Annotated in this window: 63 protein-coding genes and 2 riboswitches (1 of these 65 only partly in view); of the genes, 15 read left to right on the top strand and 48 right to left on the bottom strand. The window is 35.4% G+C overall.

The genetic code is table 11. The features are described 5' to 3' along the window. The 6 genes in view from AN959_RS17965 to mnhG are tightly spaced (at most 46 nt apart) and all read left to right on the top strand, a layout consistent with a single transcriptional unit that may run on beyond the window. A protein-coding gene (locus tag AN959_RS17965; RefSeq protein ID WP_056832787.1) for a Na(+)/H(+) antiporter subunit B crosses the window boundary here: on the top strand, positions 1-362 show its 3' portion. Its footprint begins 61 nt before the window's first position; the window shows 362 of its 423 coding nt (coding positions 62-423); its start codon lies beyond the left edge, outside the window; the stop codon is at positions 360-362. Beyond that, positions 362-703, top strand: coding sequence for a Na(+)/H(+) antiporter subunit C (locus AN959_RS17960; protein ID WP_053588521.1), 342 nt, complete (start codon positions 362-364; stop codon positions 701-703). Before AN959_RS17965 ends, AN959_RS17960 begins: the two co-directional genes overlap by 1 nt. Positions 704-749: 46 nt before the next feature. After that, the gene (locus AN959_RS17955) at positions 750-2186 is read left to right on the top strand and encodes a Na+/H+ antiporter subunit D (RefSeq protein WP_371256577.1); all 1437 of its coding nucleotides are present in this window, start codon (positions 750-752) and stop codon (positions 2184-2186) included. Beyond that, the gene (locus AN959_RS17950) at positions 2186-2665 is read left to right on the top strand and encodes a Na+/H+ antiporter subunit E (protein ID WP_053588519.1); all 480 of its coding nucleotides are present in this window, start codon (positions 2186-2188) and stop codon (positions 2663-2665) included. The genes AN959_RS17955 and AN959_RS17950 overlap by 1 nt, the downstream gene beginning before the upstream one ends. Continuing rightward, entirely contained in the window at positions 2662-2943 is a 282-nt protein-coding gene (locus AN959_RS17945) for a Na(+)/H(+) antiporter subunit F1 (protein ID WP_053588518.1), read from the top strand. The genes AN959_RS17950 and AN959_RS17945 overlap by 4 nt, the downstream gene beginning before the upstream one ends. After that, complete coding sequence (gene mnhG, locus AN959_RS17940; protein ID WP_053588517.1) at positions 2927-3286, top strand: monovalent cation/H(+) antiporter subunit G; 360 nt, start codon at positions 2927-2929, stop codon at positions 3284-3286. The genes AN959_RS17945 and mnhG overlap by 17 nt, the downstream gene beginning before the upstream one ends. Positions 3287-3345: 59 nt before the next feature. On the opposite strand, the gene AN959_RS17935 is transcribed toward mnhG, so the two are convergent. After that, positions 3346-3552: a hypothetical protein gene (locus AN959_RS17935; RefSeq protein WP_053588516.1), complete on the bottom strand. Its 207-nt coding sequence runs from the start codon at positions 3550-3552 to the stop codon at positions 3346-3348. A 59-nt stretch (positions 3553-3611) separates the two neighbouring features. Next, the gene (locus AN959_RS17930) at positions 3612-5114 is read right to left on the bottom strand and encodes a leucyl aminopeptidase (RefSeq protein ID WP_056832783.1); all 1503 of its coding nucleotides are present in this window, start codon (positions 5112-5114) and stop codon (positions 3612-3614) included. A gap of 121 nt (positions 5115-5235) precedes the next feature. Here AN959_RS17930 and AN959_RS17925 point away from each other — a divergent pair, with 121 nt between their 5' ends. After that, entirely contained in the window at positions 5236-5712 is a 477-nt protein-coding gene (locus AN959_RS17925; protein ID WP_056832781.1) for a divergent PAP2 family protein, read from the top strand. Between the two features lie 286 nt (positions 5713-5998). Here AN959_RS17925 and AN959_RS17920 read toward each other — a convergent pair whose 3' ends face one another. The 5 genes from AN959_RS17920 to AN959_RS17905 all read right to left on the bottom strand — a co-directional run bounded on the left by AN959_RS17920 (position 5999) and on the right by AN959_RS17905 (position 9018). After that, positions 5999-6325 carry a YuiB family protein gene (locus AN959_RS17920; RefSeq protein ID WP_053588513.1) on the bottom strand — a complete coding sequence of 109 codons (327 nt, stop codon included), beginning with the start codon at positions 6323-6325 and terminating at the stop codon, positions 5999-6001. 97 nt (positions 6326-6422) lie between these two features. After that, on the bottom strand, positions 6423-6548 hold the full coding sequence (locus tag AN959_RS21445; protein ID WP_172794406.1) for a YuiA family protein: 126 nt from the start codon (positions 6546-6548) through the stop codon (positions 6423-6425). A gap of 101 nt (positions 6549-6649) precedes the next feature. Next, complete coding sequence (locus tag AN959_RS17915; RefSeq protein WP_053588512.1) at positions 6650-7141, bottom strand: NUDIX domain-containing protein; 492 nt, start codon at positions 7139-7141, stop codon at positions 6650-6652. A gap of 72 nt (positions 7142-7213) precedes the next feature. After that, positions 7214-8425: an NAD(P)/FAD-dependent oxidoreductase gene (locus AN959_RS17910; protein WP_053588511.1), complete on the bottom strand. Its 1212-nt coding sequence runs from the start codon at positions 8423-8425 to the stop codon at positions 7214-7216. 230 nt (positions 8426-8655) lie between these two features. After that, entirely contained in the window at positions 8656-9018 is a 363-nt protein-coding gene (locus AN959_RS17905; protein ID WP_053588510.1) for an iron-sulfur cluster assembly accessory protein, read from the bottom strand. A gap of 181 nt (positions 9019-9199) precedes the next feature. On the opposite strand from AN959_RS17905, the gene AN959_RS17900 reads away from it, so the two are divergent. Beyond that, positions 9200-9895: a DUF2225 domain-containing protein gene (locus AN959_RS17900; RefSeq protein ID WP_056832780.1), complete on the top strand. Its 696-nt coding sequence runs from the start codon at positions 9200-9202 to the stop codon at positions 9893-9895. Between the two features lie 22 nt (positions 9896-9917). Here AN959_RS17900 and AN959_RS17895 read toward each other — a convergent pair whose 3' ends face one another. Then, the gene (locus tag AN959_RS17895; protein ID WP_053588508.1) at positions 9918-10151 is read right to left on the bottom strand and encodes a NifU family protein; all 234 of its coding nucleotides are present in this window, start codon (positions 10149-10151) and stop codon (positions 9918-9920) included. Between the two features lie 83 nt (positions 10152-10234). Between AN959_RS17895 and AN959_RS17890 the strand changes: the two genes are divergently transcribed. Continuing rightward, positions 10235-10567: a YuzD family protein gene (locus AN959_RS17890; protein WP_056832778.1), complete on the top strand. Its 333-nt coding sequence runs from the start codon at positions 10235-10237 to the stop codon at positions 10565-10567. A gap of 125 nt (positions 10568-10692) precedes the next feature. Here AN959_RS17890 and AN959_RS17885 read toward each other — a convergent pair whose 3' ends face one another. Further along, the gene (locus AN959_RS17885; RefSeq protein WP_056832776.1) at positions 10693-11760 is read right to left on the bottom strand and encodes an NAD(P)/FAD-dependent oxidoreductase; all 1068 of its coding nucleotides are present in this window, start codon (positions 11758-11760) and stop codon (positions 10693-10695) included. A 126-nt stretch (positions 11761-11886) separates the two neighbouring features. Between AN959_RS17885 and AN959_RS17880 the strand changes: the two genes are divergently transcribed. Next, entirely contained in the window at positions 11887-12123 is a 237-nt protein-coding gene (locus AN959_RS17880) for a YuzB family protein (protein WP_056832774.1), read from the top strand. Between the two features lie 29 nt (positions 12124-12152). On the opposite strand, the gene AN959_RS17875 is transcribed toward AN959_RS17880, so the two are convergent. Both AN959_RS17875 and AN959_RS17870 read right to left on the bottom strand, forming a co-directional pair. After that, a complete protein-coding gene (locus AN959_RS17875; protein WP_056832772.1) occupies positions 12153-12917 on the bottom strand; it encodes a TIGR01457 family HAD-type hydrolase in 765 nt (254 codons plus the stop codon). Beyond that, positions 12904-13365 carry a DUF86 domain-containing protein gene (locus AN959_RS17870; protein WP_053588502.1) on the bottom strand — a complete coding sequence of 154 codons (462 nt, stop codon included), beginning with the start codon at positions 13363-13365 and terminating at the stop codon, positions 12904-12906. The genes AN959_RS17875 and AN959_RS17870 overlap by 14 nt, the downstream gene beginning before the upstream one ends. A gap of 85 nt (positions 13366-13450) precedes the next feature. On the opposite strand from AN959_RS17870, the gene AN959_RS17865 reads away from it, so the two are divergent. Then, positions 13451-13717, top strand: a complete 267-nt coding sequence (locus AN959_RS17865; RefSeq protein ID WP_053588501.1) for a DUF3055 domain-containing protein — start codon at positions 13451-13453, stop codon at positions 13715-13717. A gap of 20 nt (positions 13718-13737) precedes the next feature. Here AN959_RS17865 and AN959_RS17860 read toward each other — a convergent pair whose 3' ends face one another. The 22 genes from AN959_RS17860 to AN959_RS17755 all read right to left on the bottom strand — a co-directional run bounded on the left by AN959_RS17860 (position 13738) and on the right by AN959_RS17755 (position 37256). Beyond that, the gene (locus AN959_RS17860) at positions 13738-14082 is read right to left on the bottom strand and encodes a YutD family protein (protein ID WP_053592054.1); all 345 of its coding nucleotides are present in this window, start codon (positions 14080-14082) and stop codon (positions 13738-13740) included. Between the two features lie 14 nt (positions 14083-14096). Next, positions 14097-15032: a lipoyl synthase gene (lipA, locus tag AN959_RS17855; protein WP_053588500.1), complete on the bottom strand. Its 936-nt coding sequence runs from the start codon at positions 15030-15032 to the stop codon at positions 14097-14099. A gap of 119 nt (positions 15033-15151) precedes the next feature. Next, entirely contained in the window at positions 15152-16723 is a 1572-nt protein-coding gene (locus AN959_RS17850; protein WP_056832770.1) for a Na+/H+ antiporter NhaC family protein, read from the bottom strand. 105 nt (positions 16724-16828) lie between these two features. Continuing rightward, positions 16829-17012, bottom strand: a riboswitch (Lysine riboswitch). Positions 17013-17054: 42 nt separating this feature from the next. After that, a complete protein-coding gene (gene yunB / locus AN959_RS17845) occupies positions 17055-17834 on the bottom strand; it encodes a sporulation protein YunB (protein WP_371256576.1) in 780 nt (259 codons plus the stop codon). A 48-nt stretch (positions 17835-17882) separates the two neighbouring features. Further along, entirely contained in the window at positions 17883-19244 is a 1362-nt protein-coding gene (locus tag AN959_RS17840) for a bifunctional UDP-sugar hydrolase/5'-nucleotidase (RefSeq protein WP_056832769.1), read from the bottom strand. Positions 19245-19265: 21 nt separating this feature from the next. Then, complete coding sequence (locus AN959_RS17835; protein WP_056832767.1) at positions 19266-20084, bottom strand: sulfite exporter TauE/SafE family protein; 819 nt, start codon at positions 20082-20084, stop codon at positions 19266-19268. Further along, complete coding sequence (locus tag AN959_RS17830; RefSeq protein WP_056832765.1) at positions 20084-20935, bottom strand: DUF72 domain-containing protein; 852 nt, start codon at positions 20933-20935, stop codon at positions 20084-20086. The genes AN959_RS17835 and AN959_RS17830 overlap by 1 nt, the downstream gene beginning before the upstream one ends. 110 nt (positions 20936-21045) lie before the next feature. Then, complete coding sequence (gene sufB, locus AN959_RS17825) at positions 21046-22443, bottom strand: Fe-S cluster assembly protein SufB (RefSeq protein WP_053588495.1); 1398 nt, start codon at positions 22441-22443, stop codon at positions 21046-21048. 24 nt (positions 22444-22467) lie between these two features. Beyond that, a complete protein-coding gene (sufU, locus tag AN959_RS17820; protein WP_056832763.1) occupies positions 22468-22899 on the bottom strand; it encodes a Fe-S cluster assembly sulfur transfer protein SufU in 432 nt (143 codons plus the stop codon). After that, entirely contained in the window at positions 22889-24118 is a 1230-nt protein-coding gene (locus tag AN959_RS17815) for a cysteine desulfurase (protein WP_056832761.1), read from the bottom strand. Before AN959_RS17815 ends, sufU begins: the two co-directional genes overlap by 11 nt. Beyond that, complete coding sequence (gene sufD / locus AN959_RS17810) at positions 24118-25425, bottom strand: Fe-S cluster assembly protein SufD (RefSeq protein ID WP_053588492.1); 1308 nt, start codon at positions 25423-25425, stop codon at positions 24118-24120. The genes AN959_RS17815 and sufD overlap by 1 nt, the downstream gene beginning before the upstream one ends. An 18-nt stretch (positions 25426-25443) precedes the next feature. Then, positions 25444-26223, bottom strand: coding sequence for a Fe-S cluster assembly ATPase SufC (sufC, locus tag AN959_RS17805; RefSeq protein ID WP_053588491.1), 780 nt, complete (start codon positions 26221-26223; stop codon positions 25444-25446). 723 nt (positions 26224-26946) lie between these two features. Continuing rightward, positions 26947-27753 carry a MetQ/NlpA family ABC transporter substrate-binding protein gene (locus AN959_RS17800; RefSeq protein ID WP_056832759.1) on the bottom strand — a complete coding sequence of 269 codons (807 nt, stop codon included), beginning with the start codon at positions 27751-27753 and terminating at the stop codon, positions 26947-26949. Positions 27754-27817: 64 nt separating this feature from the next. Next, on the bottom strand, positions 27818-28486 hold the full coding sequence (locus AN959_RS17795) for a methionine ABC transporter permease (RefSeq protein WP_053588489.1): 669 nt from the start codon (positions 28484-28486) through the stop codon (positions 27818-27820). Beyond that, positions 28479-29504: a methionine ABC transporter ATP-binding protein gene (locus AN959_RS17790; RefSeq protein ID WP_056832757.1), complete on the bottom strand. Its 1026-nt coding sequence runs from the start codon at positions 29502-29504 to the stop codon at positions 28479-28481. The genes AN959_RS17795 and AN959_RS17790 overlap by 8 nt, the downstream gene beginning before the upstream one ends. A gap of 105 nt (positions 29505-29609) precedes the next feature. Beyond that, a riboswitch (SAM riboswitch) is annotated at positions 29610-29719 on the bottom strand. A gap of 37 nt (positions 29720-29756) precedes the next feature. Then, entirely contained in the window at positions 29757-30077 is a 321-nt protein-coding gene (locus AN959_RS17785; protein WP_053592052.1) for a thioredoxin family protein, read from the bottom strand. A gap of 10 nt (positions 30078-30087) precedes the next feature. Further along, the gene (locus AN959_RS17780) at positions 30088-30438 is read right to left on the bottom strand and encodes a toprim domain-containing protein (protein WP_056832755.1); all 351 of its coding nucleotides are present in this window, start codon (positions 30436-30438) and stop codon (positions 30088-30090) included. 77 nt (positions 30439-30515) lie between these two features. After that, on the bottom strand, positions 30516-30896 hold the full coding sequence (gene gcvH, locus AN959_RS17775; RefSeq protein WP_053588486.1) for a glycine cleavage system protein GcvH: 381 nt from the start codon (positions 30894-30896) through the stop codon (positions 30516-30518). Positions 30897-30968: 72 nt separating this feature from the next. Continuing rightward, positions 30969-31331, bottom strand: coding sequence for an arsenate reductase family protein (locus tag AN959_RS17770; protein ID WP_053592051.1), 363 nt, complete (start codon positions 31329-31331; stop codon positions 30969-30971). 564 nt (positions 31332-31895) lie between these two features. Next, the gene (locus AN959_RS17765; protein WP_056832753.1) at positions 31896-33677 is read right to left on the bottom strand and encodes an acyl-CoA dehydrogenase family protein; all 1782 of its coding nucleotides are present in this window, start codon (positions 33675-33677) and stop codon (positions 31896-31898) included. A gap of 35 nt (positions 33678-33712) precedes the next feature. Further along, complete coding sequence (locus AN959_RS17760; protein ID WP_056832751.1) at positions 33713-34888, bottom strand: acetyl-CoA C-acetyltransferase; 1176 nt, start codon at positions 34886-34888, stop codon at positions 33713-33715. A gap of 28 nt (positions 34889-34916) precedes the next feature. Further along, positions 34917-37256, bottom strand: coding sequence for a 3-hydroxyacyl-CoA dehydrogenase/enoyl-CoA hydratase family protein (locus AN959_RS17755; RefSeq protein ID WP_253278944.1), 2340 nt, complete (start codon positions 37254-37256; stop codon positions 34917-34919). Between the two features lie 295 nt (positions 37257-37551). Between AN959_RS17755 and AN959_RS17750 the strand changes: the two genes are divergently transcribed. Both AN959_RS17750 and AN959_RS17745 read left to right on the top strand, forming a co-directional pair. After that, on the top strand, positions 37552-37869 hold the full coding sequence (locus AN959_RS17750; RefSeq protein WP_053588481.1) for a thioredoxin family protein: 318 nt from the start codon (positions 37552-37554) through the stop codon (positions 37867-37869). 162 nt (positions 37870-38031) lie between these two features. Then, positions 38032-38508, top strand: a complete 477-nt coding sequence (locus AN959_RS17745; protein ID WP_056832748.1) for a hypothetical protein — start codon at positions 38032-38034, stop codon at positions 38506-38508. Between the two features lie 36 nt (positions 38509-38544). Here AN959_RS17745 and AN959_RS17740 read toward each other — a convergent pair whose 3' ends face one another. The 3 genes from AN959_RS17740 to eis are packed head-to-tail and all read right to left on the bottom strand — an operon-like array spanning position 38545 to position 41312. Further along, positions 38545-39423: a GNAT family N-acetyltransferase gene (locus AN959_RS17740; protein WP_056832746.1), complete on the bottom strand. Its 879-nt coding sequence runs from the start codon at positions 39421-39423 to the stop codon at positions 38545-38547. A 1-nt stretch (position 39424) separates the two neighbouring features. Beyond that, a complete protein-coding gene (locus tag AN959_RS17735; RefSeq protein ID WP_172794404.1) occupies positions 39425-40039 on the bottom strand; it encodes a TetR/AcrR family transcriptional regulator in 615 nt (204 codons plus the stop codon). 16 nt (positions 40040-40055) lie between these two features. Further along, a complete protein-coding gene (eis, locus tag AN959_RS17730; protein WP_056832742.1) occupies positions 40056-41312 on the bottom strand; it encodes an enhanced intracellular survival protein Eis in 1257 nt (418 codons plus the stop codon). A gap of 582 nt (positions 41313-41894) precedes the next feature. Between eis and AN959_RS17725 the strand changes: the two genes are divergently transcribed. Continuing rightward, a complete protein-coding gene (locus tag AN959_RS17725) occupies positions 41895-42407 on the top strand; it encodes a C39 family peptidase (protein ID WP_056832740.1) in 513 nt (170 codons plus the stop codon). On the opposite strand, the gene AN959_RS17720 is transcribed toward AN959_RS17725, so the two are convergent. Then, entirely contained in the window at positions 42404-43285 is an 882-nt protein-coding gene (locus tag AN959_RS17720) for a 5'-3' exonuclease (protein ID WP_056832738.1), read from the bottom strand. The genes AN959_RS17725 and AN959_RS17720 overlap by 4 nt on opposite strands. A gap of 104 nt (positions 43286-43389) precedes the next feature. Between AN959_RS17720 and AN959_RS17715 the strand changes: the two genes are divergently transcribed. Further along, the gene (locus AN959_RS17715; protein ID WP_056832736.1) at positions 43390-44604 is read left to right on the top strand and encodes an FAD-binding oxidoreductase; all 1215 of its coding nucleotides are present in this window, start codon (positions 43390-43392) and stop codon (positions 44602-44604) included. A 35-nt stretch (positions 44605-44639) separates the two neighbouring features. On the opposite strand, the gene AN959_RS17710 is transcribed toward AN959_RS17715, so the two are convergent. From AN959_RS17710 to AN959_RS17655, 11 genes are all read right to left on the bottom strand, one after another. Then, complete coding sequence (locus AN959_RS17710; protein WP_216598648.1) at positions 44640-45569, bottom strand: polysaccharide deacetylase family protein; 930 nt, start codon at positions 45567-45569, stop codon at positions 44640-44642. 37 nt (positions 45570-45606) lie between these two features. Next, the gene (locus tag AN959_RS17705) at positions 45607-46365 is read right to left on the bottom strand and encodes a hypothetical protein (protein WP_056832732.1); all 759 of its coding nucleotides are present in this window, start codon (positions 46363-46365) and stop codon (positions 45607-45609) included. A gap of 8 nt (positions 46366-46373) precedes the next feature. Next, entirely contained in the window at positions 46374-48005 is a 1632-nt protein-coding gene (locus AN959_RS17700) for a GNAT family N-acetyltransferase (protein WP_056832730.1), read from the bottom strand. 13 nt (positions 48006-48018) lie between these two features. Then, entirely contained in the window at positions 48019-48930 is a 912-nt protein-coding gene (locus tag AN959_RS17695; protein ID WP_056832728.1) for an NAD-dependent epimerase/dehydratase family protein, read from the bottom strand. After that, positions 48927-50027 carry a glycosyltransferase family 4 protein gene (locus AN959_RS17690; RefSeq protein ID WP_056832727.1) on the bottom strand — a complete coding sequence of 367 codons (1101 nt, stop codon included), beginning with the start codon at positions 50025-50027 and terminating at the stop codon, positions 48927-48929. The genes AN959_RS17695 and AN959_RS17690 overlap by 4 nt, the downstream gene beginning before the upstream one ends. Positions 50028-50074: 47 nt before the next feature. Further along, positions 50075-52522 (bottom strand): ATP-grasp domain-containing protein, encoded by a 2448-nt coding sequence (locus tag AN959_RS21810; protein WP_253278943.1) that lies wholly within the window; start codon positions 52520-52522, stop codon positions 50075-50077. An 88-nt stretch (positions 52523-52610) separates the two neighbouring features. Then, complete coding sequence (gene rfbB, locus AN959_RS17675; RefSeq protein ID WP_056832725.1) at positions 52611-53636, bottom strand: dTDP-glucose 4,6-dehydratase; 1026 nt, start codon at positions 53634-53636, stop codon at positions 52611-52613. Between the two features lie 11 nt (positions 53637-53647). Then, positions 53648-54523 carry a glucose-1-phosphate thymidylyltransferase RfbA gene (gene rfbA / locus AN959_RS17670; RefSeq protein WP_056832723.1) on the bottom strand — a complete coding sequence of 292 codons (876 nt, stop codon included), beginning with the start codon at positions 54521-54523 and terminating at the stop codon, positions 53648-53650. Then, a complete protein-coding gene (locus AN959_RS17665) occupies positions 54520-55638 on the bottom strand; it encodes a DegT/DnrJ/EryC1/StrS aminotransferase family protein (protein ID WP_056832721.1) in 1119 nt (372 codons plus the stop codon). Before AN959_RS17665 ends, rfbA begins: the two co-directional genes overlap by 4 nt. Before the next feature lie 42 nt (positions 55639-55680). Continuing rightward, positions 55681-56886, bottom strand: a complete 1206-nt coding sequence (locus AN959_RS17660; RefSeq protein ID WP_056832719.1) for an acetyl-CoA carboxylase biotin carboxylase subunit family protein — start codon at positions 56884-56886, stop codon at positions 55681-55683. After that, positions 56883-57671 (bottom strand): oligosaccharide flippase family protein (locus tag AN959_RS17655; RefSeq protein ID WP_156350828.1); only part of this gene is annotated, 789 nt, incomplete at its 5' end. The genes AN959_RS17660 and AN959_RS17655, both read right to left, overlap by 4 nt.

Raw genomic sequence — 57671 nt, 5'->3', positions numbered from 1 at the left:
TCTTCTCCATTCATATCTTTTTTGCAGGACATTATACACCTGGTGGAGGATTTGTCGGCGGATTGTTGATGTCTAGTGCTATTGTTTTATTATTATTAGCTTTCGATTTGAAACCAGTACAAGAGATGCTTCCGATAAACTATACGGTTCTTACTGCAACCGGCTTATTAATTTCTTTAGCAACTGCCGCTGGTTCTATATTCTTTAATGTTCCATTTTTTACACATGCCTATGATTATTTTAATTTACCTTTACTTGGTGAAACGTCGATCCATACAGCAATGTTTTTCGATACAGGCGTATACTTAGTTGTAGTCGGAGTAACGATGACAATCATTCAAATGATAGGAGGAGATGAATAATGGAAATATTAATGTCCATTTTAATCGGCTTTCTATTCATGGCAGCCATTTATTTAATACTTTCTAGAAGCTTACTCCGAATTATTATCGGAACGGGCTTGCTAAGTCATGGAACACATCTCTTACTTATAACAATGGGCGGGCTAAATGGAAAAGCTGCTCCTGTTTTAGCTGATGGGGTAACAGATTATGTTGATCCACTTCCCCAAGCTTTAATACTTACAGCTATCGTTATTAGCTTTGGTGTTACCGCATTTTCTTTAGTATTAGCTTATCGAACCTATAAAGAGCTAGGTACAGACAATATGGATTTAATGAAAGGAACAGAAGACAATGATTAATTTATTATTATTTCCGGTCCTCATCCCGTTCCTTTTTGCAGCCATTTTGTTGTTTTTCCCGAAAAAAGTCAAAGCACAGCGAATTACGGTAATGATTGGACTTTTATTGGCACTAGCTTCAGCTATCGTCCTATTAGTAAAAGTAAAAACAGATGGTGTTCAAACAGTTACGCTTGGTAGTTGGGCACCTCCGTTTGGAATCACAATGGTTTCTGATATGATATCGGTTTTATTAGTCCTGTCTTCCCTACTCATCGCTATTTTCGTTGTATGGTATAGCTACACTTCCATTGGTGAAGATCGTGAAAAAGCTTTTTATTATCCAGCGATCATGTTCATGTTGACAGGTGTGAATGGTGCATTCACAACGGGAGATATTTTCAATATGTTCGTTTTCTTTGAAGTATTGCTTATGTCCTCCTATGTCTTGATCGTATTAGGTGGGGAAAAAGTTCAGTTAAGAGAATCTATTAAGTACATACTAGTTAATATCGTTTCCTCTTCTTTATTTGTTATTACTGTTGGTTACTTGTACTCTGTAGTTGGAACACTTAATATGGCTGACATTTCTATAAAACTATCGGAGATAGGACAATCAGGAATAGTAACAGTAATAGCTGTACTATTTTTGATAGTATTCGGTATTAAAGGAGCTATCTTTCCATTATTCTTCTGGCTTCCTGGTTCATACGCTGCTCCACCTGTTCCCGTCTTGGCGCTGTTCGGAGCACTACTAACAAAGGTAGGCGTATATGCTATCATGCGTACCTATACATTGTTCTTTACAACTGATATTGGATATACACATGAATTACTCATGGTCATTTCAATTATCACGATCATTGCAGGATGTGTTGGCGCTCTAGCATATTTCGATTTGAAACAAATCATTATTTATAATATTGTCATTGCAGTAGGTGTTATCTTGTTTGGTGCATCTATTATGAACAAAAGTGGAATGCTTGGTTCCGTATTTTATTTAATACATGACATCCTCATTAAAGGTGCCTTGTTTTTATTGATTGGGATTATTATTAAAATAACAGGCACATCCGATTTAAGAAAAATGGGTGGTCTTATGAAGCGCTATCCAGCACTGGCCTGGAGTTATTTGATAGCAGCATTTGGTCTAGCAGGTATCCCTCCATTAAGTGGATTTATCGGCAAACTTCTAGTTGTACAAGGTGGATTTGAAGGAGAATATATTTGGCAAAGTATATTTATTCTTGCATCAAGCTTAATTGTTTTACTTTCTGCTATCCGAATCTTTATCTATGCATTCTGGGGTGAAGATAAAGTTGGATTACATACAATTAGTCCAAAAACATACCGACAGTTATTGTTTCCGGCGATTACTTTAGTTGCTATAACAGTATTTTATGGTGTTGGTTCCGAATACCTTGTACCGTTTATGACAGATGCCTCAACAGTTTTACTAGATCCTTCCGTCTATACGGATGCTGTGTTTGGAGGGTTGAAATAATGCCATTTCAAATTTTGTTGAATGTATTTATAGCAGTAACGTGGATGTTCTTATCTGTGTCATTTAAACCTTCCACATTTATCGTAGGATATATTTTAGGTTTGCTAATGTTATTTATGGTTCGTAAATCATTTAGTACCAGATTCTATTTAGACAAAGTTTGGGCAGTTATTAAACTTACTCTATTATTCCTTAAAGAGTTAACGCTATCTAACTTTTCTGTTTTAATGCTAATTATTAAACCAAAGATGCCTATACGACCTGCAATCTTTGCGATGCCCACTGTTCTTGAAAAGGATTGGGAAATAACACTATTATCGAGTCTCATTACACTAACACCAGGAACAATTGTAATTGATATTTCGGATGACAATAAAACCTTATATATTCACTCACTTGACTTTGAGGATATAGATGAAGCAATCCAATCAATACAAAATACGTTTGAAAAAGCAATATTGGAGGTGAGCAGATCATGACAACCTTTCTATGGGTTATTGTTGTCTTGATAAGTCTATCGCTTTTAGGCTTTTTATATCGCCTAGTGAAAGGGCCGACTACACCAGACCGTGTAATCGCATTAGATGCAATTGGAGTTGGATTGATTTCATTGATAGGGCTTATTTCCATTCTTTTTGATACTGGCTTTTTCTTAGAGGTTATATTACTCTTAGCAATCCTTTCATTCATAGGTACAGTTGCTTTTTCTAAATTCACGGAGAAGGGAGTAATCATTCAACGTGACCGTAATAGCTAATATTCTAATAATCGCTACAATATCTTTTGGAACAATCTTTATACTAGTTACTGCTATAGGTTTAATACGGCTTCCCGACGCCTATTCACGTGCACATGCGGCTTCTAAGAGTGCGACACTAGGGGTTATGAGCATTCTACTTGGTGTGTTCTTTCACTTTTGGCTCAATGAGGGTCATTTTAACTCCCGTATACTACTTGGAATAGTCTTTCTTTTCATAACAGGTCCTGTTGGTGGTCATATGATGGGTAGAGCAGCTTATTTATCCGGGATAAAATTATGGGATAAATCAGTACGTGATGATCTTGCAGAAGTAGTAAAGAAAAGAAGAGAAAATCAATAGAAATAAGAAAAGCTTTTGCAATACGCAATACTTTGCGTTTGCAAAAGCTTATTTTTTTATTAATAACCACCATAATAAGGATATGGATAATACGGATATGAATATGGATATGGATAGTAAGGATATGGATAATAAGGCTGTCTATACCCCCCAAAACCATAACCTAGCGAAGAACCGAGTAGTCCTCCAAAAAAGCCTCCTAATAATGGACCTCCAAAGCCACCAAAAAATGGACCCCCAAAACCACCTCGATGAAATCTTACCATGCTGCTCCTCCTTTCATCTCAGTGTATGCGTTTGGGGTTTTCCTGGCTGAGTGCTTTGCCTATTCTTCCTCCGCCATTCTCTCAATTAATGTAGCAAGTGTACGAACCATTACACCAGTCCCACCTTTTGGACCTAGATCATGTGCAGACTTTGTATCGGAAGTACCAGCGATATCTAAATGAATCCATGGTGTATCCTCTACAAACTCTCCTACAAATCCACCACCAAAAATCATATGGCCATCTCCACCTGGTGAATTATTTAAGTCTGCTACATCGCTCTTACGAATTCGTTTTTTATCATTTTCAGTTAATGGTAATCTCCATGTAAATTCACCTGTTTCAATAGAGGATTCCATAAACGTTTCAAAAAACGCTTCATCATTTGTAAGTGCACCTGTCTTATCGTACCCAAGTGCTGTAATTACTCCACCTGTTAATGTCGCCACATCTACAATATAATTTGCACCTTGTTGTTTTGCATAGGTTACTGCATCTGCTAAAACTAATCGACCCTCAGCATCTGTATTTAAAATTTCAATTGTTTTACCACTCATGGACGTGATCACATCATCTGGTTTGAACGCATTGCCAGAAATCATATTATCTGTAGAAGCAATAACAGCAATAACGTTCTTATTTGGACGAAGCTCTCCTATTATTTGCATAGCTCCTAGTACTGCAGCAGCACCACCCATGTCGCCTTTCATTCCAACAATACCTGTTTTTGTTTTTATCGAATAACCACCAGTATCAAATGTAATTCCCTTACCTACTAAAGCAACTACATCTTCCCATTCTTCAGTAGCTTGATATTTCAATACAATTAATCGAGGCTCTTCGACAGAACCTTGGTTGACTGCGAGAAGTGCACCCATGCCAAGTTCTTCTATTTCTTTTTTACCTAAGATCTCTGTTTCAAAGTCATATGTATTTCCAAGTTCTCTTGCATATTCGCCTAACTGCGTAGAAGTAAGAACATTACCAGGAGTATTCACTAATATTCTCGCCTCATTAACAGCATCCGCATAAATAGAACCTATTTCAAAGTATGATACAACTTCATCCGACTCTTCCTGCGTTAAAAGCTCAATAGCTGGCAAATAATAATCTGGTACATTTGAGGTTGTTTTATATCCTTCAAATGTAAAAGAACCCATTCCAATTCCCTCTGCTGCCAAGTATGCAATATCCGCATCTAAAATCGATTCATTTGCGAAAGAAGGTATCCAAATTGCTAATGATTCTGGCTTACTCGATAAAAGCTCCTTACCAACAAGTCCAAAGACTTGACGAAGTTTGTCTTGAGTTAGCTGCTTACGATCTCCAATTCCAACAAATAGAATTCTTTTGACACCGTCTTTGCCTGCAACAGGAACTTTTACAACTTTTTTAAGCTCAGAAGATATGTCTCCACTTTTGATCCAGTCCGTAATATGTGAGCCGAAGCTCTCTAAAAAGTCGCTCCAATTGCTTATATTTTCTACATTCTTGGAAACTGCTACTACTAAGGTTTCTGATTGAACTTCCTCAAATAAAACAGCGTTCGTGCTTATGATCATTATTTTTCCTCCTAATAATTCGGATACATTTTTATTATATAGGAAGTACTTACATTTTTCGAATTGTTTGAATGTGTTATACTAGTCTTACTTAATGTTTAGAAGAAAGGCGGTGTCTACTTTGGCAATCCTCCAGAACACTCCATTATTGGCTGCACTTTTTTCCATTTTCTTTGCTCAATTTGTTAAAATTCCAATACATTTTTTAATAACAAAGAAAATAGATTGGAAGTTATTTACTTCTACCGGTGGAATGCCTAGTTCTCACTCAGCTGCTGTAACTTCCCTTTGCACTGCAATTGCTTATGAAACGGGGCTAGATTCTCCAATATTTGCAGTCTCCACAGTATTTGCTGTTATCGTTATGTTTGATGCAACTGGCGTTCGTTTTCAAGCAGGACAACAAGCAATAATGATCAATCAAATGAGAGTGGATTTCCAGTTATTTGTTGAGCAAACAAAGGGATGGGCAAATAAGAAGAATGAAGAGAAAATAATCGAATTAAAAACCCTTTTAGGACACAAACCAATGGAAGTTTTCATGGGTGCACTTACTGGTATATTGATCTCGATTTTCATTTACAACACCTTTGAATAATTAAAGATGGATATTCATAAACGTAAACAAGTTCTACACAAGAAGAGCAAAAAGCAACCACTATCGTTGGATACGATAGTGGTTTTTTATTTGTGGTTACATTAATCTTCATTGTAGATATATGAAGATGTAAAAGAGGACAGTATTAATATTTGAACTTGAAAAAACCGTATTTGCTGAGCTGCTGCTCGCTACTTCTGAAACTCCGCAGGGTCTATTAAATATGAAAGAGACAGGTCTCTAAGCAAAATATAAAGGATGACCTATTTTACAGGTCATCCTCCAATTAAAACATTTGATATCCATTTTTTCGAAGATATTTAATAACAAAACCTGCAGCAATTGCTCCCGCTAAACCACTAGACAAAATAATAATATCTGCTGTATGGAGTGAGATTATTTTATTTCCTAACGCAGAAAACGCTTCTCCTGCTTTTGTAAAGTAATCAAAAAATCCTACTTCATCAATAATGAATACAACAACAAGTGGATATAAAAATGCCACAAACCAAGTCATTCGTAATAGCATGTTTACTAAAAAGGCGATTCCGAAAAACATGACAAAAAATATAAGAACCGAGAGTATCATTTGTACTAGCATAAAATCTTGCATAATCTATTACCTCCGTAGTATCTCTAAATAGTTTACCTTAACGGAGGCTAGTATTCAATGTACTTCTGCGTATTCACTCATTTGTCATAAATTTCATTCATTTTTTTCCCGATCCATTACAACGCCCGCAGGTTTCAGAACCACCTAGTCTCAATTGAAAATAGCCTTCTCCCTTACAGTATGGACAATGGTTGGAATTTCCTTCTTTTTTAAATTTCTTCATTTGAATCGCCTCCTAACATTATCTATTCTTAATATTCAGATAATATACCATATAACTAATATGTTGTAAATAAAAACAAATATTTTTTTGGACAATAGCTACTAAAAAAATAGCTTGTAGCTACTATAACCAAATACATCACCAGGATTAATCCCTTCAATGGTATTAAACCCATCTTCTACTTTCTTTGATGCTAGCTCATGAATCATTACGGAGGCGTCTTTATCTACTACTAATTCATTTGGATGAATCCACTTTACTTCATATAGTTCAGAAAGCTGAGCCTGTAAAATCGGTTCTTTCTCATTCGGTATTAATAAAAAAATGGCCATATTATCGCTTATTTTATGATGAATAACACCACTTCTAAAGCCAACCATCTTCCGAACAGTACAATCTACACCAGTTTCTTCTTTCACCTCTCTTCGAACAGCTTCATCTACTGTTTCATCTTTGTTTACAAAACCCGCAGGAAAAGACCATCGACCATGAAGACCACCATATCTTTTCTTTACAACTAACCATTCCCCTTTATCATTAACTACTATACCTGCAACACCCAACCAAATATTTCCTCTATCCTCTCTTGCCATAAAAAATCTCCTTTAAAAAAAGCTCTCACTGTAATTATACATACAGTGAGAGCTCATCGAAATCAAATGATATTATAAAGTAAATTTACCTTTTTTCATTACAAGTGGAATTCCACCGATCATGTATAGTGCGCGGTTATCAATTACTTTTTTCATAATAGAAGCTTTTGTACCAGTTAGTTTTCTACCCATTACATCACCAATTGCGTCGTGCTCACCAAGTGAACATACTGTTCCTTTAAGAGCTGGAACGAACTCTTCTGTATCATTCCCTTTGATAAGCGATACAATATTTTTCGCGATAGTAACAGCTTGTTGCATTGCAATTTGTGCTGTTGGTGGGTATGGACGGTTAATCTCTTCATTGATCAGAAGAGCACAGTCCCCAACTATAAATACATCTGGGAAACCAGGAGCACGCATATCTTTCTCTACTTTTACGCGTGCGCGCATGTTTTCAATTCCTGATGATTCGATTAAGCGATTTCCTCGAACTCCAGCAGCCCATACAACAGTACCAGCTTTGATGAATTCAAATTCTTCTTCGCCTTTTTTAATCTTAACGCCTTCAGGAGTTGCTTCTACGACTGGTGTACCAATAGAGAATTCAATTCCTTTTGCCTCTAATTGTCTTACTGCATATTCTACTAATTCAGGATCAAACCCTGGAAGCACCATTGGAGCAGCTTCAACACAAACTACGCGGACTTTTTCTTTTGGTACATCATATTCTTTACAAAGTTCAGGAATACGATTTCCTAATTCACCTAAAAATTCGATTCCAGAGAATCCAGCTCCACCTACAACAATCGTTAAGCGTGTATCATCATGCACTTCTTCTGTTGACCATGTAGCAAACTGATATTCAATGTGATCACGAATTTGGCGAGCAGCATTTACATTGGCAATGGAAAGAGCATACTTATCTAATCCAGGAATTCCGAAAGTTTCTCCTTCAAAGCCTAAACCGATTACTAAGTAATCATATGTATACTCACCAGCGCTAGTTGTAACTTTTTTCGAATTAACGTCAATACCATCAACTGTAGCTTTTACAAAGTTTACTTTGCTTGAGTTGATTACATCTTTTACATCATAACGAACTTGATCTGGACGAAGAGTACCAGCAGAAGCTTCATGTAACCATGTTGACTCATAATGGTAATCATTTTTATTTACAAGTATAATATCTGCTTCATCTGTACCTACTAATTTCTGAAGGTTAACTACAGTAGATAATCCACCATAACCTGCACCTAATACTAGAATTGTTGGTCTTTTCACGAAGATCGCAACCACCTTTAATATATTTTTTATAAGATACTTCTGATTATACATCAAGAAATTCTTTACTTTTGTCTAGTTTACGACAAAAAAACTCTTAATTCCTATATTAGACCTTTTAGCATACTATTTCAATACATTGTTACCTTATTGTAAATTTGAGAATTTACTGAAAATTAACATTTAAAAAAGAGCATTTTCTTCGGTAAGAAAATGCTCCCTGCTTTAAATTAACAGTTCTCAGGTGTTCCTTCTTTTTTTGCAGTTCTAAACGACGAACCACATCCGCAAGATGCGATAGCGTTCGGGTTTTCGATGGTAAACCCACCACCCATTAGTGATTCTTTATAATCTATTGAAGTACCATTTAAGATAGAAGCATCTTCTGGTGAGACAACAATATCAATACCATGCTGATGTAGCTCTATATCTTCTTCCGTTTTATCCTTTTCAAAACCCATTCCGTAAGAAAGACCGCTACATCCACCACCATTAACTGCAATACGAAGCAAAGATCCTTCTTCTCCGTTATGCTTCATCATTTCCTTTACGCGGTAAGCTGCCGCTTCAGATAATATTACTACTTCTGCCATCTGAATCACCTTTCCTTCCTATTCTCTATCATATCAATGTTTTTACTATCTAGACAAGGAAAACCGCTTGAAGAATTACATCGCTTTTCGTAAACAAATAAAGTATAATAGAACTATTCAAGAAGCCACTAAATGCAGTATAATAGAACTACTTAAGTCATGAGCGAAAAGAGGAAACATCATGGAAATTACTCCGTATTATCAAAAAGATATCGAATGTTTGCACTGCAAAAAGAAATTTAAATCTACAAAAGTACGCTCAAAATTTATTAAAGTAGAAAGTCATGAAACGGACTTTCAACCTATTTATCAAAATAAGGAAGTGAACCCACTCCTCTATAATATTTTTGTTTGTGAGCATTGTGGGTTTTCTTTTACAGAAGATTATACGAAATACTTTGCCCCTGGAGTAAAAGACATTATTCAAACAGAGGTTGCTAATAAATGGGTTCCCCACTCTTTTGGAGAGGTAAGAACGCTGACAGAAGGAATCATGGCATATAAACTTGGAATACACTGCGGTACCTTAAAAAAAGAAAAATTTATTAATATAGCAGGTTTGGCACTTAGAACTGCTTGGTTATACCGTCTTCAACAAAATCATGAGCAAGAGCAGCGTTTCATGAAGATAGCACGTGATCGATATGCCGATTCATACTCAAACGATGATTATAATGGCACACAAATGTCAGAAACTCGTGTGCTCTATTTAATAGCAGAATTGTCTCGAAGAATTGGTGATATCGAATATGCTACAAGATATTTTTCAAAAGTAATTGAAAAACAAAGTACATCTATCGAACCAAAAGTAATTGAAATGGCAAAAGAACGTTGGCAAGAAATACGTGAGAACAAAGAAAAAGAAGCCTTAATGTAAGGCTTCTTTTTAAAATGTCTTATTAAAATACTTGTTCTACTTCTACTACACCTGGAACTTCTTCCAATAGTGCACGTTCAATACCTGCTTTTAATGTAATCGTTGAACTTGGGCAGCTTCCGCAAGCTCCTAAAAGGCGTAGTTTAACAATACCGTCTTCAACGTCTACAAGTTCACAGTCTCCCCCATCACGAAGTAAAAATGGGCGTAATTTATCTAAAACTTCTTGTACTTGTTCATTTATTGTATCTGTCATATCTATCGACTCCTTTCGCTATAATCATTATAATGTGAAGTAAGAAAAAAATCCAATAAAGAATTCGAAGGAGAACTGTTCATATGACAACTCAAGCAATTAATATAGAAATCTTCGGTGCTGATATAGTTTGTGCAAGTTGCTTAAATGCACCATCCTCTAAGGATACATACGAATGGCTACAAGCTGCAATCGATAGAAAATTTCCAAATCACCAAGTAACATTCACTTATATCGATATTGAAAAGCCAATTGAGAATGAAAAACATCAAACCATTGCTAATAGAATTGCTGATGACGAATTTTTCTACCCTCTTGTTATGCTCAATGAAGAAATCATTGGTGAAGGATATATTCAATTAAAACCAGTATATGCAGCCCTTGAGAAGTATGGCTATGTTAGTGAAAAAGAATAGCAATAGATTTATAGATCGATTCACCAATTCATAAATTTTTAAAGCTTCGAAGTGTTGATACTACCAACGCTTCGAAGCTTTTTAAAGTTCAAATATTCTCTTGTAGCAGAGGTTTCGAAAAGCACTTATCCATTGTGTCGCTTATACATCCATAGCAATCCTGATTTCATTAGTCTTGCGATACGACCTGTTACAGAAATATCTGCTAAGTAAGCAAATCCCTGTTTTTTACCAAGAGAGCCCATAAAGCCTTTAAGCTTAATTTCAGGCATGTTCTCTGGAAGAGCTTGTCCCTTCCAACGTGCTTGCAATACTTTTACAATCTGTTCTGCTTGTTCTTCCGCAAGTTGCGCACTTGGTGCAAAAGGAAGTGAAGCACAGTCCCCTACGACAAATACATTTTCGTAGCTTGGTAAATCATGATACTGTGTTAAAATGACACGACCCGATTTGTCTTTTTCGCCTGGTAATGCACGTACCGGTGCAGCAGGTTGAATTCCTGCAGTCCATACTACAACGTCTACAGGAATAACTTCTTGATGATTGTATAATTTATTTGGCTCTACCTTTGTAATATTCGAGTTGCTTACAACTTCTACATCATTAGTGTCAAACCATTTTTTTACATACTTACTTAATCGTTCAGGAAAATCTCTTAATACACGTTCACTACGATCAAAAAGTTTGATCCTCAAATCTGGACGACTTTCACGAAGTTCACTTGCAAGCTCAATACCGCTAAGTCCCGCACCAACAATCCCAACTACTGAACCTGAAGGAAGTCCACCTAGTTTGTTGTATGTATCACGAGAACGCCCGATTGTCTGAATGCTATAAGTAAATTCATCTGCACCAGGTACACTATGATACTTATCTTCACACCCTAGACCTATAACTAGATCGTCGTATCCGACAGCTTGCCCATCTTCTAATAAAACTTGTTTACTATCTACATCAATTTCTAAAACTTCTCCATACTTTATCGTTAACTTTCCGCTTTCCGGAAATGCTACTCGAATTTCTTGATCAGAAGCTGTACCAGCTGCTAACGCATAAAACTCAGTCTTTAAACTATGAAATGGCGTTCGGTCAATTAATGTGATTTCTACATCATCTGGTAAGTTATTTGGCAATAAACGAAGTAAAATACGCATATTACCATATCCTCCACCTAACAATACTAACTTTCGCATATTATATCCCTCATCTCTAAATGTCACTTCAAATTATAAATGATTGTGATGGATTTCACAATAAGACTTCTACATTGACGAATGAATAAAAAAAGAGTAGCATGACGAAGTAGTGAGGTGACAGCTATGAATCCAATGGTTGAATTTTGCATAAGCAACCTTGCAAATGGTTCACAAGAAGCTTATGATATTTTAGAACAAGATCCGAATTTAGATGTATTAGATTATGGTTGTTTAAGCTATTGCTCATTGTGCTCTGAAACTTTTTTCGCTATTGTCAACGGCGACGTTGTCGAAGCAGACACTCCAAGTGAACTTGTTACAAACATATATAAATACATTGAGGAAAATCCTTTATTTTAAAAGACTGCGAGCAATATCGCAGTCTTTTTTTATATTATCCATTCACATAATGATTCTAAAAAATACGTTGGTTGAGCAATTTTTTGTCGTACTTCTTCCGTACTGTTTACACCACTATTTACATGCACTGTATGAATACCCATATTAATGCCTGTTAAAACATCTGTAAGATAATTGTCACCAATCATAACCATTTCTTCTTTTTTATACCCAAATTGTTTTTGAATATACTCTAGCATAAATGGCTGTGGTTTTCCCATAAACAAAGCATCCACCCCAGTGGAGTATTCCACCAATTTAGTAAAAGCACCATTCCCAGGAAGAAAACCCCTTTCGCTAGGAAATGCGTGATCACTATTCGTTGATAAGAAAGCAGCTCCTGCACGAACTGAAAGACAAGCAATTGCAAACTTCTCGTAATTGATTTGTCGATCGATTCCCATCACAACAACTTCTGCTAAATCATCTGTTCGCATAATTTGTTTAGACTCTAGTGCATCTTGTAAGCCACTTTCTCCTATCATAAAAACAGATTTTCCTGGAAAATGTTCTTCTATATAATTAGCAGCAGCAATTGATGAAGAGACGATATGATCCGTTTCCGTGTGAATATTCATCTTTGCAAGCTTTTGCTGTAATTGTTTTTGAGTCATGGATGAGTTATTCGTCACAAAAAAAGGTTCTATACCTTTTCCTTGTAAATAGTGAATGAATTCAACTGCCTCTATAATCGGCGTTTCTCCTCTATAAACTGTGCCATCTAAATCTAAACAGTATGCCTTATAATTGGACATTGGAATCCTCCGGTAAAAATGCAGAAACTGGGCCAAGTTCATTCACTAAGTAGTTTTCTACTTTCACTGGAAATTCCTTCAAATAAGTAATGTTTGATAAGAGAACTTTATATAATTGTGTATCATTGACTGAGTGAAAATCACGGACAAGTACTTTTCTAAATTCGATAACCTCTTTTAAAGGAGCATCCATTTCTGCTGTTATAACTTTTTCATCCGTCAAAATATCAATAATATCATCATAACCACCTGGGTCTCGCATAATGAACCCATCGATCATTGAATTGCCCACATCAATAATAGACTCAATAATATTATGACCTACACGTTCAAGAGCCAATTTTGAGATTTGGTCATTGTTCCAATCTGTTTTAGTTTCCAATAAATCAAGTAAAGTTTTCATGTGAGTTAAAGTAGTTGCGATTTTTTTTCGATCAACAAAATACATCGAAATGCCTCCTAGTTTTTGTTCAGTTGATATTGTCTTCTATTCTATAGTACCATAATTGAGAGGTAGGAAGGAGTGTCACAAGATGGAACGGTTTTTCTTATATGATGATGTGGAAGATACTAAAACAAGATTTGTAGGATTCACAGGCGAATCACAACGCTATGACTTAGCTGTCCTACAAAGCTCTCGTTTTTTTGGTAAAGTTCTTGTGATGGATATCCAATACGGAAGAGCTGCAATACTTGGACCAGACGATTTGGAAGAACCAGGATATCTAGAACACGTATTTAATAGAACAGAAGAAGAAGCTAAAGAATTAAGAGATTACTTGAGTGAATTACTCAACTAAAAAACCTTGAGTCTAGATCATCATTGATGATCTTGCTCAAGGTTTTCTTGTATCTGTTCAACTGTTTCAACAACCGGTACTACTTTAGGTGCCACTCCAGTTTTCTTTACTAAAAAATAGGCACAACCAAAGTTACAATACTCATATAAATAGTCTTTCATTGTACTTATTTTTGTATCAAATGTAGCTTTATGGTTTCTATCTTCAAAAAAGCCCTTTAAACGAAGCTGACCATAGCCCCAGTCACCCATTATAAAGTCATATTTGGACAATATTTCACTATATCTTTCTAAAAAAGCTTCTTCCTTAAAAGCTTCTCGGTAATCTTCTATGACTTCATACGTATATCCTTCTGCAATAATCATTTGATCACCATCCATTAGCTATTTTGAGTAGCTAGTAGTTCCTCACCTTGTGCTTGTCTTTGTTTTGCTGCAGCATTTACTTGCTCATCCGCATGATAACTACTTCTTACAAGTGGACCAGCTTCACAGTGAGAGAATCCTTTACTCATTGCTATTTTGCGAAGTTCACCAAATTCAGCTGGTGAATAATACTTTTGTACTGGTAAATGTTTTTTCGTTGGTTGCAAGTATTGACCGATTGTCATAATGTCTACGTTATTTGCACGTAGGTCATCCATAACTTCTAAAATCTCTTCATGTGTTTCTCCTAATCCTAACATTAAAGAAGACTTCGTAGGTATATTCGGTTGCATTTCTTTAGCGCGGCGCAACAGTTCAAGTGAACGGTCATATTTTGCTCTTGCACGAACTCTTGGAGTTAAGCGGCGTACCGTTTCAATATTATGGTTTAAAATATCTGGTTTCGCATCCATAATATTACGAATGTTTTGCTCAATCCCACCCATATCAGAAGGTAACACTTCAATAGTTGTAAATGGATTTTTCCGACGAATCGCACGAATAGTTTCTGCAAAAACTTCTGAACCACCATCTTTTAAGTCATCACGGGCAACAGCTGTAACAACAACATGCTTTAAGTTCATAATAACTACCGAATCTGCTACACGTTCAGGTTCTGCTAAATCTAGCTCATTTGGAAGACCTGTTTTAACTGCACAAAAACGGCAAGCACGAGTACAAACTGCTCCAAGAATCATAAAAGTAGCTGTTCTCCGTGATCCCCAACATTCATGAATATTTGGGCATCTTGCTTCTTCACAAACTGTATGTAAATTATTTTCACGCATTAACTTTTTAAGACCTTTATAGTCCTCATTTGTATTTAACTTTATCTTTAACCAATCTGGTTTACGTTGATGCTCTGATTTCGTTGGTTTACACGATGTCACTTCATATCGACCCCATTCTTTAAACTAACTACACTGTTGTCAATGTAACATATTATTTTAATTCAAACAACCTTCTCATTCCTAGTTTAACGCATGATTATAAAAAAACAGAGCTAGTTTTAGCCCTGTTTAAAGTCTTCTTTTTTTGATTTAAAATTCCACACTAAAAACAACATGATTAGGATCAATACAACCGATACGAATCCTATAATAACAGATCCAGTTAAACCTAATATTAAATAACCGAAAGCAGCTATTACAGCGCTAATTATGGCATATGGCAATTGTGTCATGACATGATCTATAACATTTACACCAGCCCCTGTTGCTGACATTATTGTTGTATCAGAGATTGGTGAACAATGATCACCAAAAACTGCTCCTGCTAAAACAGCAGACAATACAGGAAGCAATAGCTCGGGTTCTATTGCCATGATAATGCTAGCACCAATAGGGAGTAATATTCCGAAAGAACCCCATGATGAACCTGTTGCAAAAGCCATGATCGCTGTTAGGACAAATAGTAAGACTGGAATTACTCCAACCGGTATATTGTTTTCAGCAACTAAGTTGGCTAAATATTGGCCAGTTCCAATAGTTTCGATTAAAAATGATAATGACCATGCAAATATTAAGATGAATATTGCTGGTAACATGGAACTTATTCCAGTAACTAAAGCTTTCCAAATAAAATTAATCTTTGCTGTTGGATTATATTTTAGCTGACGTAAGTATAATAATACAGCGAGTATTGTAGCTAATAGTCCACTAATAAATAAAGAAATAGGAACATCCGTATTTTCAAAAACTACAAATATATTGAGTTCTTGATTTGAGTTTTGATAACCTGTCCAAAACATAGATACTAGTGTTATCACAATTAATGTAATTATTGGTAATAACAAGTCCTTAACTTCTCCATATTTGTTTTCTGGAAAATTACCTTGTAGCTCACCTGGATTAGGTTTACTTGTGTCGAATAACTTCCCTGTTTCTTTTGCAATCTTTTCGTGCTTCCTCATTGGCATTAAATCAAAGTCAGTCCACGCCATAAAGAAAACGATGGCAAGGGTAGCAATAACATAAAAGTTCATAGGAGCCATTAACATAAAAGCCTCAAGAGGTGTATAGGAAGTAACCGCATGAGTTGCAAAAATAACACCCAATTGGCTTATTAAAAATGCTCCCCAACTTGAGACGGGCGCTATTACACATACTGGGGCAGATGTAGAATCAATAAAATAAGCTAATTTTACTCGCGAAACGCGATGACTATCAGTGATAGGTCTAGCAATTTGGCCAACTGCTAAGGCATTAAAATAGTCATCTACAAAGATAATTATTCCTAGAAACGCTGTAAGTAATTTGGAGCCTCTTCTAGTTTTAATTCGTTTAACAGCCCAAGCCGCAAAAGCTGTGCTTCCACCAGACAAACCAACTAAAGCAGTAATAATACCTAAAAATAAGATAAATAATAAAATGTAAATATTAGATGTGTTTAAACCTTCATCCCAAAAAGATACTTTAAATGATTCCCATAGCAATAGTAAAGAATCTATCGGGTCAAAGCCTTCTACTAAAAGAGAGGCAGATACAATACCAACTCCGAGTGATAATAAAACTCTTTTCGTTACAAGAACCATAATGATTGCTAATAATGGTGGTAGTAAAGAAAATATAGTACTTTCCAAAATAGTTTCCTCCTTTTCAGGCGGAGGCACAGAACAGTAAACAAAAAGGCCAACCAAAAAGAATGGCTGGCCTCTACTATAGAATTCAAGATTATACTTTCATTCATACTCTGTAGCTCACCATTTATATGATTCCATATAAATGGCAGTGTTATTCCTCTTTAAAATAACCCCAACTAAATGTTATAGGACATGAACATTTAATTTCGGCATTGCTTCCTTTCCTAAACGATCTACGTTGTCATCCTCACGTATAGTACTATTAAGCAATGCAGCCTCTACCTATTCATTTTGCATCTATTACTTTAACATCAAAAGTAAGCTCTTGCAATCATTCTTGTTTTGGTAATGGATTTATTGGTACTTCGACAGAAGGAGGGTTTCCACCTTCCCCTTTTGTATATATTTGTGGAACTTGACCTTGTATTAAACCCATCGCGACCGGAATCCTTTGTTCGACCGTACTCATCTTACTGGCAAGTGGAACAATTATTTGAACGTTTACTTTTAATAGAATACTTATCTCTACAAAAGCATTGTTTATTCCAAACTCATCAATACTTTGTTCAACGGTTGATTGAACGTTTCCAATCACATGAAATCGAATGGGAATCTTTGGACCTAAGTTTCCGATTAGGGGTATATTAGCTGCCTGCCCCATTGGTACAAAAAATACGACCCCACCTTGATCTTCCATTGTTTGTTTATCATACTCAATATCATCTAAATAAGGTAAGCTTGATAGATTACCCTTTTCCGCTTGCTCTAAATGAGATTGTACTAAACTTTGGGTATCAGACAAAACTCGATTAATTATTTCCGTGTTAAATTTTGTCGTCACCATATTATTAGCACTTTCGGATGGAACATGCTCAATAATGTCATTTACATCTAACACATTAGCAATTCTAGTGTTAATCGCTTTACTTATCACCATGGAAGCAATTTTGTTCGTTTGTACCTCTGCATATTGCAGATAAGTTGGAGTTAAGCGAGCATTGATCCAATAAAACAAACCCGCTACAGAAAGGATAAAGCAAGCTAGAAAAATGGCTAATTTACGCTGCATATTTAAAAACTTGATTCTTTTCTTTTTACGATAGAACAACAAAAAAAAATCCCCCTAGTTATTTATATGTAACTGGAGGATTTTAAATGACTATATTTCATTTTTTTGACCGTACCACTTTAACACGTCCCGTATGAATTCAGGCATAAAATACTGCTTCGTCGCAAATTTAAAGGCTGGAAAGAAATAGCCAAACGTGAACATATCTAGTGTTGCAAGATAATAGGTTTTTTCAAGTTTTACGAGTTCTCCTTTTACGTATACATCGCCTTCTTCATCCTCGTATAGTTGGTTAAATTGTATAGCACCCAAATATTTCCCTCTGAATCCTAAACCTTTTACTTCAAGAAGTGGCCACTTTTCATTTTTGGATAACTCAACGGTTTCCATCAATTCTGCTCCAGTTAAACTTACAACACATGGATTAATGGGATGAGGAAGAAGTCTATGCAAATCACCAGCAGTAACAATCCCTTTTTGTAAATCGGTTAAGAAAATGCCTGCTGGGAACATGGCACAATCAGCTCCTGTAAAAGCTAGTAATGCATTAGCAAAGAAATCAGACATACTTGATGAATGGAACCAATCTTTCTTTAATAATGTTTGATTCGCAAAAAGTGGGTAAGCTAGTTTGCTTTTTCCAATATGCTCCCAAGTTTCTAATTGTTCCGCATTATTCTCAGGGATTTGCAGCGTTTCTATTGGATAAAGAACAGCTTTTTTAGAAGTAACTTCCCTAAGGTTATGGTCAAATTCTATTGTAACTTTCCCTACAAAGGCTCCATACTTGCCAGCAGCGGCCTGCAGCGTACCATTCAGCATTTTTCCCTCATCAAAAAAATGATGTGTGTGAGCGCCAAAAATTACATCAATTTGCGGTATTTCCTCTGTAATTATTTCGTCTTGGGACATACCAAGGTGTGACATACATAGAATGATATCTACTTTATGCCGTATTTCTTCACAAACTTCTTTTAGTCGATTAATCGGCTGCTGAATATGCCAACCTAACTTTTCATAATAAATTCCAAAGTCTGCTGTAGCAGCTACAACTCCAATATGAATTCCAGAGGCAGTTTTGTGAATTTTATATGGGAGTATCCATGATGGAATGATGCCATATTGATCTGTAAAGTTCGAAACAACCACTTCAAAATTTGCATTAGCATACATACTGTCTAATTCTTCATGACTAAGAGTAATACCTTCATTATTTCCAATGGTGACATAATCATAACCAGCTTCATTTAGTAAATCTACATTTCCTCTTCCCAAAGTACCTTCAGTAAAGGTATTAGATCGATCAATATGGTCACCAATATCTAAAATGAGATATGAATCATGTCCTTCATGCATTTTTTGTCTATCGGAGAGAAACTGATGTATAGTCGGCCAGTTTTCTAAATGACTATGCAAATCATTTGTATGATAAATATGAATAGTTTCTCTCAACATAAACCCACCTTTTTGATTTTACATAAGACCAGCTATAATGGATCGAACTCCTAATAATAGCAAAATAATTCGCAAAGCAACGACAAGCGTATCCGAATTAAGTTTTTTATTTAATCTGGCACCCAATTTCGCGCCAATATAAGCTGCAGGAATAACTGGTATCGTATAAAGCCACGGCACATTTCCAAGGGAGATATGCGTTATAGAATTGATGATGGAAGATAAAAATACCATAAACATAGACGTAGCCACTGCCACATGTGGTGGAAATAAAAATAAAAGGATCATAGCAGGAACAATGATGGACCCTCCACCAATTCCAAATAATCCAGATGCGAATCCTACACCAAATGTTAATAGGATGGCAAACCAAATTGGATATCCATAAACATATGTATCTTTATCATCTGTGAATGTCTTTTTGCTACCATTTTCAACAAACCACTTAACTGGTTTTAATCGATCTCTTACAAGCAGAAGGGTTGATAGAATAATAAGTAAAATACCAAAATATAAATTAAAGGATGGTAAATCTAACCCTTTATTTACCCACGCTCCTAAAATCGTCCCTGGAATACTTCCTATAAAAAATATAAATCCGCTTTTAAAATCAACCGTCTTCGTTTTCATGTAAGAAAGTGTGGACGATAGACCAGTGAAAATCATCATAATCACAGATAGGCCAACCACACTTTGAGGTGTGATATTAGGTATTAAAGCAAGAGTCGTTCCAAAAAATAATACAGCTGGCACTAAAATTACTCCGCCACCTAAACCTACTAATGCTCCAACTATTCCGGAGAAAAGACCAGCTAAAACTAGTATAATCCACTCCATTATATCCCTCCATCAAATAAATCTAATTGTTTTGGAGCTAAACCTTCAAATTCTATTCCAAGCATCTGTTGAAAGGTTTTTGCATTTTTTGCTGCATGCCCACCAGAATTATTATTAAATAATACCACTACTTCTTTTGTGTTAATATGTAATTCCTCGCAAATCTTTTGAATGTCAAAAAGTTCTTCTTTATTATAATCATATAAATATCGTACTTCTCGCCATTTTTCACTATCCCCTGGATTTATCCATCCATATGTATTTCTTCCATGGAGTCTCACAAGTACTTTTTCTGAAGTGCAAATAGGAATTAAAGGGACACACCCTTCCCCTACTTGTGGCTCATCACAGATCGTATGATGAAAATGGTTATCTTTTAGAAACTGAATAGTCTGATCTTTAATAGCATGCGTATACCACGATTGATGACGAAATTCGATTGCTACCTCAAAATCTTTTAGCTCTGCTCTCACTTTATATAAATAATCAACATTTTCTTTTTTACATTGAAACCATGGAGGGAATTGAACTAAAACCATAGACAGCTTTCCACTTTCCTTGAAAGGTTGAATGGACTCCCGATACCGATCAAACATATCCTCTAGTGAATCAAAAGGAGATTCCCCTCTAAGATGACCTGTAATACCTTGATATGCCTTTACGATAAATTGAAAGCTATTTGGAGTTTCCCTTATCCACTTTTCAACGTTCCTATAGGAAGGTATTGCATAAAAAGCTGAATCCAATTCAACTACTGGAAAATGGGCACTATAATCTTGTAATTTTTCTTTCGGAGAAGATACATATAAATCTGTGTGATCTCCCCATCCTGTCAAACCAATTTTTATCATGCATTCACCCCACTATTTATCATATCATTAACTACATGTTAGAGCTAAATTAAAAAAGACAGCAGAGGTTCATTTTACTCAACCCTGCTGCCTTCATTTAAATGTAGGTATTAACCGATAGAACCTTCCATTTCGAACTTGATTAAACGGTTCATCTCAACCGCATATTCCATTGGAAGTTCTTTTGTAAATGGTTCGATGAAGCCCATTACGATCATTTCTGTTGCTTCTTCTTCACTTAATCCACGACTCATCAAGTAGAACAATTGCTCTTCAGAAACTTTCGAAACTTTCGCTTCATGTTCAAGAGAAATATTATCATTCAGGATTTCATTGTATGGAATTGTATCTGAAGTAGATTGGTTATCCATGATCAATGTATCACATTCAATGTTAGAACGAGCACCAGTTGCTTTGCGACCAAAATGAACTTGTCCACGATACGTTACTTTCCCGCCTTGTTTCGAAATAGATTTTGAAACAATTGTAGAAGAGGTATTCGGAGCCAAGTGAAGCATCTTAGCACCAGCGTCTTGATGTTGACCTTTACCAGCAATTGCAATAGAAAGAGTCAAACCACGTGCGCCTTCTCCCTTTAGGATAACAGCTGGGTATTTCATTGTTAACTTAGAACCAATATTTCCATCAATCCATTCCATTGTAGCGTTAGCTTCACAAACTGCACGTTTAGTAACTAAGTTGTAAACATTGTTTGCCCAGTTTTGGATTGTTGTATAACGGCAATAAGCATCTTTTTTGATGATGATTTCAACAACTGCACTATGAAGTGAGTTTGTTGTATATACAGGAGCTGTACATCCTTCTACGTAGTGTACAGATGCACCTTCATCTACAATAATCAAAGTACGTTCGAATTGACCCATATTCTCAGAGTTAATACGGAAGTAAGCTTGAAGTGGTGTATCCACTTTCACGCCTGGTGGTACATAGATAAATGATCCACCTGACCAAACTGCAGAGTTCAGGGCAGAAAATTTGTTGTCCGTTGAAGGAATTACAGTTCCCCAGTATTTTTTAAAGATGTCTTCATTTTCACGAAGAGCAGAGTCTGTATCTTTAAATACAATACCTAAATCCTCTAGCTCTTCTTTCATGTTATGGTAAACAACCTCTGATTCATACTGTGCAGAAACACCTGCAAGGTACTTTTGTTCTGCTTCTGGAATACCAAGTTTATCAAATGTTGCTTTGATTTCCTCTGGTACTTCATCCCATGATTTTTGAGTTGCTTCAGATGGTTTTACATAGTAAGTAATTTCATCGAAGTTTAAAGATCCTAAATCTCCACCCCATTGAGGCATTGGTTTAGAATAAAAGATTTCTAACGCTTTCAAACGATAATCTAACATCCATTGTGGTTCATTTTTCATACGAGATATTTCTTCTACAATATCCTTCGTTAAACCACGTTTTGAACGGAAAATGGATACGTCTTTATCGTGGAAACCATATTTGTAATCACCAATTTCAGGCATTTGTTTTGCCATCGTATTTCCTCCGTTCTCCAATTATTATTTTTCTTCAGAAACGCCTTTCTCCATAGCCTTCCATGCAAGTGTTGCACATTTAATACGCGCAGGAAACTTAGATACACCATGTAATGCTTCAATATCATCCAAATCAATGGAATCATCATATTCTTTTCCTAGCATCATCTCTGAAAAAGTAGTAGAAAGTTTTAAGGCTTCTTCGACTTTTTTCCCTTTTACTGCTTGTGTCATCATGGAAGCAGAAGCCATTGAAATAGAACAACCTTCCCCATCAAACTTTGCGTTTTGGATAATTCCATCTTCTACTTGAAGTGTCAGATGAATGCGATCTCCACAAGTTGGGTTATTCATGTCAATTGTAAGAGCACCTTCCTCGATACTTCCTTTATTACGAGGATTTTTATAATGGTCCATTATTACTCGACGATATAATTGATCTAAATTAGAAGACATCGTTAAAATACTCCTTTGCAGTGCGCAATCCAGCAACTAAACGGTCAATATCTTCTTCTGTATTATAAAGATAAAAACTTGCTCTTGCAGTAGCCGTACATTGTAACCATTTCATCAATGGTTGTGCACAATGATGACCTGCACGAACAGCAATACCGCTCATATCAAGTACGGTTGCAACATCATGTGGATGCACATCATCTAAGTTGAATGTTACAATTCCAGCTCGCTTAGACGGATCGTTTGGTCCATAAATAGTCAAGCCTTCTATTGTAAGCATTTTATCCATGGCGTAAGTAGCAAGTTCATGCTCGTGTTTTTCAATCTCATCTAGCCCGATTTCCTCAAGGAAATCAATGGCAGCTGCTAGACCAATCGCTCCAGCAATGATCGGTGTTCCACCTTCGAATTTCCAAGGTAGCTCTTTCCATGTAGAGTCGTATAGTCCTACAAAGTCAATCATTTCTCCACCAAATTCAACAGGTTCCATTTTTTCAAGTAATTCCTGCTTACCATAAAGTACCCCGATACCTGTCGGACCACACATTTTATGACCTGAAAATGCAAGAAAATCACAATCCAAATTTTGAACATCTAGCTTTAAATGTGGAGCGGCTTGAGCACCGTCTACGACCATTATAGCACCATGTTCATGTGCTATTTCAGTAATTTCTTTTATTGGATTCATCGTACCTAAAACGTTCGAAACGTATACGATGGATACAATTTTTGTTTTATCTGTGATAGTAGCACGGACATTTTCTAATGATAATGTTCCATCTGCTTCTAAATCGATGTATTTTAATGTTGCCCCTGTATCTTTCGCAAGTTGTTGCCAAGGAATAATATTTGAATGGTGTTCCATATGCGTGATGACAATTTCATCGCCCTCTTTCACATTTGCTAAGCCATAGCTTCTAGCAACTGTGTTAATAGATGTTGTTGTACCACGAGTAAATATTATTTCTTTTGTAGATTTAGCATTAATGAAATTTCGAACTTTTTCTCGTGCACCTTCGTAACTTTCTGTGGCACGATTCCCTAATGTATGCACACCACGGTGAACATTTGAGTTTTCGTATTCATAATACTTTTTAATCGCTTCAATAACTTGCACTGGCTTCTGTGAAGTGGCACCACTGTCTAGATAGACAAGTGGATGACCATTGATTTCTTGATTTAATATGGGAAAATAGCTTCGAATCTCTTTGCTGAGCATTAGCGAACTTTCCTTTCAATAACCTCCGTCAGCTGTTTCTTTACGCCTTCGATAGGTAATTCATTTACTACTGGAGCAAGGAATCCATGAATAACTAGACGCTCTGCTTCGTGTTTAGAAATACCACGGCTCATTAAATAGTACAACTGAAGTGGGTCTACTCGGCCAACAGAAGCTGCGTGACCTGCTGTTACATCATCTTCGTCGATCAATAGAATTGGGTTGGCATCTCCACGTGCTTTTTCACTTAACATGAGTACACGAGATTCTTGAACTGCATTGGATTTTGTAGCACCATATTCAATTTTCCCAATTCCATTAAAAATAGATGATGCCTCATCTTTCATAACACCGTGTTTTAAGATATGTCCATCCGAATGTTTTCCCCAATGAATAACTTTTGTTGTGAAGTTTTGTTTTTGTTTCCCACGACCTACAACAACCATTTTAACACGACCTTGCGAGTTATCCCCAACTAAATGAGTTACGCTCTCGGAAATCGTATCGCCATCATTCATCATACCTAGTGCCCATTCAAGAACAGCATCACGGCTAGTGACACCACGACGGTTTACATACGTAGTGAATCCTTCTGCAAGAACATCCACTGTACCAAAAGTTACTTTTGCATTATCCTTTGCAATAACTTCTGAAACAATGTTAGCTAAGCCATTTGTATGTTCAACAGTCGATAGATAATTTTCTACGTAAGTGACAACACTATTTTCATCCGCAACTAATAACGTATGGTTGAAAAGAGATGCTGTATTATTATCGTGTAAATAAATTACTTGAATCGGTTCTTCCACCACAACATTTTTAGGTACGTATACGAATACTCCACCATTTAAAAGTGCTGCATGTAGTGCTGTGAGTTTATGCTCATTTACTTTTACGCCATCTGTCATAAAATACTTTTGAACTAGGTCGGCATTTTCACGGATCGCTGTAAAAATATCTGTTAAAATAACACCTTTTTCTTTTAGTTCATCCGATAAAGAAACAAAAGCTGGCGTATTATTATGTTGAATATAAATATTTTTTTGCTCTTCTGTATTAACAAGTACTTTCACTTCTTCTGGTAATTCATCTAAAGAAGTGAAAACATTGCTCTCTACAGTATGTGTAGGGAATTCAATGAAATTCCAGTTATCGATTTTTGTTTTATCTGGCTTTGGCATTGGAAGTGATTCAAGCTCACCAAAAGCTGTTAGACGAATATCTGTCATCCAGCTTGGCTCTTGTTTACTTTCTGAAAAGGAGCGGATATCCTGCTCGGTTAATGCCAATTTTGTTTCAACCGTCATGCTGATTCGTCCCCTTTCTTATGCTTCTTGTCCAACTGTCTCGTCTTCAATTCCTAACTCTTCTTTAATCCAGTCATATCCTTGTGCTTCAAGTTTTTGTGCAAGCTCAGGACCACCAGATTTCACTACACGACCTTGCATCATAACATGTACATGGTCAGGAGTAATGTAGTTAAGAAGACGTTGGTAGTGAGTGATCACTAGACTTCCGAAACCTTCTCCACGCATCTCGTTAATTCCTTTTGAAACAACTTTAAGTGCATCGATATCTAGACCAGAGTCAATCTCATCTAAGATAGCAAATTTTGGTTTTAACATCATTAATTGAAGAATTTCATTACGTTTTTTCTCCCCACCAGAGAATCCTTCATTTAAATAACGTTGAGCCATATCTAAATCCATTTCTAAAAATTCCATTTTGCTGTCCAATTCACGAATGAATTTCATTAATGAAATTTCATCGCCTTCTTCACGACGTGAATTGATAGCAGAACGTAAGAAATCGGCATTAGTTACTCCAGTAATTTCACTTGGATATTGCATAGCTAAAAACAAACCAGCTTGAGCACGCTCGTCTACTTCCATTTCTAATACATCTTCCCCGTCCAATTCAATTGAACCTGAAGTTACTTCATATTTTGGATGGCCCATAATAGCAGATGCTAAAGTAGACTTACCAGTACCGTTTGGACCCATAACTGCGTGAATTTCGTTTGTATTAATAGTTAAATTAACACCCTTTAATATCTCTTTACCGTCTATAGCAACGTGTAAATCCTTAATTACTAAAGTTGACATGTAATAACCTCCATTAAGTAACTTCGAATGGTTTACCATTCTAATTTATTATCATTCTAATCTTAACCCAAAGTCTATTGCCATGCAAATCTTTTGAAATACTTTCTCTTTAGGTTTATAAAACTATTGTATTTCTTGTATTTTACTTTCTTATCTATGCAAATTCATACAAAGTACTATTCTTTGCTAATTTTCAATAAGCTGCTCCAAATGAGAATGGATTTCACTATGAATATAGTGTTTAACCCAAAAAATCCATGGAGAATAAGTTTCTCCATGGATTTTTATTATCTTTTATTAACCTCGAAAAGATTGAGCATCAATTTTCGCGACTAGTTGGACACTTTTCTCATGATCTCGCTGTCTACGTTGTTCAACCATCAGTCGTAAATCCTGACTATTTCGTAATTCGGTATATCCGAAACCGTGAACTCCTCTAAACGCGTGGTCCATTTGTTCTGTGTAGGGCAACTCTTCTAAATTGATAATGAATCATTCCTTTCGATTTTTTAAAACTTACAATACTTACATACCCATGATAACATACCTTCAAACATTTTTTTCTTCAGAAAACTTATTTACTATTATTGCCAGTGCTCCATCACAAGGATTTATACGGTCACGAAACCCTTCTATGCGGTCAGAAATAACTTTTCATATTTACAAATGATTTCTCTACAATAAAAAAGCAGACACTTAAAGTGCCTGCTACGTTCTAAATTATTATTTTACTGGAACTACAGATCCGCCCCACTCTTCAACGATGAAATCTTGGATTTCTTTAGAGTGTAAAACGTCTACTAGAGCTTTGATTTCTTTTTTATCTTCATCGCCAGCTTTAACTGCAATGATGTTTACATATGGTGATTCAGAGTCTTCAATAGCAATAGAATCTTCCATTGGGTTAAGTCCAGCGTCTAATGCATAGTTTGAATTGATTAGTACTGCATCGCCTTCTTCATTTTCATACAGTTGCACTAATAATGCAGCTTCATAGTTAGCGTCAAATTCAAGATTTTTTGGATTCTCTACAATATCCGTTAATTCAGCTGCTGTTTTATCAACACCTTCAGCTAATTTGATTAAACCTTGAGCCTCTAACATTGCTAATACACGACCATGGTCTGCAACAGAGTTACTCATTAAGATCGTTGCACCTTCTGGTAATTCTTCAATAGAACCATATTTTTTAGAATATAAACCGATTGGCTCAATATGGATTCCACCTGCATTTTCAAAATCGTATCCAAATTCTTCTTTTTGTCCTTCAAAATAAGGGATGTGTTGGAAGAAGTTAGCATCCAAGTCTCCTGAATCTAAATCTTGGTTTGGTAAAACATAGTCTTGGTAAGTTTCGATAGTAAGTTCAATACCTTGTTCTTCTAATAATGGTTTAGCTTGTTCTAATATCTCAGCATGAGGAACGTTTGAAGCTCCTACTACTAATTTACTATCTTCTTCTTCTCCACCACAAGCAGCTAGTGTTAATGCACTAACGGATAATAATGCTCCTGCTAAAAACTTTTTCATCTAATTTCTCTCCTTCTCTAATTCCCCAATTTTATATGTGATCGAGTTATCTCGTTAACACCAGTTATCTCTTGTCTATCTTTGTTGTTATCGCGTCGCCAATCCATTGAATAATAAATACTACAATGAGTATTAAAATGGTTGCAACAAGCGTTACATCTTCTCTACTGCGTTGGAACCCATCTAAGAATGCTAACGTACCTAAGCCGCCTGCACCAATAATTCCCGCCATTGCCGTATATCCAACTAGTGATATACAAGTAACTGTAATACCAGAGACTAATGCTGGCATCGATTCTGGTAATAAAACCTTCCATATAATAGTAGAAGTTTTAGCCCCCATCGATTTAGCTGCTTCAAGCACACCTTTATCTATTTCTCTTAATCCAATTAAAACCATTCGTGCATAAAATGGAGCAGCTCCAATAACAAGAGCTGGAAACGCAGCATTTGGTCCACGAATAGTACCTAAAAGTAATTTCGTAAATGGAATAAGCAATATGATTAAAATAATAAATGGTATCGATCGAAAGATATTAGTAAATGCTCCCGTCAACCAATTTGTTAGTTTATTGGCCCATGCTTGATGCGGACTTGTTAAAAACAAAAGTAATCCTAGTGCAAGACCAAATACAAATGTTAATAAAGTAGAAACTGCAGTCATATAAAGAGTTTCCATTGTCGCTTCCCACATTTTTGGCCAATCAACATTTGGAAATAAAGTATTAATCATTGTTGATCACCTCTGTGTGTACTTTTTGTTCGTGAATAAATAGAATTGCTTTATCGATTGCCGATGCATCACCGTCAATCTGAAGAATCAATGTTCCATAAGCTCCACTTTTCGTATGTGTAATATTTCCTTGAACTATATTCAATTCCAAATCAAATTGTTTAATGAGTCTAGATAGAATTGGCTGTTCCGTTTGGTCTCCAACAAAAACAAGCTTGATGAGTTTGCCATTTGGATATAGTTCTTGTAAATTTTGAATCGTCTGCTGAGATTGATTATTTTCAGAAACTTGCGTAACAAATCTCTTTGTTATGGGCTGTTGGGGATTTTGGAAAACTTCCAGCACGTCCCCTTCCTCTACCACATGTCCGTTCTCCATTACTGCTACTCGATTACAAATCTTTTGAATAACCTGCATTTCATGCGTAATTAGTACAATGGTCAAACCTAATCTTTCGTTAATACTAATCAGTAAATCTAATATGGAATCCGTTGTTTCTGGGTCAAGTGCAGATGTAGCTTCATCACAAAGCAACACTTCTGGGCGGTTTGCTAATGCTCGAGCAATTCCTACCCGTTGCTTTTGGCCACCGGATAATTGAGAAGGATAATAATCTCCTCGGCCTTCTAAACCTACTAACTCAATCAATTCTTTTACACGAGTAGCTCTTTGTTCTTTAGGTACTCCTGCGATTTCCAAAGGAAAAGCTATGTTTTCTGCAACAGTTCTTGACCACAAAAGATTGAAATGCTGAAAAATCATGCTTACTTTATGTCTTACTTGTCGAAGCTTACCTTCTGAAATTGATGTAATTTCTTTATCATTTACAACAATTTGTCCTGAAGTCGGCTTTTCTAATCCATTCAACAATCTGATTAAAGTACTTTTTCCTGCACCACTATATCCAATAATTCCAAAAATCTCACCTTGCTTAATTGTAAGATTTACATTGTCAACAGCTACAATGGTACCTTGCTTCGTACTAAACTTTTTTGAAATATCTTTCAAGCTAATCACGTAAATCTTCCCTCCTGTATAGATAGTACTATTACTATCAAAAAACCCCTTCTGCAAAAGAGCAGAAGGGGTGTATGTTATCATTCAAAATAACAGTCATCCATTCTCTCATTTTCCAAAGCATTTTTTACGCTTTGAGTGATTTGGCACCATTTCATTTACATGACGGTTGCTGGGTTTCATCGGGCACTTCCCTCCACCTCTCTTAATAAGAGCGACACTATTCAATTGTTATCAATAAATCGAATTCTATCATGATAATTCGGTGTCGTCAACACTTTTTATAACATCTAAAAGATAAGGAATTGATTGGAAAGCATAAACCTTTTTATAAACAATTCCTTCTTTTGCAATTAAAAGACATGGCACACTTTCAATTTCATAATCCATCGCTAAATCTTTCATATAATTTATATTTGCCTGTCCAACTGGAAACTGTACAATTTCTTTAAGTACCTTCATCATTTTAGAGGCAACTTGGCATGTCCCACACATTGGGGTGTAAATATATAAAAGAGAAAGACTAGGAGCATTTTTAGCTTGCTCCCATTCCTCTCGAGACCATTCATTCACAAACATCATCCTATGTTAAAAATTCTTTTTTCACCTTAATCTTAGCACGTTGTAAGATAGAAGCCAAAACATCAAGCGGGGTATTTGCAACTTCACCATATACAGGATTCGTATATAGATGAATTGCTTCTGGATATACCTTTCTAACTACCGATCGTATTTGTTCTCCTGATTTATCGGAGTCTAAAAAAGCATATATGGGCAATTCTTCTAAAGGACTTAAGATTTCTTCTAATTTAACATTAGAAATAGTGCCATTCGTACAAACAATTTCAGTTGCTTCAGCAAGAATGGTTAAAAGTTTCAGTTTATCTGATCTACCTTCAACAAGAATTACTTTTTCACTAAATACCTTAGCCATCAGCTTCTCTCCCAGCACATTATATATACTAGTATATGAAAAAGCGCCAGTAAATAACCGGCGCCTTTTTAAATCCATTATTCTTGAATTAACTCTTCGTATTGTTCTGCAGATAATAGTGCATCCACTTCTGCTACGTCAGAAGGCTCAACTACGATCATCCATGCATTTTCATACGGAGATTCGTTTACATATTCAGGGCTGTCTTCTAAATCAGCGTTTACTTCTACTACTTTACCGCTGATCGGAGCATACAGTTCAGAAACAGTTTTAACTGATTCTACACTTCCGAAAGGATCTCCAGCTTTAATATCGTCTCCTACTTGTGGAAGCTCGACAAACACGATATCCCCAAGTTCTGATTGTGCAAAATGTGTAATTCCAATACGTACTTTACCGTCTTCTGTTTTTACCCATTCATGCTCTTCTGAGTATTTTAATTCTTTAGGTGTGCTCATGTTATACCCCTCTCAAAAAAATATACATTCCTCTATAATATTCACACATTTCAATTGTAAAAACAAGCAACTTTATATGCTTTTCCAAATATGTTCAAACTCTTCTTCTTTAAAACCTAGCGTCAAATGCTCTCCATCATATACAATTGGTCGCTTAATAAGCATTCCATCTGAAACGAGCGTTTCGATTTGTTCTTTTTCTGTCATATTTGGAAGCTTGTCCTTCAATTGCATTTCTCGATATTTAGTACCACTTGTATTAAAGAGCTTCTTTATATCTGTATTTGTATTTACTAATATCTCTTTTATCATTTCTTTTGATGGTGGGTTTTCCACTATATGATTATCCTCAAATTCCACTTGATGATCTTTCAGCCACTTACTTGCCTTTCTACACGTGCTACATTTGGGATAACCAAAAAATTGAATCGTCATTAAAATCACCTTTTTCTTCTTATCATATACAATACTATTGCACAAAAGCAATGTTCTTGTGTAACGAAAAGAATCCAGTTTTACAACTAATGTTAGCATTTTTCCAACTAAACGAATGTTTATTCCAACTAAAGCTTCAGTATTTCCAACTAAACAGAAAAACCTGTTCATCAAGTGAAATGCCAACCACTCGGACGTGCGCTTGCCGCACGCTACGCATGAGCCACCGCAGGATGAGTCGTTCGTTTCACTCACTCCCACATCCTTATGCGGAGTCTCATTCTTCGCGCTCATGCGGCGTGTAAGGCGCACATCCTGATGACCCCTGCGGATATAGGGTTTGGAGAAGCGTCCGCTCGACTCCTGCGGGAAAGCGAGACAGACGAGACCCTGCAGGAGCGTAGCGACGAAGCGGCTTGTCGCTCGCCCGCGGAAAGCGAGCGGTAAGCTTCGGAAAATCTGATCTACCCCCCTAAATAATAGACAAAGGCAGTTGGAATAAGCTATTCCAACTGCCTTATATTCAATCTGAGCCGATTTTTTATGCTTGGCTCTTTCATTTAATTAAACAACAAATTTTTCAGCCTCAATTAACTTAACAGAAGCTTCACGTTTCTTCGCAATCACATTATACGGAGTATAGCGAGTTAGTTTACGAAGTGCAGATATCATCATTCGTAAGTTATCTCCCTCAACAGATGCAATTAGTGTTTCTTTTGCTGCTTTTTCGATTTCATCAAATGCTTCTTGGCAGAAGATTTGTGTATAAAGTAATTTTTGATTTGCTTTTTCTACTCCACCACGGTCGATTGCTTTTTCCGTACGAAGTACCGCTGATTCCATTGCAAATATGTTGTTAGCAATGTTTGCAATATTAACTAACACTTCTTGCTCTGCTTCAAGTTTTGTACCAAAGCGTTGAGCAGCAAGACCTGCAGCTAGTAAACCAATTTTCTTCGCATTTGCTACCAATACTTTTTCTTGTGCTAGTGGCGCGTCACTCACTTCTTCTGGCATCATCATGAGTAACTCTTCTTGTAAACTTTGTGCTTTTTGAAGTAGCGGAAGCTCACCTTTCATCGCTTTCTTCAAAAATGTACCAGGAACGATTAGTCGGTTAATTTCATTTGTACCCTCGAAAATACGGTTAATACGAGAGTCACGATAAATACGCTCTACTTCGTATTCTTGCATAAAGCCATATCCACCATGTAACTGAACAGCTTCATCAACGATATAATCGAGAACTTCTGAACCTACTACTTTATTAATAGAACATTCGATGGCATATTCCGCGATAGAAGCAGCAATCGCTTTCCCATCTTTTTGTTCTGCTTCACTTAATTGCCCCATACGTTCTTCAAAGTAACCAACAGTTCTGTATATCAAGCTTTCTGTTGCATACAACTTAGAAGCCATTGTAGCAAGTTTTTGCTTTGTTAAATTAAAGGAAGAAATAGGTGTTTTGAATTGCTGACGTTGATTGGAATAAGAAATTGCAAGCTCTAAAGCACGTTTAGATCCACCAACTGTACCTACCCCTAATTTGTAACGACCGATATTTAAAATATTGAAAGCAATTACATGCCCGCGTCCGATTTCACCTAATAAGTTTTCTACAGGCACCTCTGCATCTTGTAAAATAAGAGTACGAGTAGACGAAGATTTAATACCCATTTTCTTTTCTTCTGCTCCCACTGAAACGCCTGGGAAAGTTTTTTCTACGATAAATGCTGTGAATTTATCTCCATCCACTTTCGCATAAACAACAAATACATCTGCAAAACCAGCATTCGTGATCCATTGTTTTTCACCATTTAAAATATAGTGAGTTCCTTCTGCATTCAATTTTGCAGTAGTTTTTGCTCCTAAAGCATCAGAACCTGAACCTGGCTCAGTCAGTGCATAAGCGGAGATTTTGTCTCCAGATGCAGAGTTTGGTAGATACTTTTGCTTTTGCTCTTCATTACCAAATAAAACGATTGGTAATGTCCCAATTCCAACATGTGCTCCGTGGGTGATGGAGAAACCACCTGCAACCGAAATCTTTTCTGCAATTAATGCAGAAGAAATCTTATCTAATCCTAATCCGCCATATTCTTCTGGAATATCAGCAGCAAGTAACCCTAAATCACCTGCTTCTTTCAATAATCGTACAGAATGCTCGAATTCATGGTGTTCAAGATTCTCTACAACTGGTAACACTTGATTTTTTACATATTCTTCAGCTGTTTTTGCAATCATTTTTTGTTCATCGGTAAAGTCCTCTGGTGTAAATACTCGACTTGCCTCTAAATCTTCTACTAAAAAGCCTCCGCCTTTAATCACATCTTTAACTTCTGTCATGTTAAATCTCCCCTTTTGTTTGATAAGTTGATAGCTTATAAAAGTTCAAATACTCCAGCTGCTCCCATTCCCCCACCGATACACATCGTAACGACTCCGAACTGCTTTCCTTGACGTCTTAGTTCACTCATCATTTTTAAAGTCAAAATTGTACCAGTAGCCCCAAGCGGATGTCCGAGTGCAATTGCTCCACCATTCACATTCACTTTATCTACGTCGATTCCTAGATGACGAACTACTTGAAGAGATTGAGAAGCAAATGCTTCATTAATTTCCCAAATATCAATATCCTCCACAGATAAACCTGCTAGCTTTAATGCTTTTGGCACTGCTACAATTGGTCCGATTCCCATTACTTCTGGTGGAACACCGCCAACAGCGAATGAACGGAATTTCGCAAGAGGTTTTAATCCTTGTGCTTCTGCCACTTCACGGTCCATAACTAGAACTGCACCTGCACCATCAGATGTTTGAGAAGCATTTCCTGCTGTCACAGAACCACGAACATTAAATGCTGGACGTAATTTTGCAAGGGTTTCAACCGTTGTTCCTTCTCTAACACCTTCATCCATTTCAAATAAAAACTTCTTCACTTGAGCTTTATTGTTTTCATCAATATAATGCTTAACTACTTCGACAGGAACGATATCATCATTAAATTTACCAGTTGCAATTGCAGCTGCTGCACGTTCATGTGAACGAACTGCAAAAGCATCTTGATCTTCACGACTCACACCATATTTGTTTGCTACTTGCTCAGCAGTGTGGCCCATTCCCATATAATATTGTGGAGCTGTTTCTGCTAAACGTGCATTTGGACGAATCGTATTTCCCATCATTGGAACCATACTCATTGACTCTACCCCTCCGGCAATAATTGCTTCAGAGTGACCTAGCATGATACGTTCTGCTGCATAAGCAATGGATTGTAAACCAGACGAACAGAACCGATTTACTGTAATAGCCGGCGTTGTATCTGGAAGACCTGCTAGTGCACCAATATTTCTTGCAACATTCATTCCTTGCTCTGCTTCAGGCATTGCACAGCCTAAAATTAAATCATCTATTGGACCATCATATCCGCCTGCTCTATTCAATGTTTCCTTCACAACTAAAGCTCCAAAATCATCTGGACGAACAGTTGCTAATGACCCTTTTTTCGCTTTTCCGACGGGTGTTCTTGCACCTGCTACGATAACTGCTTCACGCATGAGTTCTCCTCCTTTTACCTAACGCAGTCTAGTTGCGTAATGGTTTGCCTTTCACTAACATATGTTGCATTCTTGCTTGAGATTTTGGATCTGCAACTAAACTTAAGAAAGCTTCACGCTCTAAGTTCAATAGATATTGCTCATCCACTAAAGTACCGTATGGAACCTCTCCGCCAGCGATGACGTATGCAAGCTTTTTCGCAATTTTCATGTCATGCTCACTGATATATCCGGATAAGAACATACCTTCAGCACCTAATAATAGAGCTGCATATCCAGGAGAACCTGAAACAGGTACCTGTTCTCTAATTGGGGCTTTATATCCAGCGTCTGCCAACGCTAGTGCTGCTTGCTTCGCATCGTAGATTAAATGATCAGGGTTAACACTAATCCCATCTGCAAAACTCAAGAAGTTGTTTTCACGAGCTTCTTCCCCAGAAGTCGATACTTTCGCCATTGCAATCGTTTCAAACACCTTGCTAGCAACATTTAGGTAATCAATTTGAACACCATTAGGAACACCTCTTAAGTGTTTAAGGTAAAGCTCTTTGTTGCCCCCACCTCCAGGGATTAATCCTACTCCAGCTTCTACAAGACCCATATAAGTTTCAGAAGATGCTTGAATATGTGCCGCTGGTAAAGTAGCTTCCGCACCTCCGCCAAGTGTCATTCCAAATGGAGCAACTACAACTGGCTTTGTAGAGTATTTGATTTTCATCATCGCGTTTTGGAATTGACGAACAACGAAGTCCAATTCAAAAATATTATCGTCCTGTGCTTCCATAAGAATCATTCCAAGGTTTGCACCTACACTGAAGTTTTTACCTTGGTTACCTATTACAAGCCCTTTGAAGTTTTTCTCTACTTCATCTATTGCAAAGTTTATCATTTGAAGAATATCTAAGCCGATTGAATTGGATTTTGAGTGAAATTCAAGTAGAGCAATTCCGTCTCCTAAGTCTATTAAGCTAGCTCCTGAATTCGACTTGATCACACCATGTTTTTTCTTATAGCTTTTAAGATTAATCACCTTATCACTTAAAGGAACTGCTTTGTATTCTGTTCCATCGAAGTAGAATAGATCGCCATTGTCTTCTTTATAGAAGGATTCCAAACCTTTGTCTAATAAAGATTGAACGAATGAAGGAATGTCATGACCTTCTGCTTTCATTTTCTCAACGGAATCCTTCACACCTATTGCATCCCATATTTCAAAAGGTCCTTGCTGCCAGCCGAATCCCCATTTCATCGCATCGTCAATCGATACGATATCGTCTGCAATTTCCCCATGTAGCTGAGCAGAGTATATAAGTGTTGGACTTAAGATACTCCATAAAAGCTCCCCAGTACGGTCTTTTGCATATGTTAACGTTTTCACTTTTGCCGCTAAGCCTTTTTGTTGCTTCGCCATTTCCATTGAAGGAGTTTTTAGCTTTTTCATCGCTTCATATTCAAGTGTCTCTGGGTTTAACTCTTTAATTTCTTTTCCTTCTTTTAAGAAGAAACCTTGACCTGTTTTAGCCCCAAGCCATTTATTTTCAAGCATTTTTTGCATAAATACTGGTATTTCAAATACCTTTTGTTCTTCTCCTGTTGTTTGGTCATATACATTTTTAGCAACATGTGCAAACGTATCAAGTCCAACAACGTCCAGTGTACGGAAAGTGGCGGATTTTGGACGACCAATCAGAGGACCAGTTACTGAATCTACTTCTCCGACAGAATATCCACGTGCTTGCATCTCCCGTAGTGAAACAAGTAATCCGTATGTTCCAATTCGATTTGCAATAAAGTTAGGAGTGTCTTTAGCTAAAACGACTCCTTTACCTAGAATGTCTTCGCCAAATTGCTTCATGAAATCCACTACTTCTGTATCCGTAGTTTTTGCTGGAATTACTTCTAATAATTTTAAATAGCGAGGCGGATTGAAAAAATGTGTTCCTAAGAAATGTTTTCCAAAATCTTCCGAACGCCCATCAACCATCGCATTTATGCTTATACCTGAAGTGTTGGAACTAACGATTGTTCCCGTTTTGCGTACTGCATCTATTTTTTCATATAAGTTCTTTTTCACTTCTAAATTTTCAACAACTACTTCAATAATCCAGTCAACATCTTTTAATTTTTCTAAATCATCTTCTAAGTTGCCAGCAGTTATTAACTGTAGGTTTTTTGTAGAAGTAAGTGGAGCTGGTTTTTGTTTTAAAAGTTTTTGTAATGCTGTTTGAGCAAAACGATTCCGAACTGCAGGATGCTCCAAAGACCATCCTTTTGCTTCTTCCTCTTTATTTACTTCGTTCGGAACGATATCTAATAATAATGTAGGAACGCCAATATTGGCTAGGTGAGCAGCTATTCCAGATCCCATTACCCCCGAACCTAAAACAGCAGCCTTTTTGATTTGATATGTCACGTGCAAAGCCTCCCCTTCGTCTTGAATGAATGCTCATTCATTTTATAGATAAAAAAAATAGAAGCAATTTCTATATCTATTAGTTTAGAACAATATTTAAATTTTCGCAATAATAAAATGATGTGTTTAGAGCAATTTTCTTTCTAGTCATTCCGAAACAGTGTACACTATTTAAGAAAAGTGTATGACGCTAATTTTAAAGAGCCTATTGCCCTTTAAGAAGACAAAAAACTCGTCGGAGGTATATATTATGAATAAAATTACAACAGCAGAACAATTCAATGAAATTATTTCTGGAGACAATGAAGTACTAGTAAAATTCGAAGCTGGTTGGTGCCCTGATTGCCGTCGTATGGAAATGTTCATAGACCCAATCGTGGAAAAGTACAATCAATATACTTGGTATGAAGTGAACCGAGACGAACTTCCTGAAATTGCTGAAAAATATGAAGTAATGGGTATTCCAAGTCTACTTATTTATCAAAATGGAGAGAAAAAAGCACACTTACATAGTGCAAATGCAAAATCTCCTGAGCAAGTAACTGAATTTTTAGATGCACAAAACTAATAAACATTTAGCCCTTTCGAGTTCTAACTCCTAAGGGCTTTTTAATGTTTAGTTGTTATTCTTAGAAAAATTAATACATTTCTATTTAACTATCCTTTTTTCTGTATTAATTTGATTAATCCCATCGTTATTCGTATAATGGAAAAAAGTAGAGGTGTCGGTATGTCACAAGAGGTAGAAATCCAACAATTAAAAGATAAAATTGCATATTACGAACAAATAATCCAAACAATGTCTACACCTATTATTCCATCTATTGTTCCTAAAACGATCATGATACCAATTGTTGGGTATATGTTTCCGGAACGTTTCGTTAATATTGAAACACAAACCCTCATGTATATTGGAGAAAATAGAGACATTGAAAATGTTGTTTTTGATTTCACAGGAGTTAGATTAGAAGATGTGGAATCATTTGACTACAATGACCTTGCAATTTCGATTTCTCGGTTAAATAGTTCTCTACGACTTATGGGTGTTCGTGCCATTTATGTAGGCTTCAATCCTAGATTCATTCGAGAAATAGTTCACGCAAGCATTCATGTGGAAATCGAAACATATAAAAGCTTCCGCGTAGCCTTGAATCGACTCTTAAGCGAAACAAACCAAACAATAGCTTCTATTTATGAAGTGAAGTAAAACAGCAACTATAGAAATTATAGCTGCTGTTTTTGCTTATATAATATTTTTAACCATAAAAACTTGTGATATCTCTGTATTTTTGAACCCATTCTTTTGTAAGAAAGAAATCGTCTTATGATTCATATCCAATAAATTATAAGTTGTTCTTTTAAGTGGTTGTTTAAAGTCAAGCCCCTCCTGCAATACTAAGTGGAGTGCTCGCTCCCCTTCCTCACTTTCTTTTTTCATAACCGTTTGAAATAATGTAACACCTTCTGGTTCAGATCCATATTGTTGTTTTTTTCTTATAAGGCAAGCTGCATATATTTCACCATTTTTTGTTGCAATGACAGCCTCTCCCCCTATTTTAGGAGTTATGGAAGGATCCACCTGCCATGGTACTCGCGTAGGAAAAATATGACCGTGTGCGGCTTGTAATGCAGGAATTCGTTTAATAGTAAATTCATTCACTAAATCTTCCTTATAAGGAAGCTCGCCTTCTGATTCCAAAAAGTGTAGTGTGTCGATTACTTCATAGCCGACATTTTCATACAACTTTATCGCAGGTTTATTTACAGACAACGCTTCTAAAGTAGCTACAGACACATTTTGTTGTTTTAGTAAATCAAGCGCTTTTTCCATCAGAACAGTCCCATGTTTTTTCCCTCTATATGAAGGAATGATTCCTGTTCCACCATTCCATGCTATTTTTTGACCATCTACCTCTCTTATCCCCTGTAATACAAAACCTATTGGTTGATCTGCATCGTACATTACAATGGATAGTTCTGGAGAGAGACCTTCATTTCCCATACGGATCACAAAATCATCAAGTGACATCTTCATCGGTATAAAATAACCTTCAAATCCATTAATAAAAAGTTCATGCGCTTGCTTAAAAGATAAATTTTCCATTGTTTTAAACGTAATCATTCTAAGCTCCCCTTTGTAGAAATGCTATATACATCTCTTTTGACGTACTCACAATTTGCAAATAAGAAAAGGAAGGTAAGACTGATGCATGTAAAAGCATGCCATCAATCATACTCCAAAATAGTTTAGCCGCGTGTAATGCATTGAGTTCTCTTGAAACCTCTCCGCTATTTTGACCTTCTATTAAAATAGTACGGATAAGGTCATAAAAAATTTCACTATGTCTCTCGTATTTCATTCGTTCTACTTCTCTACTTCCAGCAATCCAGTGCTCTAATTGGTTTCTTACACTATTTAATTTTGGTTCTTTCAACCACTCGTTGGATGTGTATAAATCGAAGAGCATCTCCATCTTTTCTATGGAGGAATGAACATGTGAGAACTTATCTGCTAAAACAGAAATAGTCTGTTCTACCTGCTGTTGAAGCATATGATCGTATACTTCCTCCTTACTTTTGAAGTAATGATAAATTGCACCTTTACTCATCCCAGAAGCTTTCACTAAATCATCCATCGTCGTAGAGTAAAAACCATTTTCACCAAAAACAGTTGCTGCAGCCTGAATTATTTCCTTTTTCTTCTCTTCCTTGTATTCTTCCGATACTTTTGGTGTCAAAGTGAACACTTCCTTTTTAAAACGAAGTAAAGCAAATTGGGCTAATTCTAGATGAAAACCACTCATCTAGTATTTTTGCCTCTACATTATATAAAGTAACTTCCCCATAATTTTGAAGCGCTTCAATCGAAACACATCCCATCCACCAAGAGCTTAAATCATGAATACCAATCGAAATGTTTGCTTTTTCATTCGAATTTTCTAGCTTGATGGCATTCCAAAAGTCTCCATTATAAACGACTTCATATAACCCATTCTGTTCTTTTACAAAAGAATCTTCCAACTTTATTAATATTCTAGTAAACTCTTCCGGTCTTTTAAGATTATGAAAATTTGTCGTATGAACAAATGAAATAATATTACAAACCCGATACATCAATCCTGATCCAGTTGTTGCAACTTCATGGTTTGCACTAGGTATTAAATGATTGGAACCGTTTAAAGGATTGGTAAGTGCATACAAAAAGGACGGATCATTCGTACGAAAAACTATACGAGCCACTTGATCTTGTTGAGATTGCAACCAAGCAGCTAATTGCTTATATGCACTTGGATTGGACCAAATCCATTCATGTACGATTAACTGTTGATGTAAGAAGTGACTATCCTTTACTGGTTCTAACGAGAATGCTAATGCACCAATTAGTTGTTCCTTTTCTTTAACACCTACATAGTTGGTCACTGCATTTCTTATTCGTTGCCGCTCATTCCATGTTCTTTTAATCATCCCATGATGCTTTTGAGCGTAGTCATTATATAATGATACGATTGCTTCTTCATCGTTCGGAGATAAAAATTGTACAAGTCCTTTTTCCCCGTCACTAACAACCCCATGTGGTTCAATCTTAAATTCAAACTTCATTGGGCCATATCCGTAGCCCATCTTCCGATAAAAACTAGGATTAAAGGGATAAAGTGATACGAGTGATACATTTTCCTGCTTTGCATGATCATGGAAATGAGAAAGCAGCTTAAAAGCGATTTTCTCTTTCTTATGAAGCAGATGAACAGCAACCATCCCTATACCAAATATTCGTTGAAATTTACCATTTATATTGCATTCAAATTCATTTAAGCGATATAACCCAATAAGTTCTTCTACTTCATTAAAATAGCCAAAATATTGAATACCATTTAGTTCCTCATCTTCTTTTTTTAAACGGTCCATAAATGCCTGTTTACTCTCTTGCGTTTGTATATGCATGCCTGGATATGCAAGTGCGACAAGATTAGCTGCACCCTCAAAATCCTTCGTTATTATACGTCGAATCAAACCTTTACCCCCTTTAAATATAAATAAACTACTCAGTCGGTTTTATTATAAAATAGTCAAATTATTTTAACAATACTTTTCTTATATACTGTTTCTGTTGCAATTAGAGATCGGGATGATTAAAGTAAATAAAAAAGCTCTTCCTATTTAAAGGAAGAACTTTTCGATTGAAGACAAAAGGCTGTTGCAAATAGATCTGCTTCATTTTTTTGATTTCTTGTCATCATTTTCTATTTCCTCAAGGTTATTATTCCTGAGTGTTTAGAAATAATAAGGAATCATTATATTGGTTTGGAGGAGCGTCCGCTCGACTCCTGCGGGAAAAGCGAGACAGACGAGACCCTGCAGGAGCGTGATAGAGGATGGCAATCTAAGTTCGCCGCGTCCTGCGGCAACGATTGCATGAACAACATCCTGTTGGCCCAAGCGGCTCGGCGCTCGCCCGCGGAAAGCGAGTGGTAAGCTTCGGAAAACCGATCTATACTATAAAAATTAAATTCGAGTGTGTCTACAGTATGAAGAGCTCTTCCTTTTTAATGGAAGAACTTTTATTTATTCCATTTTGCAATTTGGAGGTTCCATATGAAAATACAATTGCCTGTACAAGGGCATTCCCAATATGATTCGTCCATCCAAACAAACTTTCAGGCTTCCGCTTGTGGACCTGTCACAGCATATGTTCTATTAAACTATCTTTTTCCAAATGTATGTCCTTATCAACCGAACGAGCTTTATGAAAGATTGGGTGGCACTCGTATCGGATTGTTTACACATCGTTTTGTACGTAATTTACGTAAACTACTTGGACCCAATTGGAAGGTGGAAAAGTGCACACTTCAAACTGCTTTAGAAGAGTTAAAAAAGGGACGCCCTGTTGCTCTAAAATTTGATAAATACTTTTCATTTCAGTGGAAAAGAAAATTTACATTTGCTTATCACTGGGTACCTCTTATTGGGTACGAATTGATAGAGGATGAATTATTTTTAATAATTCATGATAATGGAGGTCGCCATCGAGCAAGTCAAATCCGTAAAATACGCTTTTCGGATGATGCACCTATTTTAACTTTTGTACAAGTAACTCCAAAATCCTAAAGTTGGTTTTGGAGTTGTCTTGCTAAAATAGTATATCCATTATCATATAAGTAATCGAATTTTGAGTCTGAAATAGTTTGTACAAACAGCTGATCTAGTTCTGCTTCTATTGGAACGTCACGTCGAATTGTTGCCAATTCTTTAGATAGTTGAAGCATTTCCAAATCTGTTTCTATTTTAGTTCGATGCCCTGCTTTTAATAAATGAAGAGACTCGAGAATTTTATCCACAGTCCCATATGTTTGAACCAATTGTAATGCCGTTTTAGGACCAATCCCCTTCACTCCAGCATAACCATCGCTAGAATCTCCCATGAATGCTTTTACATCAGGAAAAAGAAGCGGTGAAATACCGTATTCTTCTAAAAAGCGAGCTTCACTATAAACATCATAAATCGTAAATCCCTTTTTCGTAAACGCAATCTCCGTAGAAGGATGAAGAAGCTGAAGTAAATCCTTATCTCCACTTACAATCGTAAATCGAGCTTCATCTTGCCATTTATGTGTAATAGAAGCAATCGTATCGTCTGCCTCCATCCCAACTATACCAAAGTTCATCCATCCTAAATGTGCAGACAAATCCTGTGCCATATCAAATTGTGGTATTAATTCTTCTGCTGGCTTTGGACGGTTCGCTTTATACCCATCATATAGCTCATTACGAAAAGTTTGCATACCTTTATCCCAGCAAATAGCAAGATGGGTTGGTTGCATTAAATTTTGTGCAGCTAATACATGTCTTGTAAAGCCTTGGACTGCATTGGTAGGAATGCCTTTAGAATTTTTAAAGAAATTACCTGACATTGCCGTTGCAAAAAAAGACCTAAACAGCAAGGCCATGCCATCTATTACTAATACATGTGGTTTATCTTCTGTCATGTCAAACACCCTTTATAGTAGATTACTTTAAGTATAACATGTTTGTGATTGAATCTTCGAAACTATGGGTATTAGAATGGATATCAATATTTGGGGGTTCTCACATGAAAATACATAATGGATCACTTTATTGGCCATCTACAACAGAACCATTTGAACCTAGTGCTAATTTTGACAAACTGGAACTTTATGATGTGGTCATTGTTGGTGGAGGTATGTCAGGTAGTTTAACAGCTTTAGCAATGGTAGAGGCAGGACTTTCAGTTGCTATACTCGATAAAAGAAAATTTGGAACTGGAAGCACAAGTGCAAACACAGGGCTACTGCAATATTCAAATGATGTAATGCTCCATGAACTAATTGAACAAATTGGCGAGCAAGATGCAGTGCAATTTTATAAACTTTGTTATCAAGCAGTAGACGAACTTGAAAAAATAGTAAATGAATTACATATAGATTGTGATTTCATTCGTCGTCCAAGCATTTGCTTTGCTAGTGATGAAAATGATGTAGAAAAAATAAAAGCGGAGTATACAACTTTACAGAAATATGGTTTTCCAAGTGATTATTTTGGACCAAATGAAATGCGAGAGAAGTTAGCTTTCTCTAAACCTGGAGCATTAGTAACGTTGGAAGATGCAGAAATAAACCCATTTAAATTTGTACAAGGGTTACTACAAAGATTAGAGGAAATGGGTGTACATTTATTTCCTTACGTAGAGGTAGAAGATGTCTATGAAACGGATGGTCAGTTAGATATTAGAACTTCAGAACAATCCATCTTAGCGAATAACATTATATTCACTACTGGATACGAAACAGTTCCAATTGGAAAACGCATTGGCGCAAACATAAATCGTTCCTATGTATTTGTAAGTAATCCAATCAACAACTTCGACAATTGGTACAAACAGGCACTTATCTGGGAAACAAAACGACCATACTTATACGTACGGTCGACGGTCGAGAACAGATTAATTGTCGGTGGATTAGATGAAGATCAACCAGATGCTCCCTATTCTCAGGAATTAATTCAACAACGTGCGGAGAATTTATTGGTAAAGGCCAAAGAACTGTTTCTTCAATACAATATTGAAATTGACTTTGCATATGCAGCAAGCTTCGGAGAATCTATCGATAATCTTCCTTTCATCGGTGAACATCCCACAAAAGCAAAACATTATTACTTACTTGGATACGGAGGAAATGGGACGGTTTATAGCATGCTTGGTTCACAGATACTAAAAGATTTAGTTACAGGAAAACCAAATGATAATGCTGGGATTGTACAATTAGACAGGAAGTGTGGAGTAAAATAAAATAAAACGAAGGGATTTAATTACCCTTCGTTTTTTTATGAAATAATTTTCATAACATCCACAACATCTCGCATATGCATACTCTGAAAATTATATTTGGTATTTAAATACTCCACATGCTTTAAGATTTCTTCAAGAAACAGTAAATTTTCTTCGGTATTTATTCCAAAATTATGTGGATGCCACCATAAATGATATATTTCATTAGACTTGGCTGCTTTGGTCAATCCATTTTTGATACGCCGCAAACGTAATCCCTCTACAACTTTAAATCGTTTACTATATGGCCTTAAAAACCTACTGGATTTAATATTTATCAGTGGTTTTGTTTGTATATCTCCAAATGAATATGTATGGTGGCCTGTCAAATTCACATAGGCATCAACTAACCGAAGGATTCGTTTTATTTTTGTATTTGTTTTACTTGTATACGGTCTATAGATCCAACTATCCTCAGTACCCCTAAAAGCAGTAATTCCATATTTTTTACTCATCTTCAAATAATCCATATTCGTTTGATTTCGTGGAAACACTAAGGATGTAGTATTTTGATTGAGACTAACAACTTCTTTAAGATCAGCTTCAAATTGTTCCATACGTTGACCATCTTCCAAACAATAATAATGAGAAAAAGTATGAGTGCCGATTTCTTGATTTGGAATTGTTTTAATAATATTAATAAGTGATGAACCAAAATGATAGGGATCTTGAGTTTCATTTTCTCCTACGTTAGGGAGATTATTTTTGGGAGAAAATGACTCATTTACATAAGTAATATTTAACTGCTCTAACCTGTCTAACAGTTCCTTTTTGTTTTTGCAATATAACATACCCACGATTGCCCAAGTTGCATGAATATCATACTTTAAAAAAAGCTGTAGAATCCGAGGGATAGCTAGTCTAGCCCCAAGTATATTTTCACCATATTCCGCAAGAGTAAAAACATCATGTACTCCCCAGTTCAATTCAAAATCAAGTGAAATAACAAGTGCTCCCAGTATGTCATCCTTTCCTCATCTTAATCGTTCTTAACCATAAGACCAGCTTACCTACTAATGAATTTGCTTCATAACCAGAGTATACTTGGGTGATCTCCCCACCAAATTCCATCTTAAAGCTACGAATGTTTTCATTCGCTGTAAGTCCACCCATATCGTAAATTGTATGCTTTAAACCTTTGAAATATAAAATATTACGCCAAAGTAAATATCGACTAGCCACACTTAATAGTCTTTTCTCTTCCTTTTTTTCCTTCAATCGAAAATACGAAGCCGAATATAGAGAAAAAACCGTGTCGCCATCTGAAATATATACTCGGTAACATAAGACTTCATTTTCTTCATTTAAAAGCTGAGTAATAACAAGAGCATTCTTGTCTTTTAACTTACTCATTGTATTAACATGAAAGGAATTACAAGAGTATGTGTTTGTAAATTTTGCAGAATGATTATAAAACTTCTGAAAAGCACGAACATCAGCAATCGTTGGCTTATCAATCACTAATATACGAAAGTCATGCAGTGAAGCTTTATTAATTTGTTTTCTATTCGTTCGATGTAATTTCTGAAATAATTCTTCTTCACTCTTCGTTAAATCAATATGAACCGTTTCAAATTTCTGTAGGTTTTTTTTATGGACTAATGAATGAGTGAAACCTACTATATCCATTAATTTTTCAGTTAAAATTTGCTCTTTCAAAAAATAATACGTATTCATTTTAATATTTAGAAACTTTCTTTCTAAAATTATTATATAAGGCACCTTCTCTTTTATATTACTTCTTCTTTTATTACTTTTTTATTTCCAAATATTCTTGAATAAGTAAGCCTCTCCGTTAATATAAATCCAAATTTTTTCATTGTTCTAACACTTTTTTTATCACGCTTGTTTACATGCACAAATATATGTTTAGGATGGTAGTTTGCTTGGACAAATGAAATGATATTTTCTAAGTGTTCATTCTCCCAGCCTCTAATATAAACGCTTCTTTTCTTGAGGCTTGAAACCACCTCAATATCGTCTATGCGTATTACATTTTCATTGACCCAAAATGCTTTATTCGGATCTGTAGAGTAGTAACCTTTATAACCGTTATAAATTCTTTGCAATATTTCTTTTCGATTATTCTTCATATTGAGAGCTGTTTCAGGTGTTACTTTTTCAAAGTGACTTTTCATATTTATTTCATTTACATCTAGTTTAGCAATAACATATTGTTTTCGCTCATATAAGTAAGGTAGTAACTTTTTTTTCCAAATAACTTTTCTAAAGTTGAATTTTTCCTTATTGCGTATATAATACTTCAATTTACCAATATAATTTCTTCTAAAAATCACAAGCGAATAATATTTTCTTAGCTTAGAAATAATCGCTTCTTTTCCCCATAAAAAATTTCGAAAGGTTTTAGCTCTAAAAGTATTTGTAGAAAAAATTGTTTTTCTTGTGTAATCGAGATCTGTATTCCACTCAAATTTATAAGGTTCATATCCTATGCTCATATCTAATTTATGAAATCCATCATCTATATTTCTTTTAATCTTCTCTTTAACTAGAATCCTACCAGGCCCATAGATATCAAAGTCGGAATCATGTCCTAAAACATATCCCAAGTATCTTCCTCGGCAAGAAAAACCGTACGTAAAAGAAATAATTTTATTTTCCAATGTTAATGTTGTAAGTTGGACACTTAATTTCCCATGATTCTGTTCTGCTAAATATTGAAAGAAAGCTTTTTTTCTATCACTTGAAAAACCGCTTGTATCATTTTTCTTTTTCCATCTTTTTTGATGCACTTTAAATATTTGGTCCATCTGTATTGCTGGAGAGATTTGCAGACGAACTTCTCCAAGTAACCGTAATCTTTTTTCCCTTCTATCTAAACCATGCAACTTTTGACGCGATTTCATATATTCTTCATAGGAAAGTTTTTGTAAATCAATATAAGGCGTTACAATTCGATAATATTGCTCTTTCATATTTCTAGCTTTCAAATAATTGGATAGTTGAAATGGTGTATCTACGCTTTCTAATAACCCATGTAAATAAAAAACTACACTCTTCTTCTTTTTAATTATTGCATCAAAAACATACATAATGACCCGATCAACGTCTCTTTTTTTTGCAATTATATCCATATAATTAGCATCACCTAGAGCTAGAAAATGAAGCATATAACCAAACCAAGTTTTTTCCGATTGAAACGGAAAAAATGCTATTATTCGGTTATTCTCTTTTACTGCATATATTTCTATTTCTTCATTTTCACCTAAAAACTGCCACCAATTATAAACAAATTCATATTCTATAAATGGGTTCGTATTTTGATTTGCTTCTAAAATAGCCGACCATTCTTTCTCATAGACACTCAAATGTTTATACGATTTAATAAGAATGAGCTCCAATTAATCATCCGTTCTAGTTAGGTTTTTTTAAATAAGAGTAATATTGAATGGTTTCTTTTAGTCCTTCCGCAAAACTATACGTTGGCCTCCATGCAAGATTGGTTTTCGCTTTTTTATTCGAAAGGACGCTTCTTTCTATCTCTCCATCTCGTAACGATTCGTAAATTGGATTCGTCTTAACTCCAGTAAGTTCCGATAATTCTTCATACACTTTTTGAATGGATATTTCTGTAGAAGAACTAATATTAAAAACCCCTGTATTATCAGAGATTAATGATTGTATGCAAGCCTCAGCAACATCTTTCACATATATAAAATCTCTCGTTTGGTTGCCATCAAATATAACAGGATCTTCCCCCTCTAAAAGACGATTGAGAATACTCGTTACTACTCCACTTGCTTGCATAGGACCATACACATTTGAGAAACGTAATATACAGCTTTTTAAACCAAATAAGTTTTCATATAACTGAACATATTTTTCTGCTGAAAGCTTCGATAATGCATAAAAAGAAAGCGTAGCAAGCTTACTCTCCTCTGTCACTGGTAGGATACTTGGATTTCCATAAACTGCTGCAGTAGATGCAAAAATACATTTTTTCACTTCAAATTGTTTACATAATCGAAGAATATTAAGAGTGCCAACCAAATTTGCATGGCAGTCTTCCATCGGATTAACCATTGAATTTAATACAGATGATTGAGCAGCTAAATGAATAACATATTCTGGACTTTCAATTCGAAAAACCGCTTCTAACTCACTACTTGTAATATCCATCTTGTAAAATGGAACATTTTCAACCAAATTACCTTCGTTGCCTGTAGATAAATTATCTAATGCAATCACTGAAATTTTCTTTTGTACTAATGCTCGTACAACATAAGAACCAATAAACCCCGCCGCTCCAGTAACTAATACTTTCAACCATTTTCCCCCAATTTAAGTAGATTGCAATACGTAGATATTGTTTTTTCATACATTTTTTCAAAAGTAAAACTTGCTTCATATATTTCTCTACTCTTTTCTCCCATATTTTTTCGAAGTAATTCATTTTCTATTAATTTGGAAAGAAGTTCAGATAAGTTATTGCGAATTAAAAATCCATTTTCTGTATCTCTGACGGCTTCTTTTACCCCTCCAACATTGGATGCGATAATGGGAAGTCCGTGTACCATTGCTTCTAAAATACTTAATGGTAATCCTTCCCAAGTAGAAGTAAGCACGAATAGATCCGCATCACATAATTGCTTAGCAACATTCGAATGACTCCCTAGAAAAGTGACTTTATGACCTAAATAGTTTTCTTGTACAAATTGTGCAGATGCTCGTTTTAAACTCCCATCTCCCACAAAAATCATTTGCCATTTTAGATTCTTAATATGCAAGAGTGCCTCTAAAAGCTCTAATTGTTGTTTTGGTTTTTCAAACCGAGCAACCATCAAAATTTTTACGACCTCTCTGTTCCCTTTTTCTGATGGTGTATTCTTTGAATCCATTACACCATTGTGAACAGTAATTATTTTTTCGGATGGCAGCACTTGATGACGAAGCGCTAAGTTTCGATCTTGATCACAGACAGTAATAACTTGCTTCGATAATTTTCCTACCCACTTCTCGATCCTTAAATATAAGCGTTGCTTTTTCTTCTCAACTCCATCTGTAAACGCCCACCCATGGGCTGTAAATACGGAGGGAATTCGAAGTGACCAACAGGCAATTCTACCGATAATTCCAGCTTTAGAAGAGTGAATTGCTACAATATCTGGTTTTATAAGCTTTAATTTTTTCCTAATTTCTAAGAAAGCAAGGAAGTCTTTTACAACATTAATTTTTCGGATTAAAAATTTGCTATGATTATAAGTAATAGTATCTACTAATAAATCATTCGCAACTTTTTCATACCCACCATAAATAATCGTCACGGAATGCCCTTCTAGTGCAAGTTGTTTGGACAAATCTCGTACATGTACTTGGGCCCCACCAATTTCATTCATATGTGTGATTAGTTGAACAATTTTCATCCATTATCCCTCACTTTATTTGATGGAAACGAAGCAAAAATTAAAAACTAGTTAAAAATATAAATATTGCTATTTATAAAATCATCTAACTTTTCTCTCTTCCTAACTAACTTAAACTCACTCCCCACTTTGGCGATAATTGGTGGCCTTTCTTTAATGAAAGGTGGATTAAGAACAATTGTGTATGCTCCTACATTGCTGAAAATTAGAAAATCTCCAACTTTAGGTATTTCTCCAACATGATCAATTAATAAGTAATCTTTCTCCATACATGTATAACCAACTACATTGAACCTTTCTATCTTATAATCATCAAAATTTGTTTTCACAAGATCCATAGGCGTGTTTTTTTTGCTAATACTAGGTTTAATATTATGAACACTTCCATTTACAAGGACAAAGTATTCATCTCGATTTTTTTTCACGTCAATTACTTGACTATAAAATTTAAACGTATCCACCACTAACGATAATCCTGGCTCTATTATTAAATATGGTTCATTTTTAAAGTTATCTTTTTCTTTATTAATAATTGAACTGATCGTTTTTGCATAATCATCGAATGATGGGACGTTGTTTATTTTCATTATTTTTGGTACATCACCATAAAAGCCGCCACCAATATCAAGATATTCAAGCGTGTTTGCAATGTATTTTTTTGAAAGATCGCATAATTTTTGCGTTATTTTCTCAAATACTTTTAAGCTCCTTATTTGAGTAGAAAAATGTCCGTGAAGACCAACAACATCTATGTTACCTATTTTATTCAATTCATTTAATGCTCTTTCTAAATTTCCATTTTCAACACAAAAACCAAATCGACTTTGATTAAATCCACCTTGAAGTGGACTCATTCCATCAATAGTTAAATCAAAATTTACCCTTAACCCAACTTTATAATGTTGGCTATTATTCTTAAGAATATATTCTTTTAATATCTCAATCTCATAGAAAGAATCAAGATTAATTATACTTCCTTCTTCTAATGCCATAGATATATCATCGTACGATTTCAGTGGGCCGTTAAAAATAATCTTTCTTGGATCTACTCCTATTTTGAGAGCTAAGTCATACTCCATTCTGGATACAACTTCTGCGTAAGCTCCTAAATTAGAAACTTCTTTTAATAATGTAGGCAAATAATTTGTTTTATATGAATAACCAATGATAACTTTTTTATATTTACTACTAAATGCAGAAAACATATTCAAATAATTCTCTCTCAATTTTTCCAAGTCAAACAAATAAAAGGATTCTCCAAATTGTTTTTTGGAAATAATTATATTTTCTACACTATCATCTATCATTTGAATATCAATGTATTGCTTTATATTTTTCATTTTAGATTTTAGTTCTTCAGAAGAATTAAATTTCAAGAAAATAATACCGATCGTTTTATTTAATCCTTCAAACACATCTAATCCATCACCATATTTTTTGTTGATTACTTTATGAATAATATTTCCTTGAATTTCTTCCTTAAATATTATGTCTTTTAATTTTCCTTTTTCAAAAGTATGCAAATAATAAGTGGAATAATATTGTTTTGTTAGAGTATCTGTTATCTTAATCTCATTGTTATTTAAAGCTGCTTCAACTGTGGTTCTTACTAAATCCACTCCAGTTCCCATTTCTAATAGTTGAGAAATCATATTCCCACCATTCCTTGCAGCTATTTCTACTATAAAAGGTTTTCCGTTTTTATCGAACAAAACTTCGATATTTAAGACACCCATTTTTATTTTCAAAAGTTCTATTACCTTTTGTAACTCATTACGGACTATTTTTAGTTTCTCTTCTTCCATAAAAACTGGATAACTATTGCCTGTAGGGACAAATGAATTATTCTCTATATCTCTATATCCATTTAGAAAACCGAAATACTCAATATTACCATTTACTACAATTAAATCTCCGCCAATCATACACTCATGTGCCATCTCAACATACTCTTCAATAATGACCATTTTTTGTTTTGACATTGAAAGAGAATAATCAAATGCGCTATCAAATTCTTCTAAAGAGACTACTCGAGTAACCCCTCTACTCCCAGATGAGTCAACTGGCTTTACCATAATCGGAAATTGAAATTCACTAAGGTTTTCCCTTGCTTCTTCTTTCAATTTATAACTTTTCGCTTTTGGACAATTAAAACCGTGTTTCATTAAAAAATCTCTGAATAAATTCTTATTAGACAATATCAAAACTGATTCGTATGGATTTGATGGCAAATTTAACTTGTTACCTACATATGCGGCAGTAGCTGCTGCAGGTTCTGAGGAATAGGCTACAATTCCATTAATGTTCATTTGTGTTGCAACTTCCAAGATTGCTTCTTTATCTGTTGTACTTACACAATGGTATTCATCAGAATAAAATTGTCCTGGATTATCTCTTAAATAATCACATAATACTGTGTAATATCCTTGGTCTTTGGCATATTGAATTGCTGCTATTTGCTGAGTAGATCCTCCAAGGAACATAACCTTCTTCATTAATAACACCTCAGTTATATTTTTGATATTCATACATATTTTTTTTGAATTGTGAACCATCAAACCCCGTGTCATTAGTTAGATGTTCTTATACTTTCTTGTTGTTATGAGAATCAATAAAATTCATCCAATCTTTATTCTCTAAATACCAATGAATCGTCATTTCGATTCCTCGTTCGAAAGAATATGAGGGAGACCATTCCAACTTCTGTTTAATCTTGGAGTTATCGATTGCGTATCTTCGGTCGTGTCCTAATCGATCATTAACGTATTCAATTAGGTCCTCTTTTTTATTCAAATGCTTAAGAATTATTTTTACGATTTCAATATTTTCTTTCTCATTGTTACCGCCTATGTTGTAAACCTCACCGATTTTCCCTTTATGAAGGACTGTGTCGATCGCAATACAATGGTCTTCAACATGCAACCAATCCCTCACTTGTTTACCATCTCCGTAAACCGGTAAGGGAATATCATTTAATGCATGTTGAATCATAAGTGGAATTAGCTTTTCAGGATATTGATAAGGACCATAATTATTCGAACATCTCGTAATTACCACAGGTAGTTTGAATGTTTCATAATAAGCTCTTACCGTCATGTCTGCGGCTGCTTTTGAGGCAGAATAAGGGCTATTTGGAGAAATATTTGTATTCTCAGTAAAATATCCTTCTTTTCCTAAAGCACCATATACTTCGTCAGTGGATATTTGAATGAATTTGACTTTCTCTTTGTATTTCGTGCAATACTTATCTTTTTGATTGACCTTCCAATGCTGTTTAGCCGTATCAAGCAAAGCTTGAGTACCTAACACATTTGTATTTAAGAATATTTCGGGATCATCAATGCTTCGGTCCACATGTGATTCAGCTGCAAAATTAATGACGACATGAATATCAAATTCCTGAAATAGCTCATTCAACAGCTCCCTATTACGAATATCTCCTTTTACAAAATGGTATCGATCAGTATGTTGGACACCTTTTAGATTGATAAGATTTCCGGCGTATGTTAATAAATCAAGATTAATAATTTTGTAATCATACTTTGAAAGCATATGTCTTACAAAATTAGATCCGATGAAACCTGCTCCACCCGTAACTAAAATATTCATCTTGAACTCCTTTATGTCCTATTGGAATTAGCAACGTCAACTAAATACTTTCCGTAATTTGTCTTCATTAATGGTTCGGCAAGTTGTAGCAACTGTTGCTTCGATATATACTTTCGTCGATATGCAATTTCTTCAATACAAGAAACAAACAATCCTTGACGATTTTGAATAGCTTCAACAAAATTGGACGCTTCTAATAGTGACTCATGGGTACCGGTATCTAACCATGCTAATCCCCTACCCATAATCTTCACTTTTAGTTCGCCTTTTTGAAGATATTCATCGATAATAGAAGTGATTTCAACCTCTCCTCGCGCGGAAGGTTTTACTTTTTTAGCTATTTTTATAACTTCATTATCAAAAAAATATAGTCCCGGTACTGCATAAGAGGATTTTGGGTTAATAGGCTTTTCTTCTATTGATAAAGCATTGTCATATTCGTCAACTTCAACGACACCATATGCTCTAGGATCCTTCACATAACAACCAAATATGAGCGCACCTTTTGATAAATTTGCTGCTTCCTGTACTTTGTTACCAAAATTGGATCCATAAAAGATGTTGTCCCCTAGAACTAAAGCTACCGATGATTGACCTATAAACTCTTCACCGATAATAAAAGCCTCCGCAAGACCACTAGGATTTTCTTGAATTGCATATTGCAATTTCATCCCTATTTTACTGCCGTCACCTAATAATTCTTCGAACATCACTATATCTCTTGGGGTTGAAATAATTAATATCTCTCTTATTCCTGCAAGCATTAATATGGAGAGCGGATAATAAATCATTGGTTTATCAAATACCGGCAACATTTGCTTAGAAATCGCTTTTGTTAAAGGATATAATCGAGATCCTGATCCTCCTGCTAAGATGATTCCTTTCATCTGCTTTCTCGAATCACCTTACAGATTTTCTCCACTGATTCTATTTGTAATTCTCCATAATACGGCATTGCCAATACTTGTGTGACTGCTTTATGTGCTTGTGTAAGGTTTTCTTTTCGAGCAGATTCCAAATGATCGTACCATTGAAAATCGCTACATAGAGGATAGAAATACTTTCTTGTAAACACTTTATATTCTTTTAATTTCTCGTGAAGCCAATCTCTGGAATTCCCATACTTTTCTTCGTCAATTTGAATAACAAAATACTGATAACTACTACTATTGCCTTCTAATTTTGTCAGTACGTTAATCCCAGGTATATCTTTTAAGTTCTGTTCGTATGTTCTTTTTATTTCATGTCTTTTTTGACGTTCAGATTCAACCAATTTCAACACTTCAAGTCCGATAACTGATTGAATTTCATTCAACTTTGCATTTAAACCGGACAATACAACTTCATCCGGATTTGCTATTCCAAAATTCTTTAGAAGGTTTAATTTTTCACTTAAAGCTCCCTCTTTAAATGTAAGTGCTCCGCCTTCTACCGTATTAAATAGTTTGGTTGCATGGAAGCTGAACATCGTCATATCTCCAAAATTGCCTATCGGTTGACTATCAACTTTTGTTCCAAAAGTATGGGCTCCATCATAAATAACTTTCAATTTATATTTATTTGCGATTTCTTGAATTTGTTCAACATCACATGCATTCCCGAATGTGTGAACGCCAAGGATTGCGGTAGTTTTTTCAGTAATGAGGGGTTCGATTTTTGCGGCATCTAAAGTAAGAGTATTGGGGTCAATATCACAAAATACAGGGGTAAGATTATTCCAGTCGAGCGCTTGAACAGTAGCAGGAAAAGTAAATGGTGTAGTTATGACTTCTCCTGTAAGCTTTAAAGCTCTTAAACCTAAGAGTAATGCTAATGTACCGTTATTAAATAAAGATAAATTTTCTACATTCAGATACTGTTTTAATTCTTCTTCTAACTTGGATTGTTGTGGTCCATTATTGGTTAACCATTTACTTTCCCACACTTCATTCAACCTTTTATTTACACTTTGTAAATCTGGAAGCAATGGCCTAGTAATATAAATTGGGTCTCCTTTTATCATCTATGACTTCCTTTTTATTATTATTTTTAATAAGCATAATTTTTAATCCATCACCTGTACCTCAATATATTGATTCATATTTTTCATTTTTTGATTTAATTCTTCTAAACTGCTATATTCTAGAAAAATAATTCCAATTGCTTTATTTGAGCTGTCAAATATATCAACTTCCTCATTTAACTCTTTAAAGATAAACTTATTGATAATATTTCTTTGAATTTCATTTGTAAAAATAATATTTTTTAATATTCCCTTTTTAGAAGAATGTAAGATATAAGTTGAGAAATAGGAATTTGTTTGAGGAGAATAACCAACGTTTATGTCTTTATTATTACCCAAAGCTGCTTCAACAGTAGCTTTGACTAAATTAACACCCGTTATTATTTCCAACAGTTGTGGAATCATATTCCCTCCGTTTCTTGGCCCCATTTCTATAATATAAAGTTTGCCATCCTTACTAAACATTACTTCAATATTCAATGCTCCCACTTTAATTTCCAGAAGACTTATAACTTTTTGTAATTCTTTACGGACTAAATCTAACTTTTCTTCTTCTATTAATAATGGGTGACTTTTACCTATAGGTACCAAGGGATTAATCTCATTATTTCTATGACAATTTAGTAACCCAAAAAACTCAATTTTTCCATTAATAACAAAAATGTCACCACCAATCATATACTCATGTACCATCTCAATAAACTCTTCGATGATTACCGTTTTATTTATTGAATTAGAAATGGCAAAATCAAATGCATAATCAAGTTCATCATTGATATCAATACGAGAAACCCCCTTACTCCCTGAAGAGTCAGTTGGCTTAACTATTAGAGGAAATTGAAAATCACTTAGACTTTTCTTTGCTTCATCAACAGTATTAAAGCTTTTTGCTTTCGGGCAATTAAAACCATTGTTGATCAAAAAGTTTCGAAATAAGTCCTTTTTAGATAGCACTAATACTGATTCGTACGAATTGGATGGCAAATTTAACTTGTTACTAACAAATGCTGCAGTTGCTGCAGCAGGATCGGAGGCATAAGCTACAATTCCTTCAATACTTTCTTGCATTGAGATTTTCAAGATAGCATCTTTATCCGTTGTACTCACACAATGGAATTCATCAGAATAAAATTGTCCTGGATTGTCTTGTAAGTAATCACATAAAACTGTGTAATAACCTTGTTTTTTAGCGTATTGTATTGCTGGTAATTGTTGAATTGATCCCCCAAGGAACATAATCTTCTTCACAACTTCCACCCAATCATTTTAATTTTTCTTATAAAAGGTAGTATTATTTCTATTAATATATTAAGCTCTTGCACTTTTAAAATTTTACTTAAGGTCACGTACAACACAATTCCGAAAAAAATTTGAGATATTAGATTCATAAAAACCCCAAACTGTAAGAGGAAGCCGCTGAAATATACAATACCACCCATTAAAAATGAGACTAAAAATATTGGCATAAGATCTCTAATTTGTTCTTTTGAAGAATAGGAAATTTCCTTAGCTGAATAAAACATATTAATGAATAGAGATATAAATGAACTTATTACTGCTGCACAGATCAATCCTATTATTCCTAAGTTAAAAAATAATGACAAAGCAATCAATATTGTTACGACAATCTTTTTGATGATTTCTAATAATAGGAACAAATCGGATCTACCTTTTACTTTTAAAATATTGAGATTTAAAGCGTGAATAGGATATAACATGCCAGCTATACATAACAGTTGAAAATAGAATACAGAAGGGAGCCATTTTTCACCGAAAAGTAATTGAAAAAGAGGAGTTGCTACAACTGCTCCCCCTATCATTAAAGGAAAATTAACAAAGCCTGTTGTCTTTATCATGTTTCTAAACACTGACTTTAGTCTTTTCTCATCTTCTTGTGTACTACTCAATACTGGGTATGTGACGCGCTGGACTGCAGCGACAATCGATTGAGAAGCCATATCTCTAATTCTAACCGCATTTGTATAATACCCGAGTTGTGTGGCAGAGTATAATTTACCAATAATTAGAAAATA

Origin of the sequence: Psychrobacillus sp. FJAT-21963, from assembly GCF_001420585.1 — a bacterium.
Classification (GTDB): domain Bacteria; phylum Bacillota; class Bacilli; order Bacillales_A; family Planococcaceae; genus Psychrobacillus.
The sequence above is the reverse complement of the archived record's forward strand: the minus strand, read 5'-3'. Positions and strand labels throughout refer to the sequence as shown.

What these genes read in the sequence shown, in the direction of transcription:
- AN959_RS17905 (WP_053588510.1), bottom strand. Translation starts at nt 9,018, where the DNA reads ATGGCAGAAGTAGTAATATTATCTGAAGCGGCAGCTTACCGCGTAAAG.
- rfbB (WP_056832725.1), bottom strand. Translation starts at nt 53,636, where the DNA reads ATGAATATTTTAGTTACGGGTGGAGCAGGTTTCATCGGATCTAATTTT.
- AN959_RS17935 (WP_053588516.1), bottom strand. Translation starts at nt 3,552, where the DNA reads ATGGTAAGATTTCATCGAGGTGGTTTTGGGGGTCCATTTTTTGGTGGC.
- AN959_RS17780 (WP_056832755.1), bottom strand. Translation starts at nt 30,438, where the DNA reads ATGGCTAAGGTATTTAGTGAAAAAGTAATTCTTGTTGAAGGTAGATCA.
- AN959_RS21810 (WP_253278943.1), bottom strand. Translation starts at nt 52,522, where the DNA reads ATGAAGAAGGTTATGTTCCTTGGAGGATCTACTCAGCAAATAGCAGCA.
- AN959_RS17745 (WP_056832748.1), top strand. Translation starts at nt 38,032, where the DNA reads ATGTCACAAGAGGTAGAAATCCAACAATTAAAAGATAAAATTGCATAT.
- AN959_RS17860 (WP_053592054.1), bottom strand. Translation starts at nt 14,082, where the DNA reads ATGATTATTGCAGAAGGATATACGTATGAAGTCATAGAAGATTACCGA.
- AN959_RS17795 (WP_053588489.1), bottom strand. Translation starts at nt 28,486, where the DNA reads ATGATTAATACTTTATTTCCAAATGTTGATTGGCCAAAAATGTGGGAA.
- AN959_RS17920 (WP_053588513.1), bottom strand. Translation starts at nt 6,325, where the DNA reads ATGCAAGATTTTATGCTAGTACAAATGATACTCTCGGTTCTTATATTT.
- AN959_RS17875 (WP_056832772.1), bottom strand. Translation starts at nt 12,917, where the DNA reads ATGTCCAATTATAAGGCATACTGTTTAGATTTAGATGGCACAGTTTAT.
- sufD (WP_053588492.1), bottom strand. Translation starts at nt 25,425, where the DNA reads ATGACGGTTGAAACAAAATTGGCATTAACCGAGCAGGATATCCGCTCC.
- AN959_RS21445 (WP_172794406.1), bottom strand. Translation starts at nt 6,548, where the DNA reads ATGAAGAAATTTAAAAAAGAAGGAAATTCCAACCATTGTCCATACTGT.
- sufC (WP_053588491.1), bottom strand. Translation starts at nt 26,223, where the DNA reads ATGTCAACTTTAGTAATTAAGGATTTACACGTTGCTATAGACGGTAAA.
- AN959_RS17760 (WP_056832751.1), bottom strand. Translation starts at nt 34,888, where the DNA reads ATGCGTGAAGCAGTTATCGTAGCAGGTGCAAGAACACCCGTCGGAAAA.
- rfbA (WP_056832723.1), bottom strand. Translation starts at nt 54,523, where the DNA reads ATGAAAGGAATCATCTTAGCAGGAGGATCAGGATCTCGATTATATCCT.
- AN959_RS17740 (WP_056832746.1), bottom strand. Translation starts at nt 39,423, where the DNA reads ATGATTACGTTTAAAACAATGGAAAATTTATCTTTTAAGCAAGCGCAT.
- sufB (WP_053588495.1), bottom strand. Translation starts at nt 22,443, where the DNA reads ATGGCAAAACAAATGCCTGAAATTGGTGATTACAAATATGGTTTCCAC.
- AN959_RS17690 (WP_056832727.1), bottom strand. Translation starts at nt 50,027, where the DNA reads ATGAAAATTGTTCAACTAATCACACATATGAATGAAATTGGTGGGGCC.
- AN959_RS17865 (WP_053588501.1), top strand. Translation starts at nt 13,451, where the DNA reads ATGGAACGGTTTTTCTTATATGATGATGTGGAAGATACTAAAACAAGA.
- AN959_RS17900 (WP_056832780.1), top strand. Translation starts at nt 9,200, where the DNA reads ATGGAAATTACTCCGTATTATCAAAAAGATATCGAATGTTTGCACTGC.
- AN959_RS17830 (WP_056832765.1), bottom strand. Translation starts at nt 20,935, where the DNA reads ATGATAAAAATTGGTTTGACAGGATGGGGAGATCACACAGATTTATAT.
- AN959_RS17750 (WP_053588481.1), top strand. Translation starts at nt 37,552, where the DNA reads ATGAATAAAATTACAACAGCAGAACAATTCAATGAAATTATTTCTGGA.
- AN959_RS17835 (WP_056832767.1), bottom strand. Translation starts at nt 20,084, where the DNA reads ATGGAGTGGATTATACTAGTTTTAGCTGGTCTTTTCTCCGGAATAGTT.
- AN959_RS17815 (WP_056832761.1), bottom strand. Translation starts at nt 24,118, where the DNA reads ATGCTCAGCAAAGAGATTCGAAGCTATTTTCCCATATTAAATCAAGAA.
- AN959_RS17960 (WP_053588521.1), top strand. Translation starts at nt 362, where the DNA reads ATGGAAATATTAATGTCCATTTTAATCGGCTTTCTATTCATGGCAGCC.
- AN959_RS17915 (WP_053588512.1), bottom strand. Translation starts at nt 7,141, where the DNA reads ATGGCAAGAGAGGATAGAGGAAATATTTGGTTGGGTGTTGCAGGTATA.
- AN959_RS17720 (WP_056832738.1), bottom strand. Translation starts at nt 43,285, where the DNA reads ATGACAGAAGATAAACCACATGTATTAGTAATAGATGGCATGGCCTTG.
- AN959_RS17950 (WP_053588519.1), top strand. Translation starts at nt 2,186, where the DNA reads ATGCCATTTCAAATTTTGTTGAATGTATTTATAGCAGTAACGTGGATG.
- AN959_RS17885 (WP_056832776.1), bottom strand. Translation starts at nt 11,760, where the DNA reads ATGCGAAAGTTAGTATTGTTAGGTGGAGGATATGGTAATATGCGTATT.
- AN959_RS17765 (WP_056832753.1), bottom strand. Translation starts at nt 33,677, where the DNA reads ATGACAGAAGTTAAAGATGTGATTAAAGGCGGAGGCTTTTTAGTAGAA.
- AN959_RS17870 (WP_053588502.1), bottom strand. Translation starts at nt 13,365, where the DNA reads ATGTATTTTGTTGATCGAAAAAAAATCGCAACTACTTTAACTCACATG.
- AN959_RS17665 (WP_056832721.1), bottom strand. Translation starts at nt 55,638, where the DNA reads ATGATAAAAGGAGACCCAATTTATATTACTAGGCCATTGCTTCCAGAT.
- AN959_RS17945 (WP_053588518.1), top strand. Translation starts at nt 2,662, where the DNA reads ATGACAACCTTTCTATGGGTTATTGTTGTCTTGATAAGTCTATCGCTT.
- AN959_RS17800 (WP_056832759.1), bottom strand. Translation starts at nt 27,753, where the DNA reads ATGAAAAAGTTTTTAGCAGGAGCATTATTATCCGTTAGTGCATTAACA.
- sufU (WP_056832763.1), bottom strand. Translation starts at nt 22,899, where the DNA reads ATGTCTTCTAATTTAGATCAATTATATCGTCGAGTAATAATGGACCAT.
- AN959_RS17755 (WP_253278944.1), bottom strand. Translation starts at nt 37,256, where the DNA reads ATGGGATCTGGAATAGCTGCTCACCTAGCCAATATTGGCGTTCCTACA.
- AN959_RS17930 (WP_056832783.1), bottom strand. Translation starts at nt 5,114, where the DNA reads ATGATCATAAGCACGAACGCTGTTTTATTTGAGGAAGTTCAATCAGAA.
- AN959_RS17890 (WP_056832778.1), top strand. Translation starts at nt 10,235, where the DNA reads ATGACAACTCAAGCAATTAATATAGAAATCTTCGGTGCTGATATAGTT.
- AN959_RS17880 (WP_056832774.1), top strand. Translation starts at nt 11,887, where the DNA reads ATGAATCCAATGGTTGAATTTTGCATAAGCAACCTTGCAAATGGTTCA.
- AN959_RS17770 (WP_053592051.1), bottom strand. Translation starts at nt 31,331, where the DNA reads ATGACGATTCAATTTTTTGGTTATCCCAAATGTAGCACGTGTAGAAAG.
- AN959_RS17725 (WP_056832740.1), top strand. Translation starts at nt 41,895, where the DNA reads ATGAAAATACAATTGCCTGTACAAGGGCATTCCCAATATGATTCGTCC.
- gcvH (WP_053588486.1), bottom strand. Translation starts at nt 30,896, where the DNA reads ATGAGCACACCTAAAGAATTAAAATACTCAGAAGAGCATGAATGGGTA.
- AN959_RS17895 (WP_053588508.1), bottom strand. Translation starts at nt 10,151, where the DNA reads ATGACAGATACAATAAATGAACAAGTACAAGAAGTTTTAGATAAATTA.
- AN959_RS17715 (WP_056832736.1), top strand. Translation starts at nt 43,390, where the DNA reads ATGAAAATACATAATGGATCACTTTATTGGCCATCTACAACAGAACCA.